A 55,327-nucleotide genomic window follows, 5' to 3' on the forward strand; every position below is an offset into this window, starting at 1 on the left:
CCGCCGCACCCACCACATGCTCACAGTTGTCCAGCAACAACAGCATCCGCCGCCCCGCACAATGCTCGACGAGACGCGACAACGGATCCCCGCCGAGGAGGTCGTCGGCTCCCCTGAGGTGCGTCTCGCGGGCGCCGAGCGCGGTGAGGACGGCGCCGGGGACCTCGGACTCCTCGCGCACGGAGGCGAGTTCGGCGAGGTGCACGGCTCCGTCGCCGGTGTACGCCTCCGCCGCCTCCAGCGCCAGCCGGGTCTTGCCGACACCGCCGGGCCCGAGCAGGGTCACCAGCCGCCCGGACGCCAACGCGGCTCCCACGTCGGCGAGTTCCCGGTCACGGCCGATGAAGGAGGTGAGCCGGGCCGGCAGCGGCGGGGCCGCGGACACCGGGGCGGGGGCGGGTGCCGCGCCGGCGAGCAGTTCCTCGTGGAGGGACCGGAGTTCGGGCCCCGGGTCGGTGCCGAGGCGGCCGGCGAGGGTCCGGCGGACCTCCTCGTACGCGGCCAGCGCCTCCGCGGCCCGGCCCGTCTCCCGCAGCGCCCGGATCCGCAGCACCTGGAGGGGCTCGTCCAGGGGGCGGGTCGCGGCGAGGGCGGTGAGCGGGGCGAGCGCGCCGGCGGCGCGGCCGAGGGCGAGGTCGGCGGCGAGGCGGTCGCGGCGGGCCTCCCCGTGCCGCTGCTCGACGCGCAGGACGAGGGGGTCGCCGGCGCGGCCGGGCAGGTCGGCCAGGGCGGGACCGCGCCACAGCCCCAGGGCCTCGTCGAGGAGCGCCGCCGCCCGCCCGGCGTCCCCGGCCGCGAGCGCCGCGGAGCCCTCGGCGGCCAGCCGCTCGAAGCGGAACAGATCGACGTCCTCGGGTGCGGCGGCGAGCCGGTAGCCACCCGGTGCCGAGGCGACCGCGGCGGGACCGAGGATCCTGCGGAGCCGGGAGACGAGGGCCTGGAGGGCGGCCGCGGCGTCCTCGGGGCCGGCGTCGTCGGCCCATACCTGGGCGGCGAGGGCGGCGGCCCCCACGGGACGGCCGCCGGCGGCGGCGAGTGCGGCGAAGAGGGCGCCCAGGCGGGCACCGCGCACCGGGCCCTCCGTGCCGTCGGCGTGGGGGGCACGGCCGGGACCGAGGACGCGGTAGAGGGGCTGCACCGCCCCATTCTGCCCCGGCCGCCGCCCGGCCCCGCCGGCGCTCCGCGCCTCCCCCGGGCGGGCGCACCCGGTGCGCCACGCCGTGTCGCAGCCATGGCGTCGGCGGGGTGCGGGTTCGACAATGGGGGGGATGACCGAAGACGATCCGCGTGCGCTCGGAGGCGGGATCGGGCCCGCCGAGTGGCTCGCCATGAACCGGACCGGCAGCTTCGACTGGGATCTCGACACGGGCACCATCGATGTCGACACGTCCGGGCTGCTGGTCTTCGGTGTGTCCCCCGACGGCTTCGACGGGCGGCCGGCGACGCTCGTGGAGCGGCTCGACCCGGCGGAACGGATGCGCCTGGACCGTGTCGTGCGGGCCGCGGTGACCAGCGGCGACGCCTCGTACAGCACGCACTTCCCGATCCCGCAGGACGACGGGACACCCCATTGGACGCATGTGCTGGCGCGGATCCTGCGGGACGGGGACGGGCGGGCGCACCGGATCGTGGGGGCGGTGCGGGACACCACCGCCGAGGTGTCGCACGCGGCTTTCGTGCAGCAGCTGGAGAAGCGCCGCGAGATGCAGACGAGCATCGTCGAGCGGACCACGCACGCGCTGTCGCGGGCGGTGACCGTGGACGACGTGACGGCCGCGCTGACGGGGCCCGGCGGGCTCGCGCGGCTGGGCGCGGACGGTCTCGCGCTCGGTCTGGTCGAGAACGGTTCGCTGAACGTGATCGCGCTCAGCGGGGACTCCCTGGACGTGCTCGACGGGCTGCGCATGCGGCGGCTCGACCGGGGGCTGCCGCTGGCGGAGGCGGTGCTGAGCGGCCGGCCGCGGTTCGTGTCCTCGTTCCCCACACTGGGACGGGACTTCCCCGAACTGGCCCCGTATCTGGACCGGCTGCCGTTCCGGGCGGCCTGCTATCTGCCGCTGGTGGCGCAGGCGCGCTCGCTGGGCGGGATGGCGCTGTTCTACCGGGGGCGGACGGCGTTCACGGCCGACGAGCGGAACCTGGCCCTCGGGCTCGCGGCGATCGTGGCCCAGTCGCTCCAGCGGGCGATCCTCTTCGACGAGGAGCGCGAGCTGGCGACCGGGCTCCAGGAGACGATGCTGCCGCGCCGGATCCCGGAGATCTCCGGCGGCGAGATCGCGGTCCGGTACCACGCGGCGTGGAGCGGCCGGCAGGTCGGCGGCGACTGGTACGACGTGATCGCGCTGCCGCGCGGCCGGGTCGGGATCGTCGTCGGCGACGTGCAGGGGCACGACACCCACGCGGCGGCCATCATGGGCCAGCTGCGGATCGCGCTGCGGGCGTACGCCGGCGAGGGCCACGCCCCTTCCACGGTCCTGGCGCGGGCCTCCCGGTTCCTCGCGGAGCTGGACACCAACCGCTTCGCGACCTGCACCTACGCCCAGGTGGACCTGGCGAGCGGGACGGTGAGGGCCGTCCGGGCCGGGCACCTGGGGCCGCTGATCCGGCACACCGACGGGCGGGTGGGGCAGCCGAAGCTGCGCGGCGGGCTGCCGCTCGGGCTGGCCACGGTCTTCGGCGAGGAGGAGTTCCCGGAGACCCGGCTGGACCTGGTGCCGGGCGAGACGCTGGTGCTGTGCACGGACGGGCTGGTGGAGCAGCCGGGGACCGACATCGAGGCGGGGCTCGCCGCCCTGTCGGAGGCGGTGAGCAGCGGGCCGCCGCAGGCGGAGGCGCTGGCCGACCACCTGTCGGAGCGGCTGTGGGAGCGGTGGGGTTCCGGCGACGACGTGGCGCTGCTGGTGCTGCGGCGGAGCCCGGACCCGGGCACGCAGCGGGCGCCGCGCATCCACCAGTACATCCACCAGGCCGATCCGCAGGGGCTCTCGGACGCGCGGGCGGCCGTGGGGCAGGCGCTGCGCGACTGGGGCATGCCGGAACTCGCCGACGACGCCGAGCTGTTGACGGGCGAGCTGCTGGTGAACGTGCTGCTGCACACCGAGGGAGGCGCGGTGCTCACCCTGGAGGTGCTGCCGGAGCCGGTGCGGCGGGTGCGGCTCTCGGTGCAGGACCGGTCGAGCGCCTGGCCGCGCCGGCGCACCCCGGGCGAGGCGGCGACCTCCGGCCGGGGGCTGCTCCTCATGGACGCGCTGGCCTCGCGCTGGGGCGTGGAGCCGCGTGGCGAGGGCAAGGCCGTGTGGTGCGAGATCGGTCCGGCGCCGGTGGGCGCGGACGTGTCGGGCGGCGGCTGAGGAACCGGTCATGGACCCTGTGGCGGCGTTGAACCGGATCGCGTTCCTGCTGGAGCGGGGCGGCGCCCCGGCGTACCGGGCGCGGGCCTTCCGGACGGCCGCGGCGGCGGTCGGGGCGCTGCCGGAGGGCGAGGCGGAGCGGCGGGCGGCGGCGGGCACGCTGGAGTCCCTGAAGGGGGTCGGGCCGAAGACGGCCGCCGTGGTGCGGGAGGCGGTGGAGGGCCGGGTGCCGGAGTATCTGGCCGGCCTGGAGACCGAGTTGGCGGACTCGCTGGAGGTGGAGCCCGCGGAACCGGACGGCGGGCGGGAGCTGCGGGCGGCGCTGCGCGGGGACTGCCACCTCCACTCGGACTGGTCGGACGGCGGGGCGTCGATCGAGGCGATGGGACGCGCCGCGATCGAACTGGGCCACGCGTGGGCGGTGCTGACGGACCATTCACCGCGGCTGACCGTGGCCCGGGGCCTGTCGCCGGAACGGCTGCGGGAGCAACTGGACGTGGTGGCGGGGCTGAACGAGCAGTGGGCGCCCTTCCGGCTGCTGACCGGCATCGAGTGCGACATCCTCGACGACGGCTCCCTCGACCAGGAGCCCGAACTCCTCGGCCGGCTCGACCTGGTGGTGGGATCGGTCCACTCGAAGCTGCGGATGGACGCGCGGGCCATGACCCGGCGGATGGAGAAGGCCGTGCGGAACCCGCTGATGGACGTCCTCGGCCACTGCACCGGCCGGCTGGTCGCGGGCGGGCGGCTGCGGCCCGAGTCGGAGTTCGACGCGGAGCGGGTCTTCGCGGCGTGCGCGGAGTCGGGGACCGCGGTGGAGATCAACAGCCGCCCGGAGCGGCTCGACCCGCCGCGCCGGCTGCTGCGGCTCGCGGTGGAGGCGGGGGCGTACCTGGCGATCGACACGGACGCGCACGCGCCGGGCCAGCTGGCCTGGCAGCTCCTCGGCTGCGCGCGGGCGGAGGAGTGCGGCGTACCGGCCGGGCGGGTGATCAACACGTGGGAGGCGGACCGGCTGCTGGCCTGGGCCGGGGCGTAGCCGGGGCGGCGGGGTGCGACCGGGGCGGGTCCGGCTCGTTGTGCCGACCGTGAAGAGACGCATTCTCCCGACCGTGAAGAGACGCACCCTCCCGACCGTGAAGCGACGCACCCTCCCGCCCGGGAAGAAGCGCGCCCTCGTCCTGTCCTCGCTCGGCGCGGTCCTGCTGGCCGGGGGCGGCGCGACCTGGTACGCCGCCGATGCCGCGGCCGACGTCGCCGTCGTGTCCTGCTTCTGCCCGCACGGCAGGGAGTCGGCGGCGCGCATCGCCGCCGACTCCCGGGTGCTGGTGGCGGGCACGGTGCGGGACGTACGGGCCTTCCGGCGGCCGGACCTCCGGGGCGAGGGGCCGCGGCGGGTGGTGCGGGCCCGGCTGGTGGTCGACGCCGCCTTCAAGCACGCGGTCCCCTCGCCCGAGGGCATCTCGGCGGGCACCGTTCTGGACGTGGAGCAGTCGGACGATCCGTACGAGGGGTTCTGGGCGTCCCTGTCCGAGGGCCGGCGCTACACCGTGTCGCTGTCGCCGTGGACGCGCGCGGACGGCTCGTCGTACGACGTGGAGGCCGTCGAGGAGACACCGGACCGGGCGGCGGGCGACGCGCGGTGGCGGGTCGCGGCGGCCGACGGGGAACGGCTGCCGGACCCGTGCGACGCGGTCGAGGCGCGGTACCGCGAGGAGTACGGGGTGGACGACGTGTTCCTGGACTGGCTGACGTGACGTGCCCCGCCGGCCGCCGGCGCGGGAGGCGCCGGCGGCCGGCGGTCAGGCGCGCTGCCAGACCGTCGTGACGTTGCAGAACTCCTTGATGCCGTGGCCGGACAGCTCGCGCCCGTAGCCGGAGCGCTTGACGCCGCCGAAGGGGAGCGCCGGGTGGGAGGCGGTCATGCCGTTGACGAAGACGCCGCCGGCCTGGAGGTCCCGGACGAAGAAGTCGACGTCCTCGTCCCGCCGTGTCCACACGTTGGAACTGAGCCCGAACGGCGAGTCGTTGGCGACCGTCACCGCCTCCTCCGCGTCCCGGACCGCGTAGACGGTGGCGACGGGGCCGAAGGTCTCCTCCTGGTGGATCCGCATGGCGGGGGTGATGCCGGTGAGGACGGTGGGGCGGTAGTACCAGCCGCGGACGAGCTCCGGTTCCGCGGGCCGGTGGCCGCCGCAGAGGGCGGTGGCGCCGAGCCGTACGGCGTCGTCGACGAGTTCCTCCAGGTCGGCGCGGCCCTTCTCGGTGGCGAGCGGGCCGACGTCGGTGGCCTCGTCGAGGGGGTCGCCGACGGTGAGGGCGTTCATCGCGGCGGTGAAGCGCTCGGTGAAGTCCTCGTAGACGTCCTCGTGGACGATGAACCGCTTGGCGGCGATGCAGGACTGGCCGTTGTTCTGCACCCGCGCGGTGACGGCGGTCTTCACGGCCCGGACGATGTCCGCGGACGGCATCACGATGAAGGGGTCGCTGCCGCCCAGCTCCAGGACGGTCTTCTTGACGACGTCGCCGGCGACGGAGGCGACGGCCCGGCCGGCCGGCTCGCTGCCGGTGAGGGTGGCGGCGGCGACGCGCGGGTCGCGGAGCACCGCCTCGACCTCTCCGGAGCCGATGAGGAGGGTCTGGAAGCAGCCGTCGGGGTAGCCGGCGCGGCGGAAGAGGTCGCCGAGGTAGAGCGCGGTCCTGGGCACGTTGGAGGCGTGTTTGAGGAGCCCGGTGTTGCCGGCCATGAGGGCGGGCGCGGCGAAGCGGATCACCTGCCAGAGCGGGAAGTTCCACGGCATGACGGCGAGGACCGGGCCGAGCGGCCGGTAGTGGACGCGGGCCCGGTCGGCGCCCGAGTCCCGGACGTCGCTCTCGGCCGGGTGCTCGTCGGCGAGGAGTTCCTCGGCGTGCTTGGCGTACCAGCGCATGGCCTTGGCGCACTTGCCCGCCTCGGCCCGGGAGGCGGTGAGGGGCTTGCCCATCTCCAGGGTCATGGTGCGGGCGATGTCCTCGGTGTCCTCGTCGAGGAGGGTGGCGGCGGCGCGCAGCAGGCGGGCCCGCTCGGCGAAGGGCGTGGTGCGCCAGTGGCGGAACGCCTCGTGGGCGGCGGCGATCCGCCGCTCCACCTCGTCCGGACCGTGCGCGTCGTAGGTGCGCAGCGTCTCGCCGGTGGCGGGGTTCACGGTGGCGATGGCCATGGCCTTCTCCTCCTGCGTCGGCCCCCACCGGAAACCTCCCGCTTCCGGGGCCGGGGCGCAAGGGGGGCGGGTGCGGTGGGGTGACGCACGCGCGCTTGGGGGGGGGATCCGCCCCGGGCGGGCCGGCGGGCCGCGCCGTCGCTCAGGGGACCAGCCAGGCCAGGGCCCCGTCGAGGTGGGCACGGAAGCCGGGGTCGCGGTACGCCTCCGCGGCGTGCCCGAGGGCGGTGAAGAGGAAGCGGCCCCGGTCGACGGTCCGGCACCAGGCGATCGGGTGGTCGTCGCCGAGCGTGCCGCCCTCGTACGCGGTCTCGTCGGCGCGCAGAAGGACGTGGACGCCGGAGGCGCGGGGGTGGGAGGTGTACTCGTACCACTCGTCCGTCCACTCCCAGCGGCGCGGCAGCGGGGCGGAGGCGGGGTGGGCGCCGTCCTCGACGAGGACGGCGCCGGGCTGGAGCGGGGGATGGCCGGCGAAGCGGGTGCCGAGGAGGTCGCCGTAGAAGGGCCAGTCGGGCTCGGCGTTGGCGGCGGCGTGGACGGCGAGCAGGGCGCCGCCGCCGCGCAGGTACGCCTCCAGGGCGGTGCGGCCCTCGGCGGTGAGGACGGTGCCGGTGGTGGAGAGCAGGACGACGAGGGCACGGCCGGCGAGCCTGTCGGCGGTGAAGGCGGCGGGGTCCTCGGTCGTCTCGGCGGTGAGCCCCCGGCCGGCCGCGAGTCCGGTGAGGGCGGCGGCGCCGTCGGGGATGGAGTCGTGCCGGTACCCGGCCGTGCGGGTGTAGACGAGGACGTCGGCGGTGGGCACGCGGGGCTCCTGGGGCGTCGGGGGCGGGGCGGTGGGGGTGGGACGTGGCTGGTGGGGCGGTGGGGGTGGGACGGGGCTGGTGGGCGATGGGGCGGTGGGGGCGGGCCGTCGGCGCGATGGATCGGGGCTGCGGCGCGGGGTGGCGGGATGGCGGGACGGGCTGCGTCGGCGAGGGAGAACCCGCGACAGAAAGCGCTTTCCCCCTCTCCTCGCCGTGACCGTAGCCAGGAAAAACCCCGTGCCGCAAGCCCGTCGTCTCAGGCACACTCCCCCGCATGACAACGCCCTTCACCTCCCGCCCGTCCGCCGGCCCGCTCCACGCGACCGCCGTACGGGCGCTGGCGCACGTGGAAGCCCGTTCGTCAGGGGCGCCGCTGGACCCGGCCCTGCGGGTCACGCTCAACTTCCACCCGCACTTCCTGGACGCGCTGGCCGAGGAGGGCGTCTACCGCTCGCAGTTCGTGACCGGGACCAGCAACGGCGGGCTCACCGCCCGGCCCGGCGGCGACCGCTGGCGGTGGGAGAGCCGGATCTTCGGCGGCGCGTACGACGCGGCCCCGGCCCACGAGCGCCCGGTCTACGGGGCGCTCGACTTCCGCCGCCGCCCCTACGGCGCCGCGCCCCGCTTCGGCTCCGCCCATCTGCGTCTGACGCCGGAGGCCACCGCACGGACGAGTTTCTGCTACCCCGACAGCTTCCTGGAGCCCGCCGACTTCGGTGTGGCGTCCCGGATGGGGCTGGTGGCGCTGGCGGAGGCGGACGGGCGCGATCCGCTCGACGACTACGTCGAGGCGCAGGTCCACGGCCCGGTCGAGCTCGCGCGGGACGTGGAGGCGCTGGTCCTGGACCCGAGCCACCGGGGCACCGCCGTGGAGGAGGCGGCCCGGCGGCTGCCGTGCCCGGTCGAGTGGCACGACGGCTTCCGGCTCACCGTCGCCGAGCTGCGCCGCCATCCGGACTTCCGCGGCCCCGAGTACGTCGCGCTCGGCGCCCGCATCGCCGTCGACGGCCTGCTCGACCCGCGGATCGTCCAGGAGGCGTCCCTGTCGGGCGCGTACGACCCCCAGGACGTCAAGCGGGTCTGGCACTACCTGGCCCGCTTCGGGGCACCGGAGGCGTGACGCCCGCGCCCGGCGCCCGGCGGGCGCGGACGGGCCGGCGCACGGCGGCGCCGAAGGGTCCGCCTCGGCCGGCGGTTCCGCTCCGGCCGGGTCGTCCGCCTCAGCCGAGCAGCCGCCCGGTGACGGCCCGCTCCAGGATTCCCCCGGCGCCGTCCGGCTCCACCCGGTGGAGCCGCGCCCGCGCACGACGGGTCACCACGTCCGCGGGCCGTCCCCCGGCGAAGAGCACGCCCACACCGTCGCCCATGGCCCACCCGGCCGGCAGCGCGCCGCCGGCCACCGCGGCGCGGTACGACGGACGGCGGCCGGGCTCCCGTCGTCGTGGGGGCAGACCGAGCCCGCAGCGGGCCCAGACGGTCGGGCAGGTGCGTCAGCGGACCGAAGGAGTCGGTGTGCGAGCCCTCGGCCCAGCAGTTCGCGCGCGCTGACGCCGCAGAGCAGCGTCCCGCGTGCCGGCGCCTCGTCCAGGATCCGGTCGACCCCGTGGGCGCGCCCGCCAGTCGTCCAGGGGCCCGTCGTCGTCGGTGGAGAACCCTCCGCCGAGGAGGGCCAGGCGGGGTTCGGGTGGGTCGGACACGGGCCGTCTCTCCTTCGTGCGGGTACGCGCGCGTGGGGCCCACCCTGCCCGCGCGCGGAAGGCGGCCGCCACCGAACAGCGCGGGCGCGCGCGGGAGTCGGCGGTCCGTCCGTCCGTCCGGTGCATTGATGGATCGGATACACCTCTGTATCTTTTCGGCTCGCCGCGCACCCTCCTCCGCATCCCCTGGAGCCGCCATGAGCACCGTGCCGCCCGCCCTCGCCGCCGTCGTCGGCCCGCTGCCCGACGGGGTGGAGCTGCCGCTGCCGCCGACGTTCGGGAGCGTCGAGGAGGAGCGCCGGTACCGCAAGGAGCAGTTGGCTGCCGGGTTCCGGATCTTCGGGCGGTTCGGGTTCTCCGAGGGGGTCGCCGGGCACATCACGGTCCGCGACCCGGGCGACCCGGACGCCTTCTGGGTCAACCCGTTCGGCATGAGCTTCAGCCAGATCAAGGCGTCCGACCTGATCCTCGTCGACCACGAGGGACGGGTCCTGGAAGGGCGCCGGCCGGTGAACCGGGCCGCGTTCGTCATCCACTCGCGCGTGCACGCGGCCCGGCCCGACGCGGTCGCGGCGGCGCACTCGCACTCGCTGCACGGGAAGGCGTTCTCCAGCCTGGGCGTCCCGCTGGATCCGATCACCCAGGACGCCTGCGCGTTCTTCGAGGACCACGGCATCTACGACGACTACCGGGGCGTGGTCAACGAGACCGAGGAGGGCGAGCGGGTCGCCAAGGCGCTCGGCGACCACAAGGCGGTGATCCTGAAGAACCACGGGCTGCTGACGGTGGGCCACTCCGTCGCCGAGGCCGTGTGGTGGTTCGTCACCATGGAGCGGTCCTGCCAGGCGCAGCTCCTGGCGATGGCGGCCGGGACCCCGCAGCTGATCGACCGGGAGACGGCTCTGCTCACCCGGGGGCAGATCGGCGGCCACCTGGCGGGCTGGTTCCAGGCCCGGCCGCTGTGGGATCAGATCGAGGCGTCCGACCCGGACCTGTTCGGCTGAGTCCGGCGCGCGGGCCGGGTCGAGACCTCCAGGAGCGGGGGCAGGAACTGCCGCTCCAGGTCGCCCGGCGGCAGCGCCTCCGGCTCCACGTAGCTCTGCGCGAGGCCGCCCTCGCGCAGGGCGATGAGCAGCCGGGCGAACCGGTCGGCGTCCACGGTCAGTTCGCGGCCCGCCCGGCGCAGCACGAGGGTGAGGCCGCGGGCGATCTCGGCCCGCAGCCGCTCGTCGTGCCGGGCCAGCACCCAGGCCGCCTGCGGGTCACGGATGGCGTGGAGGGTGAACTCGGTGGTGACCAGGTACCAGTCCCGCTCGTCCGGCTCGATGGTGGCGGCCAGCTCCGCGAGCCGGGTCAGGGTGTACTCCTCCGCGGTGAGCGCGTCGATGGCGGCGGCGAGGCGCCGCACGGTCCGCTCGCTGTGCTCGTCGAAGAGGGCGAGGAAGAGCTCTTCCTTGCTGGCGAAGTTCGAGTAGTACGCGCCGCGCGTGTACCCGGCGCGGTCGCAGATCTGCTCGATGGTGGTGGCGTGGAAACCGTGCTCGGCGAAGGTCTCCAGCGCGGCCTTCAGGAGCGCCGCCCGGGTGCGCGGCCGCCGTCTCGTGACGCCCTTCGGCACGTCCGCGTCCTCCCGTCGGTCCGGCGCCGCTCCCCGCGGCGCCCGGCGCCCACCCTACCCGCGCGCCGCACCCCGCCCCAGGCCCGGCGCCGGGCGGGCCGGGGCACCGGCGGATAGGATTCACGCATGGGAGAGCGGCCGGTCGCGCCCGCCGCACCCGGCCTGGACCTGCTCGTCGACGGCGTCACGACGCGCATGGACCCGGGCCGCGTCTACCGCGTCGGGCGTGACCCCACCAGCGACATCGTGCTCTCGGACGCCCGGGCGTCCTGGCACCACGCGGTGCTCCGCGCCGCCGGCGGCCAGTGGACGCTCGCCGACGAGGACAGCACCAACGGCACCTACGCCGACGGCGTGCGGGTGCGGATCCCCCGGGTCGTCGGACCGGGCACGGTGGTCCGTTTCGGGCATCCGCAGGACGGTCCCCGCGCCGTCCTCACCACACCCCCCGGCATGGCGCCCCCCGTCTCCGGGCCGTCGACGTCCGGGCAGGACGATGTCTCCGCGCCCCCCGTGCCCTCCGCGCCCTCCGCGCCCTCCGTGCCCTCCGTGCCCTCCGCGGCCGGGCCGTCGGCCGTCTCCGAGCCGCCGGTCTCCGCGCCCGCCTCCGCGCCACCCGCCTCCGAGCCGCCCGCCTCCGCGCCCTTCGTGGCCGAGCCTCCCGCCGGGCAGCCCGTCCGCCCGGCGGCCGCACCACCCCCCTCGCCCCCACCGACCTCCTCCCCGGCGCCCCCGGCCGCGGAGCCCGTACCCCGGGAACAGCAGCCGGGCGGCGGGGCGGCGGACGTGCCGCGGCCCGCCGGGGTGTCCCGGCCCGGGGCGACCGGGACGTTCCGGCGGCCGACGGCGGTGCGGCCGCTGCCCGAGCACACCGTGCGGATCGGACGGGCGCCGGACAACGACGTCGTCGTCGCGGACCTGGTGGTCTCCCGGCACCACGCGGAGCTCATCGCCCGGCCCGACGGCACCTACTGGATCCACGACCTCGGCAGTCACAACGGCACCTTCCTCAACGGCCGTCCCGTGGTCGATCCGGTACGGGTCACGGCGGACGACATCGTCGGCATCGGCCGCAGCGCGTTCTGCCTGGCCGGCGGGCAGCTCGTCGAGTTCACCGACACCGGCGAGATCTCGCTGGACGTGCAGGAGCTGGCCGTCACCGTCGACCGCGGCCGCAAGACCCTCCTCGACGGGGTGTCCTTCCCGGTCGGCGAGAAATCGCTGCTCGCCGTCGTCGGCCCGTCCGGGGCCGGCAAGTCCACCCTGCTCGGGGCGCTCACCGGGCAGCGGCCCGCCGACCGGGGCACGGTCCTCTACGACGGACGCGACCTCTACCGGGACTACGCCGAACTGCGCCAGCGCATCGGGCTCGTCCCGCAGGACGACATCCTGCACCTCCAGCTGACCGTCCGGCGCGCCCTCGCGTACGCGGCCGAGCTGCGCTTCCCCGGCGACACGGCGCCCGCCGAGCGGCACGCGCGCGTGGAGGAGGTGATCGGCGAGCTGGGCCTCACCGAACGCGCCGACCAGCCGATCCACAGCCTCTCCGGCGGGCAGCGCAAACGCGTCAGCGTCGCCCTGGAACTCCTCACGAAGCCGTCCCTGCTCTTCCTCGACGAGCCGACCTCCGGCCTCGACCCGGGCATGGACCGCTCGGTGATGCACATGCTGCGGGGGCTCGCCGACGACGGCCGCACGGTCGTCGTGGTCACCCACAGCGTGCTCAGCCTGGACGTCTGCGACAGGCTCCTGGTGCTCGCCCCCGGCGGCCGGGTCGCCTACTACGGGCCGCCCGACGACACCCTGTCCTTCTTCGGTTTCGCCCAGTGGCCGGAAGCCTTCGAGGCGTTCGAGACCGAGCGGGACCGGGACTGGGCGGGGCAGTACCGGGGCTCGCGCTTCCACCGGCGATACATCGACGACGCGACGGTCCGGCCGTACGCGCCCGTGGGCGGCGACCCCGGGTCCGCGGGGGCGCCCGGCGTCCAGGCCGCCCACGCCCCGCCGCCGAAGCCGCAGAGCTGGGGCTCGCAGCTGCGGACCCTGGTGCGGCGCTACACGGCCGCGCTCGCCGCCGACCGCACCTTCCTCGCCATCATGATCGCCCTGCCGTTCGTGATGGGCGCCATGGCCAGGGCGCTGTCCGAGGGCAGCCTCAACCCCGAGTCCACCCTGAACGTGCTGCTGATCCTCTGCGTCGGCGGCGTCCTCACCGGCGCGGCCAACGCGGTCCGCGAGCTGGTGAAGGAGCGGTCGATCTATCGCCGGGAGAGAGCCGTCGGCCTGTCCCGTTCCGCCTACCTCGCCTCCAAGGTCGTCGTCCTCGGCACGATCACCGTCGTGCAGGCCGTGGTGCTGACCCTCGTCGCGCTGGTCGGTGTGCCGCTGAACGTGCCCGACGGCAAGGGGGTGCTGATGCCCCCGCTGATCGAGATCACCCTCGCCGTCGCCCTGCTCGCCTTCACGGCGATGATGCTCGGCCTGCTCGTGTCGGCGCTGGTCCGCAAGGAGGAGGTGACGATGCCGCTGCTGGTCCTCCTCGCGATCGTCCAGGTGGTGTTCTGCGGGGCGCTGCTGAGCGTGCGCGGCACTCCGGTCCTGGAACAGCTGGCCTGGCTGGTGCCGTCGCGGTGGGCGTTCGCCGCGATGGGGGCGACCATCGACATCGGGGCGGTGGCGCCGAGCGAGAAGACGGACGATCCGCTCATGGCGCACACCGCCGCCGCCTGGCTCTTCGACATGGGCATGCTGGTCGTGCTCTGTGTGGTGCTCGGGTTCGCGGTGGCCCGGCTGCTGCGCCGTCACGAACCCGTCGTCATGCGCCGCTGACCGCGATCAGGAGGTGGGTACGTGAGCGTTCCCGACCCCGTCTCGGATGTCGGATCCACGGGCCAGGAGGCCGGATCCGACCGGGCGGACATCGGATCCGATTCCGTCTACGCGGCCGGCTTCCGGCCCACCCATGTCGTGCCGCGCGGCGGGCTGTCCGCCTGGCAGGCCCCTGACCCCGGCTTCCCCACGGTCCCGCTGGACGCCTTCCTGCCGGTGCGGCTCGTGGAGCGGACCGGTGACTGGGGACGGGTGCTGTGCTCCAACGGCTGGCAGGCATGGGTGGACGCGCGGCTCCTCGTGAGCGTGCCCGACGACCCTCCGGCCGCGGGTTCGGCGCTGTCCCGGACGGCCGATCCACGGCCCCTCATCGCCCGCGCGGAGGACGCCCTGGGCCGGTACCGGCGGGCGGTCGAGGAGCTGGCGGCGGGCCGGGCGGACGGCGAGACCTTCCGGCGGCGCACGCGCGGGCTGCGGGTCGGCATGGTCGTCGACGGCGAGTCGGTGTGGCTGTACGACGCGGAGCACGAGCGGTGGGTCTACTGCGACGGGGTGGGCCTGACGACGTACGCGGCGGCGTCCGGGCCGTCCCTGGCGGCGGAGGCCGCGGGGGCGGGGCCCGGCGCGTCGGAGGGCACGGCGGGGCCGGAGCCCGGGACGGAGGGCGAGCCCGAGGGCGAGGCCGCCCCCGGACCCGCGCCCACGCCCACGCCCACGCCCACGCCAGAACCCACGCCCGAGCCCGAGCCCGCGCCGAAGGCACGGCCGGCGCCCGTCGCGTACGAGCCGACGCAGGTGGTGCCGCAGGTCGATCCGGCGGCAGCCGCCGGTCCGCCCCCGACGCAGGTCGTGAGCCGGCCGCCCGACGCCGGGGGCGACGACTGATGGCGGGCGGGGCGCGGGACACCGGTCTCCCGGCGGGGCGGCCGTCGGGGCTGACCGGCAAGGAGATCGCCGGTTACCGGGTGGAGGCCGAGATCGGGCGCGGCGGGATGGCGGTCGTGTACCGGGCGCGGGACCTGCGGCTGGACCGGACGGTGGCGCTGAAGCTGCTGGCGCCGGAGCTGGCCCGCAACGACACCTTCAGGAAGCGGTTCGCGCACGAGTCGCGGGTGGCGGCGTCGATCGACCACCCGCACATCGTGCCGGTCTTCGAGGCGGGCGAGACGGAAGGGGTCCTGTACATCGCGATGCGGTACGTGGCGGGGCAGGACCTGGTGGCGCTGCTGGCCCGGGAGGGACCGCTGCCGCCGGCGACGGCCGGCCGGATCGCGGCGCAGGTGGCGTCGGCGCTGGACGCGGCGCACGCGCACGACCTGGTCCACCGGGACGTGAAGCCCGGGAACATCCTGGTCGCGGAGGGCACCGACCGGGAGCATCCGGAGCACGTGTACCTCACGGACTTCGGGCTGACGAAGAAGTCGCTGTCGCTGACCGGGTTCACGACGGTGGGCGAGTTCGTGGGCACGCTGGACTACGTGGCGCCGGAGCAGATCTCGGGGAAGCCGGTCGACGGGCGCTGCGACGTGTACAGCCTGGCGTGCGTGGTCTTCGAGACGCTGTGCGGGGTGCCGCCGTTCCGCAGGGACACCGACTGGGCGGTGCTGTGGGCGCAGCAGTACGACCCTCCGCCGCCGCTGGCCGAGCACCGGCCGGGGCTGCCGGAGGCGGCGGACGCGGTGTTCGCGCGGGCGCTGGCGAAGACGCCGGAGGAGCGGTACGGGACGTGCCTGGAGTTCGTCGCGGAGCTGCGGGCGGCCCTCGGGCGCGTGCCGGGCGGTCCGGCGGCGGCGACCGGGTCGGGCCACCGCGCCCCGGGCCCGCCGCCGGAGCCCCCGGCATGGGCCGGGCCGGTGTTCCGGCGGCTCGGCGTGGACCTCTAGGCCGTCTCTATCGGATCCGGGGCGTCCCTGGGCGCGGTGTCCCCTGGCCGCCGGGCCCGCGGATCCCGCCGGCCGCGGGCTCCCGGAGGCCCCCGGACGTCGTCAGTCCTTGGGGGGCACCGGGTCGGGCGGGAGCTGGCCCGGGTGGCGGACGCGGGTGGCGAGGAGGCCGCCCAGGAAGCCCGCGACGAGGCCCCAGAGGAGGGCGCATCCGACCGTGCGCCAGACGTCGGGCCGGAGCACCACCTCGCCGCCGAGGGCCGCGAGGTCGCCGATGCCGAGGATCGAGAGGCCGAAGCGGGCCTCGACGAGGGTGAGGGGCACGACGGCGAGCATGGTGAGGGCGAAGGCGACGCCGAGGTGCAGGGCGTGCTGCCAGGGCCGGACCCGGGCCGGGGAGCGTACGGCGGCGACGAAGGCCGCGGCGAGGACGAGGACGGCGGCGATGGGCAGCAGCCACCAGGCGCGTCCGTCCTGGGCGGCGAGCGAGGACAGGTCGACCGTGGACAGGTCGGTGCTCGTTCCGCCGCCGCGCAGGACGGCGTCGAGGATCTGGGGCATGGGGAGGCCGAAGGGGCCGTCGACCCGGCCCTCCCAGGCGCCGCCGATGCCGACGCCGAGGGCGAGCCAGCTGACGTTGGGCAGGCCGAGGAGGACGACGGCGAGGGTCTCGGCGGCGTGCCCCTTGGTGGCGGCGACGACGAGGCCGATGACGAGGCCGACGGCCACGTACGCGAGGAGCAGCAGGAGCATGGCCGAGGCGGCGGGCCGGACGGCCTCCTGATACCGCAGCACGCGCGCGGGGAGGGCGCTGCGGCGGGAGACGAGGAGGGCGACCAGGAGGACGCCGAGGATCCACAGGAGGCCGTAGCCGAGGGTGGCGCCGAGGACGGTGCGGAAGCCGACGGTGGGATCGGTCGCGTCGAGGAGTTCGCCGAAGAGGTCGCCGAGGGGTTCCTGCGGGTCGCCGACGCCGATGGTGAGGGGGAAGTCGTGGCGGGCGAGGGCGGAGAGCCCGGCGAGGGCGGCCAGCCAGAGCACGACGACGGCCGCGGCCCGGGCCGCGAGGTCGCCGGCCCCGGCGACGGCGTGGTGGCGGAGCGGGCGGAGGAAGACCGCGCCGGTGACGAGGGCGCCGACGAGGGTGACGCTGAGGGGCATCGCGGTGAGTTCGCCCTGGGTGCCGGCGAAGGAGCCCGCCGAACCGGCGATCTCGACCTGTCCGCCGGCGGCCATCACCACGACGGCGGCGAGGACGGCGGCGAAGCCTCCGGGGAGGTCGGCCGCTCCGGCGGCCCAGAGGCCGAGGCCGGCGGTGACGCCCATGGCGACGTACCCGGCGACGACGGCGGCGAGGGCCTGGACGGCGACGCGGAGCCCCGCCCGGGCGGGGGCGCCCGGGGCGTCCTGGCCGGGGGCGGGGGGCGGGGTGCTGGGCAGCCGGCTGCTCACCCTGCCCACGCTAGTCCGGCGCGGGCGGCTCCGCCTGTGGATGCGGTCCGTCCGGGCGTCGGCCGGGGCACCGCCCGCCGCCTGGTGACGCTCCGTGAAAGCAGGCCCATACGAGGCATCCCTAACCGGTTCCGGCCGTGCCAAACGGGCTTCCGGCGGACGATGCGGTAACGCTCCGGTGACGTTCCGAGACGACGATCAGGTGTTACACCGTCGTTATAAAGGAGAGATTCGACCCGTTTCCTCACCCTTCACACCCACCGAATTCGTCAGGCGATCGTCCAACCGGAGCGACATGCGCGGCTGGGCATACCACGAACCATCCCTTGATGTAACCCCCCAGGGCCAGGAAGTTCACGGCTGCGCTGGGTAACTTCGGCGCCCATGACCACAGCTCACACAGCACCGGAACCCGTCCGGGACGAAGCGCCGGTCTCTGCCCGGGGATGGACCATCGGACGGCCACGGGTCGACGACGGCGCCCAACTCTGGCGGCTGGCAAAGGAGTCCGAGACGCTCGACGTCAACTCCTCCTACAGCTACCTCCTGTGGTGCCGCGACTTCGCCGACACCTCCGCCGTCGCCCGTGACGCGGCCGGCCGGCCGATGGGCTTCGTGACCGGCTACCTCCGGCCCGACGCACCGGGGACGCTGCTGGTCTGGCAGGTGGCCGTCGACCCCGGGTACCGGGGGCACGGGGTCGCCGGGGCGCTTCTCGACCACCTCTCGGAGCGGGTCGCCGACACCCACGCGCTGGACGCCGTGGAGACGACCATCACACCGGACAACCTCGCCTCCGAGCGCCTGTTCAGCGCGTACGCCCGCCGACACGGGGCACGCGTGAGCCGGACGGTCCTCTTCCCGGCCGGCGCGTTCCCGTCCCCCGGGCACGAGTCCGAGGTGCTGCACCGCATCGCGCCGCTGGCCTTCTGAAGCGACCGCCCGCCCGTCTCGCCCCCTCCCGTACTGGAGTCCCGCATGACGCTCATCGCCGATACCGCCCCCACCGTCTTCGAGACCGTCGAGTCGGAGGTGCGCAGCTACTGCCGCACCTGGCCGACGGTCTTCGAACGCGCCACGGGAAGCCGTCTGTTCGACGAACACGGCCGCCCCTTCCTCGACTTCTTCGCCGGCGCCGGCTCGCTCAACTACGGCCACAACAACCCGGCCCTCAAGCGCCCGCTCCTCGACTACCTGGGCGGCGACGGCATCACCCACGGCCTCGACATGTCGACGACGGCCAAACGACGGTTCCTGGAGACCTTCCGCTCGACCGTCCTGGCCCCCCGCGGCCTCCCCTACAAGGTGATGTTCCCGGGCCCGACCGGCACCAACGCCGTCGAGGCGGCCCTCAAGCTCGCCCGCAAGGTCACCGGACGGACCACCGTCGTCTCCTTCACCAACGCCTTCCACGGCATGTCCCTGGGCTCGCTCGCGCTCACCGGCAACGCCGGCAAGCGCGCCGGGGCCGGCGTGCCGCTGAGCCACACCGCGCAGATGCCGTACGACCACTACCTCGGCGGCAGGGTCCCGGACTTCCTCTGGTTCGAGCGGCTCCTGGAGGACTCCGGGTCCGGCCTCGACCATCCGGCCGCCGTGATCGTCGAGACGGTCCAGGGCGAGGGCGGCGTCAACGCGGCCCGCGCCGAGTGGCTGCGCGGCCTCGCCGACCTCTGCCGCCGCCGCGACATGCTGCTCATCGTCGACGACATCCAGATGGGCTGCGGCCGCACCGGAGACTTCTTCTCCTTCGAGGAGGCCGGCATCACCCCCGACGTCGTCACCCTCTCCAAGTCCATCAGCGGCTACGGACTGCCGATGTCCCTCTGCCTGTTCCGCGACGAGCTCGACGTGTGGGAGCCCGGCGAGCACAACGGCACCTTCCGCGGCAACAACCCCGCCTTCGTCACCGCCACCGCCGCCCTCGACACCTACTGGCGCGACACCACGCTCCGGGACCGCACCCTCCGGCGCGCCGCCACCGTCGAGGCCGCCCTGAGCGAGCTCGGCTCCGGCACGGCCCCCCGGGGCCGCGGACTGGTGTGGGGGCTGGAGTTCCCGGACGGCGAGCGGGCCCGGGCGGTCTGCCGGCGCGCCTTCGAACTCGGCCTCCTGGTCGAGACGTCCGGCCCGGGCGACGAGGTCGTCAAGCTGCTGCCCCCGCTGACCGTGACCGACGACGAGCTGGACGAGGGGCTCGGCATCCTCGCCCGCGCCGTCCGCCACACCGCCTGAGGCCCCGCCCCGGCAGCCCGCGGCACCACCCCGACAGAAAGGCCACCCCGTGATCGTCCGCACCTTCGACGAGCTGGAGAACACCGAGCGGCACGTCAGGTCCGCCTCCGGCACCTGGGAGAGCAAGCGCATCGTCCTCGCCCGCGAGCGCGTCGGCTTCTCCCTCCACGAGACCGTCCTGTACGCCGGGACCGAGACCGCCATGTGGTACGCGAACCACGTCGAGGCCGTCGTCTGCACCGCCGGCGAGGCCGAGCTCACCGACCACGAGACCGGGGCGACGTACACGATCGTCCCCGGGACCATGTACCTCCTCGACGGCCACGAGCGGCACACCCTCAGGGTCAAGGAGGACTTCCGCTGCCTGTGCGTCTTCAACCCGCCGGTCACCGGCCGCGAGGACCACGACGAGAACGGCGTCTACCCCCTGCTCACCGAGCCCGGCGGCGCCTGACCGCCCGACGACCATCCCGCACCCACGCGAAAGGACGGCACCACGATGACCACCGCTCCCGCCCGCCCCGTCGACCCGTACCCCACCCGCGGCGCCGAAGAGGCCCTCGTCTACCGCAAGGAGCCCGTCGTCTGGTCGGAACCCGGCACGCCCGGCCCCTTCTGGCCGCGCGAGCTGGAGGAGTACGAGCGCAACGGCTTCTTCGCCGTCGACGCCCTGGTCACCCCCGGCGAGGTGGCCGAACTCCGCGCCGAGCTCGACCGCCTCGTCAGCGACCCCCGGATCCGCGAGGACGAGCGGTCGATCGTCGAACCGCGCTCGCAGGAGATCCGCTCCGTCTTCGAAGTACACCGGATCAGCGAGGTGTTCGCCCGCCTCGCCGCCGACCCGCGGCTCGTGGACCGCGCCCGGCAGATCCTCGGCTCCGACGTCTACGTCCACCAGTCCCGGATCAACGTCAAGCCCGGCTTCGGCGCCAGCGGCTTCTACTGGCACTCCGACTTCGAGACCTGGCACGCCGAGGACGGACTGCCCCTGATGCGGGCCGTGTCGGTGTCGATCGCGCTGACCCCGAACTTCACCACCAACGGCAGCCTCATGATCATGCCGGGCTCGCACCGCACCTTCCTCGGCTGCTCCGGCGAGACCCCGAAGGACAACTACAAGCAGTCCCTGCGGATGCAGGACGCCGGCACCCCCTCGCCCAAGGCGCTCACCACCTTCGCCGAGGCGTGCGGGATCGAGCACTTCACCGGCGAGGCCGGCTCCGCCGTCTGGTTCGACTGCAACGCCCTGCACGGATCCGGCGACAACATCACCCCCTTCCCCCGCAGCAACGTCTTCCTCGTCTTCAACAGCGTGGAGAACGCTCCCGAGCTGCCGTTCGCCGCGCCCGTCCGCCGCCCCTCCTTCATCGCCGCCCGGGACACCACCCCGCTCGGCTGACCCCCGCCCCGCTCCCCCTGCGAAAGGACGCACATGACCACGCACCTCTCCCGCAGACACCTCCTCACCCGGGGCGCCCTCCTCGGCGGCGCCCTCGCCGTGCCCGGGCTCCTCTCCGCGTGCAGCCGGACGGAGGCGGGCACCGGCGCTCCCGCGGGTGACGCGGACCTGCTGGAGAAGCTGCGGAAGCAGGGCCACGTCCGGGTGGGCTTCGCCGGCGAGGCCCCCTACGGCTTCCAGGACGGGGACGCGCTCGCCGGGGAGGCACCCACCCTGCACCGCGAGATCTTCACCGCCCTCGGCATACCCGAACTCAAGCCCACGCTCACCGAGTTCGGCGCCCTCATCCCCGGGCTGCTCGCCGGGCGCTTCGACGTGGTGAGCGCCGGCATGGCGATCACACCCGAACGCTGCGGCAAAGTCGCCTTCTCCGAGCCCGAGTTCGTCTCCCCCACCGCGCTCATGGTCCGCAAGGGGAACCCGGAGGGCCTGAGCGACCTCGCCTCGTGCGCGGGGAAGCAGGTCCGCGTCGGCGTCCTGACGGCCGCCGTGGAAGCCTCGTACGCCAAGGCCGCGGGCGTCCCGGAGGATGCCGTCCTGCAGGTGGGCAAACAGCAGGACGGCCTCGACGCCCTGCTCGCCGGCCGGATCGACGCCTTCGCCCTCACCGGCATCTCGTTGCGCTGGCTCGCCCGCACCAACGCGGACGCGGCGGTGCAGGTGCTGGAGCCGTTCGTGCCCGTGATCGACGGGGTGAGCCAGTACAGCCCCGGCGGCGCCGTCTTCCGCAAGGGCGCCGACTCCCTGCGGAAGGCGTTCGACGACGAGCTCGCGCGGATCACCGGCGACCCGGCCCGGTTCGTCCGCCTGATCGGGAAGTACGGCTTCACCGAGCGCGAGGTGCCGCCGCGCACCCTGCGCACCGCGAGTCTGTGCGCGGCATGACGGACGGCGGTACGGCCATGTTCCTCTCCGAGCTGGGCCGGGCCCTTCCGTCGATCGGCGAAGGGCTCCTGGTGACCCTGGAGGCCACCGTGCTCGGCGCGGCCCTCGCGCTGCTCGTCGCCTTCGCCCTGGGCCTGGCCTCCCGCTCGCGCGCCCCGGTGGTGCGCGGCGGGGCCCGCGTCGTCGTCGAGTTCCTGCGCGGCACGTCGCTGTACGTGCAGCTGTTCTGGCTCTTCTTCGCGCTGCCGATGCTCGGCTTCCGGCTGGAGCCGATGGCGTGCGGGGTGCTCGCCTTCGGTCTCAACTACGGGGCGTACGGGGCGGAGGTGGTGCGGGGCTCCGTCGCCGCCGTGCCGGCCGCCCAGACGGAGGCCGCGATCGCGCTGGGCATGGGACCGGGGCTCCGCCTGCGGCGGATCCTGCTGCCGCAGGCGTACGCCCTGATGATCCCGCCGTTCAAGAACCTGCTGATCCAGCTGCTCAAGGCGACGCCGCTGCTGTCGCTGGTCACGGTCGCCGATCTCACCTTCCGGATCGACCAGCTGCGCGCGGCGACCGGCGGCACGGCCGCCGCCTATCTGCTGCTGCTCCTGCTGTACTTCTGCGTCGCCGCGCTCCTCGGCGCGGGGATGAACGCGCTGGAGCGCCGGGCGAAGGCGCGGCTCGGCGTCGTGGGCGGTGGGGCGTGATGTGGGACATGGACGCGGCGCGGGCCGCGCTGCCGGTGGTGCTGTCCGGCTTCGGGGTCACCCTGCTCGCCACCGTGCTCGGGTTCGCGGTCGCGGCCGTCGCCGGCCTCGGCGTCGCCCTGCTCCAGCGCTCCGGCGTGCGGTGGATCGCCGTGCCGGCGGGCGCGCTGGCCTCGTTCGTGCGGTCGACGCCGGTGATGGTGCAGCTGTTCGCCGCCTGGGTGCTGGTGCCGGGGCTGGACGCGCTCACGCTCGGCGTCCTGGTCCTGGGCCTGCACTACGCCACGTACCTGTCCGAGGTGTACCGCGCCGGCATCGACGCCGTGCCGAAGGGGCAGTGGGAGGCGTGCACGGCGCTGTCCCTGCCGCGCCGGCGGGTGTGGCGGGCGGTGATCCTGCCGCAGGCCGTGCGGAAGGTGCTGCCGTCCCTCGGCAACTACGCGATCTCGATGTTCAAGGAGACGCCCTTCCTCTCGGTCATCACGGTGGACGAGATGGTCCGCGAGGCGAGCACCTTCGGCAGCACCCACTTCGCCTATCTGGAGAGCTTCACCCTGGCCGCCGCCGTCTTCCTGCTGGCGAGCTGGCCGACGTCCCTGCTCGTCCGACGCCTGGAGGCCCGCCTTGCCCACTGAGACCAGCGCCGGGGCCGTGTCCGCACGGGCCCCCGAGAAGGTCCGGTTCGCCGGGGTGACGAAACGGTTCGGTGACCTCACGGTCCTCGACGGCCTCGACCTCGCGGTCGCGCCGGGCGAACGCGTGACGCTGATCGGTCCCAGCGGGTCCGGGAAGACCACCATCCTGCGGCTCCTGATGACCCTGGAGCGGGTCACGGACGGCGTCGTCCACCTCGACGGGGAGCCGTTCTCGCACATGCCGTCCGGCCGCGGGGGGTCGCTGGTGCCGGCGGACGAGCGCTATCTGGCCCCGCGCCGCCGGCGCATCGGGATGGTGTTCCAGCAGTTCAACCTGTTCCCGCACATGAGCGTCCTCGCGAACGTCACGGAGGCGCCCCGGCACGTCCTGGGCCTCGACGGGGACGAGGCCGCCGCCCGCGCCCGGGACCTGCTCGGCCTCGTCGGCCTCGACGGGATGGAGGACGCCCACCCGACCCGGCTCTCCGGCGGCCAGCAGCAGCGCGTCGCCATCGCGCGGGCCCTCGCCATGCGGCCCGACCTCCTCCTCCTGGACGAGGTCACCTCCGCGCTCGACCCCGAGCTGGTCGCGGAGGTCCTGGACGTGCTCCGCGACGTCGCCGCCGGGACCGACATCACGATGCTCTGCGTCACCCACGAGATGGGCTTCGCGAGGGACGTCTCCGACCGGATCCTGATGTTCGACGGGGGCCGCGTCCTGGAGTCCGGCCCGCCGGAAGAACTCCTCGACGCACCGGGACACGAGCGGACACGGACCTTCCTGAGGTCGATCAGGTGACGGGTCCCGCGGGCCGGGCCGGCGGCCCGTCGATCAGGTGACGGATCCCGCGGGCGGGGCCGGCGGCCCGTCGATCAGGTGACGGGTCCCGCGGGCGGGGCCGGCGGCCGGTCGGCGTGGAGGGCGAAGACCGTGGCCTGCACGGCGACCAGCGTGGAGACGCCCGCCGTGACCAGGACGGTCGTCCAGCCCTCCCAGATCCTGCCGACGACGACGCCGATGAGGAACGGCACGGCCAGGACGCCCGCGGTCCTCGCCGGTCCGAAACCCACGCGGGGCCGGTGGAACCTGCCCCGCGCCATGCGGCGGGCCCGCCGTTCGCCGCCGTACGCGCCGGTGAACGCCACCGCCGCCAGCCAGGCGCAGGCCGCGACGAGCCCCGCGACCGGCCCCACCTCGCCGTCCGGCAGCGCGTCGGCGTCGTCGCCGAGACCGCCGTGGTGGACGGAGACCCGGACATCGCGCCAGACGGTGACCTCCAGCTCGTCCCCGGGATCCAGCGCCCGCGCCAGGTCGCTCGTCGTGCTCAGGTCCAGCGGCGTGTCCAGCGGCGCGGGCGCCGGCGCGCGCAGCCGGACGCGGACGACGCGGGTCTTCCCCCTGCGCACCTCCTCGGCGGACTCCACGGTGCCCCGCAGCGTGCGCAGGCAGTCCGCCCCGGCGTCCGGCTCCCCCGCGGTGCCGCAGGGAACGGCGCCGAGGTAGGCGCGCTCGGTGTCGATCCGGTCGGGCAGGGTCGCGCCGAGTCCGACGGCGCCGCCCAGCGACAGCAGGCCGAGCAGCGCGCAGAGGACTGCCCACGCCCGCTGTCCCCGGGCGGCCCTCCGGTCGGGCTCCCCCGCCGTCGTGCCTCCGGTGCCGTCCGTGTCCGTGATCGCGCTGTTCCGCATCGGCGTCGCCTCCCCCTGCCCTGCCCGGGACCTCTCTCCGCTCCCCCGGGGCACAGCGATTGAGCCATGGGGCGGGTGGCGCGCCACAGGTGCCTCACCAGCAGGCTGACGCCCTCACGTCTTCCGGTCCCCGGCAAGACGGGCGGGTTCCGGGGGACGTGCGCGGGCCGCTTCCTGCCGGGGGACGGCCGTGTCTACCGGACCGGAGTGCTGTCGCGCACGACCGGCTCCGCCGGCAGCAGGAGGCCGGAGGCCGGTGCGGGCGCGGTGCCCTCGACCACGGTGATCAGCCGGTCCACGAGCGCGTGGGCGATGCGGGCGAGCGGGAGGCGCACGCTGGTGAGGGACGGCTGGAGCAGGGTGCACAGCGGCACGTCGTTGAAGCCGGTGACGGCGACGTCGGTGCCGACGGTGAGGCCCGCCGCCCGGACGGCCTGGTAGGCGGTCAGGGCGAGCCAGTCGCTCGCGCAGACGAGGGCGGTCGGACGGTCGGGTCCGGTCAGCAGGCGCTGGAGCGCCTGGGAGAGCGCGGCCGGGTCGTCGTCGGGGACGCCGACCTCGAAGGCTCCGCCGGGGGCGTCCGCCGCGGCCTGGAGGAGGCCGGCCCTGCGGTCGGCGAGCCAGGGCAGGGACGCGGCCGAGTTGACGTAACAGATCCGGCGGTGGCCCTGGGCGAGCAGGAGGCGGACCAGTTCGGCGGTGGCCTCCGCGGAGTCGATGTCCACCCAGGTCTGCGGGCGGCCGGAGGCCGTGCGGCCGAAGGCGACGAAGGGGAAGCCGGCCTCGGCGAGCACGTCGACGCGGGAGTCGTCGTGGACGACGTCGGAGAGGACGAAGCCGTCGACCTGGCGGGCGGCGATGAGCCCGTGGAAGGACCTGGCGACCGCCGAGGCCCCCTGGTCGGGGTCGCAGCGGAAGAGCAGGACGCGGTGGCCGACGGCGTCGGCGGCGCTGACGAGCGCCTGGAGGAAGCCGCCCATCAGGGGGTTGGGGTCGACGGGGTTGTCGGCGGGGGCGGGATAGCCGATGACCTTGCGGGTGCCGGTGCGCAGGCTGCGGGCGGACTGGTCGGGCCGGTAGCCGAGCTCCTCGATGGCGGCGGTGACCCGGGCGAGCGTGCTCGCCCGCAGCCGCTGGGGCGCGTTGAGGGCGTTCGAGACGGTCTGGCGGGACACCCCGGCCGTGCGGGCGACGTCCTCGATGGTCACCTGTCGAGCGGTCATCGTTCCTCTGTGGGCGGTGGTCGGCGGGGGCGGACGGCCGCCCCCGCCGACCGCCGCCGTTCAGTCCTCGCGGGTCAGGGTGAGCAGTCCGCCGGTCGGCACGGTCACCGGGTTCACCCCGGCGACGAGGTCGAGCACGGTCTCGGACAGGATCTCACCACGGCAGTCCTGGACGAGCGCGAGGGCCCGTTCCGGCCGGCCGGCGACGAGGAGGACCACGGGGTCGCCGTCCGCGTTGGCGACGAGCACCGTCCCGGGGCCGTCCCGCTCGGGGAGGGCGACGGGCAGCGGCGCGTACCGGGCGACGACGGTGGTGCTCCCGTCGGCGGCGGTGACCAGGGGGTAGCCGAGGTCGGGGCGGGCGGGTTCCAGGGAGCCGAGCTGGAGGACGCCGGCGTGGCGGCGGAAGATCCCGAGCCAGAAGCGCAGGGTGGCGAGCTGGTCCGGGGTCTGGGCGCCGAGGTCGACGGAGATCTGCGGGACCGAGAACAAGGCGTTGACGAGGTGGACGGCGACCGCCTCGGGCGTCTCGGCGGGGTGCCACATGATCATGTCGGCGTGGACGGCGAGCGGACCCGCGGTGAGCCGGCAGTCGACGGTGCGCTGGCGGTTCTCGGCGGGGCTGAGCGGGCAGTCGGTGGCGCGGACCATGGTGGCGTACGGCCAGAGGCCCGGGCCGACGTACGGCTGGCGGTGCTCGACGATGACGTCGGGCCGGGTGCGGCGCAGACGGGCGTCCAGGTCGGCGACCAGCCGGCGCAGGCCCTCGTGGACCGTGGCGTGGTCGGCGCCGGCCGGGGCGGGCGGCGGGTCCGCGACGGCGAAGCGGTCGAGGAAGTCGAGCTTCACCCCGTCCATGCCCCACTCCTCGACGGCGCGGGCGATCCTGTCGGTCAGGTACGCCCGGACCTCCGGGTGCCGGGGGTCGAGCACGGCCGCGTCGAGCCGGGGTTCCTCGCGGAGGATCAGGCCCTTGAAACGGTCCCAGGCGTCGTTGTGACGGCCGATGAACGGCAGCGCGTACCAGAGGAGGTAGGCGAGACCGAGGCGGTGGACCTCGGCGACGTGGGCGGCGGGGTCGGGGAAGGCCGCCGGGTTCGGCTCCCAGTCGCCGCAGTGCCCGTAGCCGCGCGTACGGTCGGAGGTCTGCCAGCCGTCGTCGACGATGACGCTCTCGCAGCCGACGGCCGCGGCCAGGGCCGCCTGGCGTTCGACGGCGGCGGCGTCGACGTTCTGGTGGAGGCTGTACCAGGTGGAGTAGGCGGGCATCCGGGCGGCGGCGGCGACGCCGGGGTGGCCGGTGCCCTCGGCCCACCAGTCGGTGACGGACCGCAGGGTGGCCGCGAAGTGCCGGCCGCTCAGGTCGATCCGGACGCGGAGCGGCGGCCCGTCCGGGGTCAGTTCCTGCTCGACGGTGAACGCGAACTCGCCGCTCTCCTCGACCACTCCGGCGCCGACGCGCACCGGAGCGGCCGTCTCGCCGGCCGCGGCGGTGCACAGGGCCCGGTCGCCGGTGCCGACGAGGCTGGCGACCGGCGCGCCGAGGGCCAGCGACACGGTCCGGGGAGCGGTCCAGGACGGCGGCAGCCAGCGGGAGGCGTCGGTGTCCGGGGTCCAGTAGGCGGTGGCCCCGGCGCAGGGGATCCGCCATTCGGCACGGACGGTGACCCGCTCCGCCGCCGTGACCTCGACCAGGGCCACGCCGTCGGCGACCAGGGCGGCGGACGGCTCCCACCGCTCGCCGCCCAGGCCGGTGAGATGGACGGTGAGCGGGGCCCCGCCGGCGTGGAGGAGGCCGGTGGGGAGCCTGCGGTGGACGGCGGGACCCGCCTCCGCGTCGGCCGAGCCGTTCGGGCGCCAGACGGGGACGGGCTGCTGTTCGGGGGTGGCGGTGTTCGCCTCCTCCGGGGTGTTCGTCGCGTCGGTGGTGTCGGCGGCCGGGGTGGCGGTGCTCGGTCCGGTGGTGTCCGGTGCGGGGGTCACGGGGGTCACTCCTTGGTCGCCCCGGCCAGGAGGCCGGAGATGAACTGGCGTTGCAGGACGAGGAAGAGGGCCATCACGGGGAGGGCGGCGATGGCGCTGGCCAGCAGCACCTGCGCGTAGTTGGTGGTCGACAGGCCCTGGAGGGTGGCCGTGGCCACGGGGAGCGTGTACATCTCCGGACTGCGCAGCGCGATCAGCGGCCAGACGAACTGGTTCCAGCCGCCGAGGAAGACGAAGAGCGCGAGGGCGGCGATGATCGGCCGGTTGACGGGGAGGACGATCCGCCACAGCACCCGCAGTTCGCCGGCGCCGTCGACGCGGGCCGCGTCCAGGAGTTCGTCGGGCATGGACCGCAGGGCCTGCCGCATCAGGAAGATGCCGAACGGGGTGACGAGACCGGGCAGGACGATGGACTGGTACGTGTCGATCAGCCCCAGCTCCATCATCATCTGGAAGATCGGGATGAGCATCACGGTGTCGGGAATGACCAGGGTGCTGAGCAGCAGGACGAAGAACAGGTTCCGTCCCCGGAAGTCGAACTTGGCGAAGGCGTAGCCGGCCAGGACCGAGACGACGACCGCCCCCACGGTCTGGACGCCCGCCACCACGACGGTGTTGACGAGGACCCGGGTGAGACCGATCGACTCCTGGAGCCCCTGGAGGTTCTCCATCAGGTGTCCGCCGGGCAGCAGCTTCGGCGGCCAGGAGAACACGTCCTTGTCCTCCTGCGTGGCGGCCATCGCGAGCCAGTAGAAGGGGCCGACGCAGAGCCCGAAGGCCCCCGCCAGCGCCAGGGTGAGCAGCGGGCCGCGGGCCCGTGCCGGGGCCGGGGTCCTCCTCCGCGCCCGGGACTTCCCCGGCCCACGGGACTTCCCCGGTGCTCCGGTGGTCGCCGGTGCTCCGGACTTCGCCGGCGCTCCGGTCTCGCTGGGCGCTCCCGTCTCGATGGGTGCTCCGGTCGTCATCGGCGTTCTCCCATCAGGCGGACCTGGAGGATGCCGAGCACGGAGACGATCAGCGCCAGCGCGTAGGCGAGGGCGGAGGCGTACCCGAAGTCGAAGTACTTGAAGCCGTTGTTGTAGAGGTACATGGTGACCGTGAGGGTGGAGTTGTCGGGGCCGCCGCCGGTGAGGACGTACGGCTCGTCGAAGAGCTGGAGGGTGCCGATGGTGGAGAGCACCACGGTGAGGAGGAGGATCGGCCGCAGCTGGGGCAGCGTGATGGCGAAGAAGCGGCGGACCGGCCCCGCGCCGTCGACCATGGCGGCCTCGTACAGCTCCTTCGGGATGCCCTGGAGCCCGGCGAGGTACATCACCGCGTTGTAGCCGGTGTAGTGCCAGGTGATGACGAGGACCACGCCGACCCGGGCCCAGAACGGGCTGCCGAGCCAGTTCACCGGGTCGACGCCGACGAGGGAGAGGACCCAGTTCAGGAGTCCCGCGTCGCGGTTGAGGATGACGGAGAACATCACGCCGGCGGCGACCAGTCCGGTCAGGGACGGCACGAAGACGCCGAGCCGCCAGAGCGGACGCAGCCACACCTGGGTGGAGTTGAGGCCGAGGGCGACGAGCAGCGCGAGACCGAGCATCAGCGGCACCTGGACGACCAGGATGAGCGCGGTGTTCTCCAGCGCGGTCCAGAAGAGCGGATCGCCCAGCAGCCGGCGGTAGTTGGCGAGTCCGGCGAACTGTCCGGCGTCGCCGCTGCCGGTGGTGAGGCTGATCCAGAACGAGGCGGCGATGGGGTACGCCTTGAAGACGGCGAAGCCCAGGACCGCGGGCATGATCAGCAGGTACGGGAACGAGGAACGGTTCAGCAGCCCGCGCCGGCCGGGCCGGGCGGACCGGGCGGACCGGGCGGACCGGGCGGACCGGGCGGACCGGGCGGACCGGGCGCGGCGCGCTCGGGCGCCGGCGCCGGCGCCGGCGGCGGAGACCGCCGGTCCGGGCTCGGCTCCGACGCGGGAGCCGGGTCCGGGGGTCGTTTCGGCGGCGGGTTCGGGGGTCTTGTCGGCGGCGGGTTCGGGGGTGTGTCCGGGGGTGTGTCCGGGCGGGGCGAGGGCCATGGTCAGACCGCCTGCTGCCGGCCGGTCTGCTGGGCGAGCTGCTTCGCCGCGGTCTTCAGCGCCTCGGCCGGGTCGGCGCCCTTCACCAGGACCTGGCTCTGGGCGTCGCTCGCGAGCTTCAAGGCGCGGCTGTAGTCGCCGGTGAAGTTGGTCGCGTCCGCGCCGGCCCCGAGGGAGTCCACGAAGGAGCGCAGCACCCGCTGACCGCCGTAGTAGGGGTGGGGAGCGCTGAACTTCGGTTCGGAGTAGGCCGACTTGAGGGCGGGGAAGACGCCGCCGGAGGCGAACATCCGGTTGATCTCGGCGGGCTTGGTGAGCGCGTACTCGACGAAGCGCCAGGCGGCCTTGCGGCGCTTGCTGGTGGCGGAGACGGTGAGGTACGTGGAGTTGACGATGGCGCTGCGTCCTCCGCCCGGGACGGCGGCGGGCGGCCGCATGACGCGCCACTTGCCGCTCTGGGCGGGGAACTTGGTGGCCAGGTACTCGATCGCCCAGGCCGGGTACGGGGCGGTCGCGAGCTTCCCCTGGCCGACGAGGCGCTTCCAGGTGCCCTGGCCCGCGGTGTCGGCGAGGAGCCCGGCGTCGTCGAGCCGCTTGATGACGGTGAGGGCCTGGATCGCCTCCTCGGAGGCGAGGGTGACCCTCCCCTCGCGGTCGAAGTAGAAGGCGCCCTGGAGCTGCATCAGGTTCTGGAAGAAGTCCATGTCCTGGGTGGTGCCGGGCTTGTCGATCCCGAGCAGCTGCGCGCCGGTGGCGGCGCGCACCTTCGGTCCGGCCGCGATCAGGTCGTCCCAGCTGGTGAGGGAGGCGGGGTCGACGTCCGCCTTCTCGAAGTAGTCGTGGCGGTAGAACAGACCGAGGGGGTTGACCTCCCAGGGAAGGGCGCGGACGGTGCCGTCCTCGCCCTGGACGGTCGGCCACAGGCCCTCGGCGAAGGCGCCCTCGTGCCTGTCCGCGCCCAGCCGGGACAGGTCGGCGAGGCCCTGGGGGAACTTCTCCATGTAGCCGGGCAGGTAGTCGACGCCTATGTGGAGGACGTCGGCGAGGCCCTTGCCGCCCGAGGCGAGGCCGACGGTGATCTTGTCCCAGATGGCGGGGTTGCCGAGGTCCTGGACGTCGACCTCGATCCCGGGGTTGTCTCTCTCGAAGGAGGGGACGACCCCGCGCAGCGCCTCCGCCGCGGTGGTCCAGCTCCAGACGGTGATCGGCCCGCTGTCGCCGTCGGCGCCCTCGGCACCGCCGCCCGATCCGCCGCCGCAGGCGGACAGCCCGAACGCGGCGGCGGAGGCGGTGGCGAGGTGGAGCATCTGGCGGCGGCTCAGGTGGTGGGACATGTCGGCTCCTGGGTACGAGGGGTGGCGGTGCTTGACGTGCCTGCTGAGGTGCTGTGGGAGCTGGTGCCGTGCGGGGTGCCGGCGGGGGCGTGCGGGCCGGTGCCGGGGGCCGGGGGTGTGCCGGCGCCGGGGTGGGCGGCCGCGGTACCGCTCGGGCCGGCGTCGGCGGGGGCGTGCGGGCCGGTGCCGGTGGTCGCGGGTGTGCCGGTGCCGGCGTGGGCGGCCGCGGTACCGCTCGGGCCGGCGTCGGCGCGCGCGGTGGTGCCGGCGCCGGTCCTCCCGTGCGGGCGCGGCGGGCGGACGAGCGGGCGCAGCGCCTCGGTGAACAGGTCCGTCGCGGCGGCCGGGGTGGAGGCGTGGGGCGAGAGGCGGATCCACTCGCCGCGGCGCGTGGTGGTCACGCCGGCCGCCGCGAGGGCCCGGTGGACGGCGGCGGGGTCCTGGCCGGGGAGCCGGAAGGTGCCGATGCCGGCCCGCTCCCGCTCCCCGAGGCCGTCCAGAAGCACCTCGGCGCCCGCCCGCTTCGCCCGGTCGAGCAGCTCGGCGAGGGTGGCCCGGACCCGGGCGCCCACGGCGGCCGGACCGCCCTGGTCGAGGAGGCCGTCGAGGGCCGCGCCGAGGGCGGCGGCGGCCGGGAGGTCCGGGTTGGTGGCGAGGTGCGCGGCGGCGCCGGGCAGCGGCGGCGCCGGGTGGCTCGGGGCGAAGGGCTCGGTGACTCCGGCCCAGCCGCCGATCCCGGGGCCGAGGTGTCCGGCGCACCGGTCGCGGATCAGCAGGAGCGCGGCTCCCCAGCCGGCGCGGAGCCATTTCTGGCCGCCGCTGACGAGGATGTCGGCGGCGTCCGTCTCCAGGGGGACGGCGCCGAGCCCCTGGATCGCGTCGACGATCAGCAGCCGGTCCGGCCCGAGGAGTTCCTTGAGGGCGGCGAGCGGGGCCACGTGTCCGGTGAGGGAGTCGACGGCGCTGACGGTGAGCGCGGTGACGTCGGGGGTGAGGTGGCGGCGGAGGAGGCCGGGGGTGATGTGCCGCCGTCCGTCCGGGTCGACGAGGCGGACGTCGGGGCCGCCGCGCCCGGCGAAGCGGAGCCAGGGGTAGACGTTGGCGGGGAACTCGTCCCGTGGCACGAGCACGGTGCCGGGGCCGCGCAGGGCCGCGGCCGCGGTGAAGAGTCCGTTGCTGGTCGAGGGGGCCAGCGCGATCTCGTGGGGCCGCGCGCCGAGGAGCCGGGCCGCGGAGGCGCGGGCGGCGTCGCTGAGGGCGAAGAGGCGGTCGAGGTCGGGGCGGCCCGCGAGGGCGGCCGCGCCGGCGAGCGCGGCGGCCGCCCCGGGAGAGAGCGGGCCGACCCTCGCGTGGTCGAGGTAGCCCACCGCCGGACCGGGGGCGGGCGCCTCACCGGGAGCCGCACGGGTGGGACCCGCATCCGACTCTCGAATTTGATCGTTCAAAATATGAGCCTCGCGAAGCTAGGAGCATGGAGTTCCCGGAATTTGAAGGTTCACATTAGAGAGACGGAGGCTCTCCGACAAGAGGTCGGACAGAGCCGGTACGGGGGAGCTTCCGCGACCGGGCCCGCCGCGGGGCCCGCCACCGGGGCCCGCCGTGCGGGTGCGGGGCTTCCGCGCGGCGCTCAGAATGGCGCCGAACGGAAGAAAGGGAAAAACGTGACGTCCCACCCGCCGCCGTCCGGCCCTCCGTCGGTTCCTCCCTCCGGTCCCCCGACGGGCCCGCCCTCGGGTCCGCTCTCCGGCGCGGCCACGCGCCCCGGGGTCTCCGGACCGCCCACCACCCCGCCGCACGACGGCTCCGGCGGAGGCGGCGGAGGCGGCGGAGGCGGCAGCGGAGGCGGCGGAGGCGACGCGGGCGGTGGTGCGGGGGGCGGTCCCGGCGGCGGCAGGCCCGGCGGGACGCCGTGGTGGCGTTCCGTGCCGAAGGTCGCCTCCCTCACCGCCGTCGTCGTCGCGGCCGCCGCGCTCACCGTGGTGCTGATCGGCCGCTCGGACGACCAGGGCGACACCGCCGGATCCGGCGGCAGCGGAGAGGTCTTCCTCCAGAACACCTCCGCCTCCGGCCCCGACCCGTTCACCGCCTCCACCGCCCGCACGGACAGCTCCTCCGGGGCGGCCTCGCTGCCGCCCCGGACCGGTACGGCGGAGACCGCCACGCCACAGGTCTCGGGTTCCACGCCGGGTCTGTACGGCGGCACGCGCGCGACGGCGAGCTGCGACGTCGAGCAGCAGGTCCGTTTCCTGGCCGCCGAACCCGCCAAGAACGCCGCCTTCGCCGAGGTCCTCGGCCTGGACGCGGACGCCGTCCCGGGCTACCTCCGCTCCCTGACGCCGCTCCAGCTCCGGGTGGACACCCGGGTGACCAACCACGGGTACAAGGACGGCGCCGCCACCTCGTACCAGGCGGTCCTCCAGACGGGCACCGCCGTCCTCGTCGACGGCCGGGGCGTGCCCCGCGTGCGGTGCGCCTGCGGCAATCCGCTGACCGAGCCGGTGGCCCAGGAGAAGCCGAGGACCACCGGCACCCCCTGGCCGGGCTACAACGCCTCCCAGGTCGTGGTGGTGGCCCCGTCCGTGACGGTGGTGAACGTGTTCGTCGTCTACGACCCCGAGGACGACGCCTGGTTCGCCCGCCGGCACGGCGACACCGGGCGGCACGACAAGCCGGCCCCGCCGCCGCCCCGGCCCACGCCGACCACCACGTCCCCCTCGCCGTCGACCTCGTCCCCGTCGGTGTCGCCGACCTCGCCGGTGCCGTGCGTGACGGTGACCGGCGACGAGACGCCGGCACCGCGCGACGGCGTGACGCCCTCCCCGTGCCCGTCCACGCTCTCGCCGACCGCGACGACGCCCACGCCGAGCCCGTCGACGGACACGCCGACGCCGTCCACCGAGACCCCGCCGGACTCGCCGTCGGACTCCCCCTCCGACTCGCCGCCGGACGCGCCGCCGGACAGCCCCGGCACCACGACCGGCGGGGCGGACACCACCACCGACGGCGCCACGGACACGACGACGGGCGGCGCGGCGGACGCGACCACCGACGGGACGGACGGACGTTCCGCGTCGGCCGGTTCGTCGTCCGGCCTGTCGCCGCTCAGCCCCTCCGGATCCGGCTCCGGCTCGTTCTCTCCCCCGGCACCCGGCCCCGCGCGTCAGCCGGTCGCCTGAGGCCCCCGCTCCCCGCGGACGCCCGTACCCGCCCCGTCCGGTACGGGCGTCCGCGCCGTCCGGCGCAGCAGCCGGGCCTCGCCGCGCCGCAGCGCCGGCCCCGGCACCAGGACGACCGGACGGTCCGCCCGCTCCAGGACCGCCCGGCGCACCGGTGCGCGGCGCGGCCGGGCCCACCGGCCGGTCCGGGGAGCGCCGCCGAGGACCAGCAGGTCGCCGGGGCGGTCCGCGGCCCCGAGGAGCGCCCGCACGGGGGTGTCGCGGACCGTCCGGCGCTCGACGGCGAGCCCGTCCGGGACGCCGCCGAGGCCCTCGTCGAACGCGGCGGTGAGCCGTCGCCGGGCGTCCTCCGCCCAGAGCCGGATCCACTCCGGGTCCGGGTTGCGCCGGTGCAGCGTCTCGCCCTCGGGCGGCTCCCAGGCCAGGACGGCGAGCAGGGACGCCCCGGTGCGGCCGGCGACGGCGGCCGCGTACCGGAGGGCGGCGAGGGAGGCGAGGGAGCCGCCGACCCCCACGACGAGACGCCCCGGCGGGCCGTCGCCGGTCACGTGGCGCCCTCCGTCGTCCGGGAGGCGGGCCGGTGGGTGCGGAGCGTGGCACGCAGGGTGCGCAGCCAGGTGCCCCATGGCAGGGGCCGGGCGGCCGGCTCCTCGGCGTTCCGCTGCCACAGACGCTCGTCACGGTCGGTGAAGTGCGTGGTCATCGTCGTGCTCCTCTCGGTCCGGTTCGTCGGCGAGGTGGTCGCGGTGTGTCTCCGCCCGGGTTGCCACCAGGCCACTGACGCAGAGTCTGTAGCCTTATTGGCCTGGACAGCAGAGCCAATAAGGAGTGATTGGCATGGCAGAGGGCCGTGTGGTCCACACCGCGGACCGGACCTTGACGGGCCGCCAGCTCGCCTCGCTGCTCACGCCGCCCCCGGAGGGCCGGTTCGGCTACCGCGAGCTGGCCCGGGCGGTGCGCGAGGCGCTCCTGGACGGCCGGGTGGCGCTGCGGCTGCGGCTGCCCGCCGAGCGGGAGCTGGCGCAGGTCCTGGAGGTGAGCCGGACGACCGTGACGGGGGCGTACGACCTGCTCCGGGAGAGCGGGTACGCGCACAGCCGGCGGGGCGCGGGGACGTGGACGGCGCTTCCGGACGGGCAGACGCCGACCGCGCTGGGCCCGTACCCGGACGCGGCGGACGAGGTGATCGACCTGGCGCTGGCCTCGCCGCGGGCGCCGCGCGCGGAGCTGGCGGAGGCGCTGGCGGAGGCCGCCGCGGAGCTCCCGAGGTTCGCCGCCGCGCCGGGCTACCACCCGTACGGACTACCGGAGCTGCGGGCCGCCGTGGCGGAGCGGTACACCTCGCGGGGGCTGCCGACCCGGCCCGAGCAGATCCTCGTCACGACGGGGGCGCAGCAGGCGCTGTCGCTGGTCCTGGCCCAGTTCGGCCGGCCGGGCGACCGGGTGCTGGCGGAGAACCCCTCGTACACCAACGCCCTCGACGCGATGCGGGTCCGGGGGATGCGGGTGACGCCGGTGCCGGTCACCGAGAACGGCTGGGACACGGGGCTCGTGGACGCGGCGCTGCGGCAGACGGCGCCCCGGCTGGCGTACCTCATCCCGGACTTCCACAACCCGACGGGGCGGCTGATGCCGCGCGAGCAGGGCCGGGAGCTGGCGCGGGCGGCGCGGGCGACGGGGACGTGGCTGGTGGTGGACGAGACGCTCACCGACACGGCGCTGGACGTGCCGGCACCGGCGCCGTTCGCCGCGGCGGCCGGGGCCGGTGCCGGGGAGCAGATCGTGTCGGTGGGGTCGCTGAGCAAGAGCTGCTGGGGCGGGCTGCGGGTCGGCTGGGTGCGGGCGTCGGCGCGGGTGGTGACGGAGCTGACGCGGACCCGGGTCACGGCCGACCTGTCGGGTTCGGTCCTGGACCAGCTGGTGGCGGTGGCGCTGATGCGGCGGCTGGAGCCGATCGTGCACGCGCGCGTGGCGGAGCTGCGGCGGAACCGGGAGGCGCTGGGCGTGGCACTGGCCCGGCACCTGCCGGAGTGGCGGTGGGCGGTGCCGCCGGGCGGGATGTGCCTGTGGATCGATCTGGGCCGGCCGGTGGCGACGCAGCTGGCGGCACGGGCGCTGCGGCACGGCGTGCGGGTGGAGGGCGGCGCGCGGTTCGGGGTGGATCCCGGGACGCACGAGCACCGGCTGCGGATCCCGTACACGCTGCCGGAGGACGTCTACGAGGCGGCGGCCGAACGGCTGGCGGCGGCCCTGGAGGGAGCCCCGGGCCGGTTCACGGATCCGGCGCTGCCGGAGTGGGTGGCCTGACGGGCTCCCGCGGTCGCGCGCGATATCCGGATGCTCCCGGGGCGGACATGCCTGTACGGTCCAACGAGTGGAACCGTTGACCGAGAAAGAGATCCGTTCGTCGTTCGTGAACGCGACGAAGGGTGACGCCGCGCGGCTCAAGCTGCCGCTGGACTTCGCCGAGACACCCTGGGACGACCTGGACTTCCTGGGGTGGGTGGATCCCGGGGCACCGCTGCGGGCCCATCTGGTGGTGCGCCGTGCGGACGGCCCGCTGGGCGTGTCCCTGCGGGTGCCGGCCGCGGGCCGGACCAGCGCGGTGAAGACCAGCATGTGCCAGATCTGCCTGACCGGGCACGCCTCGTCGGGCGTGACGCTGCTCGCGGCCCCGCTGGCGGGGGCGCGGGGCCGGGAGGGGAACACGGTCGGCATCTACGTCTGCGCCGACCTCGCCTGCTCCCTCTACCTGCGCGGCAGGCGCGTCCCCAGGCTGCGGGGGGTGCGCCACGACGAGACCCTCTCCGTCCCGGAGCGGGTGACACGCGCCGTCACCAACCTGGACGCCTTCCTCGCGCGCGTGACCGCGGGCTGAGCCCGGGGGGGGCGGCCCGGACGGGCCGCCCCCCGCGGGTCCCGCGGACCGGTCAGCGGAACGCCTGCTCGCCGGTGAGCGCCTTGCCGATGACGAGGGAGTGGACCTCGCTGGTGCCCTCGTAGGTGAGGACGGACTCCAGGTTGTTGGCGTGCCGCAGCACCGGGTACTCCAGGGTGATGCCGTTGGCGCCGAGGATGGTCCGGCACTCGCGGGCGATGGCGATGGCCTCGCGCACGTTGTTGAGCTTGCCGACGCTGATCTGCTCGGGCGTGATCTCGCCCGCGTCCTTCAGCCGGCCGAGGTAGACGGCGAGCAGCATGCCCTTGCCGAGCTCCACGGCCATGTCCGCGAGCTTCTGCTGGGTGAGCTGGTACGAGGCGAGGGAGCGGGCGAAGACCGTCCGGTCCTTCGCGTAGGAGATCGCGGTCTCCAGGCAGTCGCGGGCGGCGCCGAGGGCACCGAAGACGATGCCGAAGCGGGCCTCGTTGAGACAGCCGAGCGGCCCGGAGAGGCCGCGGGCGTCGGGCAGCATCGCGTCGGCGGGCAGCCGGACGTCCTCCAGGACCAGTTCGGCGGTGACGCTGGCCCGCAGCGACAGCTTCATCTTGATCTCGGGGGCGCTGAAGCCGGGGGTGCCGGCCGGGACGAGGAAGCCGCGGACGCCCTCCTCGGTGCGGGCCCAGACCACGGCGACGTCGGCGACGGAACCGTTGGTGATCCACATCTTGGTGCCGTTCAGGATCCAGTCGGAACCGTCCCGCTTGGCGTTCGTCCGCATCGCCCCCGGGTCGGAGCCGGCGTCGGGCTCCGTCAGGCCGAAGCAGCCGATGTACTCGCCCGCCGCCATCTTCGGCAGCCACCGCTGCTTCTGCTCCTCGGAGCCGTGCTTCCAGATCGCGTACATCGCCAGCGAGCCCTGCACGGAGACGAGGGAGCGCAGACCCGAGTCGACCGCCTCCAGCTCCATGCAGGCCAGGCCGTACGCCACCGCGCTGGTCCCCGCGCAGCCGTACCCGTCCAGGTGCATGCCGAGCACGCCCAGCTCGCCGAGCGTACGGGCGAGTTCGCGCGCCGGGATCTCGCCCTTCTCGAACCATCCGGCCACGTGCGGGCGCAGCTCGCGGTCCGCGACCGCGCGGACGGTGGCGCGGATCTCCCGCTCCTCGTCGCTGAGCAGGCCGTCGACGGCGAGGAGGGCGAGCGGGTGGACGGGGGTGGACGGCGAGGACTTCACGGGCGGCCTCCTGGCGGCTGTGACGAGGGTCGTGCTCGGCGTGGCGTGCCGAGCGTAGCCCCAGATTGGATTTTGGATCCAGTATTGAAAATCCGCCCCGCGCCCCCTACGGTCCGATTGGATCCAATCTCCAATCCGCTGGATCCAGGATCCGAGATCCACGATCCGATGTCAGGGGTCCACGATCCGCGATCCGCTGTCAGGGATCCACGATCCTGAGCATCGGTTCCACGATCCGGCGTACGGGATCCACCCTCCCGTACGCGCGATCCCCCATCCGACGGCCCGCCCACCCAGGGAGCGCGGAATGCACACGGACCACCCCCACGAGGCCGGCCCCGGCGCCCTCTCCGGCATCGTCGTCGCCGACTTCGGCCGGGTCCTCGCCGGCCCGTACATGACGATGCTCCTGGCCGACCTCGGCGCCGACGTGATCAAGATCGAACGGCCGGACGGCGGTGACGACACACGCGCCTGGGGCCCGCCGTTCGCGGACGGGCAGGCCACGTACTTCCTCGGGGTCAACCGGAACAAGCGGTCCGTCGCCCTCGACCTCACGGATCCGGACGGCCTGGCCGCGGCGCGGGCGATCGTCGACGGGGCCGACGTCCTGGTCGAGAACTTCCGCCCGGGCACCATGGAGAAGCTGGGCCTCGGCTTCGAGGAGGTCCGCCGCACCAACCCCGGTCTCGTCTACTGCTCGGTGACCGGCTTCGGCACCGACGGGGGCGCCGCACTGCCCGGCTACGACCTCCTCGTGCAGGCCATGGGCGGCCTCATGAGCGTGACGGGCGAGCCGGGCGGCCAGGGGACGAAGGCGGGGGTCGCGCTCGTCGACGTCATCACCGGGCTCCACGCCGGTCTCGGGGTCCTCGCCGCGCTGCGCCACCGGGAACGGACCGGCGAGGGCCAGCGCGTCGAGGTCTCGCTCCTGGGCTCGCTGCTCTCGGCCCTCACCAACCAGGCCGCCGCGCACCTCGGCGCCGGGGTCGTTCCGCGGGCGATGGGCAACCGGCACCCGAGCATCACCCCGTACGAGGTCTTCGAGGCGCGCGACCGGCCGCTGGTCCTGGCGGTCGGCAACGACCGGCAGTTCCGGGCGCTGTGCGAACGGATCGGCCGGCCCGGCCTGGCCGAGGACCCGCGGTTCGCCACCAACACGGCCCGCGTCGCCCACCGCGAGGAGCTGACGGCGGCGCTCGCCGGGCCGCTCGCCTCGCGCACGGCCGACGCCTGGTTCGAGGAGCTGACCGCCGCCGGCGTGCCCTGCGGCCCCATCAACGACCTGGCGGGCGCCTTCGCGCTCGCCGACCGGCTGGGGCTCGGCGCCCGCCTCCCGGAGGAGGCCGCCGGTCCCGGCCAGGTCGCGCACCCGGTCCGGCTCGGGGCCACCCCGCCCTCGTACCGCTCCGCTCCCCCGCGGCTGGGCGAGCACACCTCCGAGGTCCTGGCCGGGATCCCGCCGGCGGACGGCTCGGCCGCGGGCCGCTGATCCATAGGAAGATGACGGTCACCGACGGCGACGAAGGCCGCCGGTGCGCAGGCAACGCGGAGGGAAGGTCGGATCGATGAGCGGCGCGGTGGAGAGGCGACGGCCCCAGACGGCCCAGCAGTTCGTCCTGGGAGAGCTGCGGAGCGCCATCACCGGCGGCGAACTCCGCCCCGGCGCGCCCATCCGGCAGGACGCGCTCGCCGCCCGCCTGGAGGTGAGCCGGGTCCCCCTCCGGGAGGCCCTGAAGGCGCTGGAGGCCGAGGGCCTGGTCGTCCACCACGTCCACCGCGGCTATTTCGTCGCCGAGTTGTCCCTCGCCGACCTGGAGGAGATCTACCGCATCCGCGCCCTGCTGGAGACGGAGGCGGTCCTGCGGGCCATGGACCTCGGCCCCGAGGGCCTGACGGACACCCTGGAGGACATCCAGCGCGAGGTCGAGCGCGCCGCCGGGGCCGGTGACGTGACGGCCATGGCCGAGGCCAACCGCCGCTTCCACTTCACCCTGATCGACGCCTGCGGGATGCCCCGTCTCGTCCGCATGATCACCACCCTCTGGGACTCCACGGACGCGTACCGCTCCCTCTACTACACCGACCCCGGCCACCGCGACCAGGCCGTCCACGAGCACCGCGCGGTCCTCTCCTCGCTGCGCGAGGGCGACAAGGACGCCGCCGTGCGCCGGCTGGACGACCACCGCGCCCACGCGGTGGCGGCCCTGCGCGCGGTGCTGGCCCCGGAGGAGGACTGAGGCCCCGCCGGGAAATCCAGGTGCTCCCGCCCCGTCCCGGCTCCTAGGCTCCGCGCATGGAATCCCGCGACCCGCGCCCTCTGCTCAACGTCGTCGACGTCGAGGCCACCTGCTGGGACACCGCCCCGCCGCCCGGCCAGACGAACGAGATCATCGAGATCGGTCTGACCGTCGTGGACCTGGCCGCGGGCGAGCGGATCGGCCGCCACCGCATCCTGGTGCGCCCGGCCCGCTCGCGCGTCGGCGCGTTCTGCACCGAACTGACCGGCCTCACCCAGGCGGAGGTGGACACCGGCCTCGACTTCGCGGCCGCCTGCCGCCTCCTCGCCCGGGACCACGCCGCCGGGGTCCGGCCCTGGGCGAGCTGGGGCGACTACGACCGCAAGCAGTTCACCCGCCAGTGCGAGGCGACCGGCACCCGGTATCCCTTCGGCCGCGATCACACCAACGCGAAGGCGGTGTTCACCGAGGCCCACGGCCTGCGGCGCCGCCCGGGCATGGCCCAGGCCCTCGCCCACGCCGGCCTCCCCCTGGAGGGCCGCCACCACCGGGGCGAGGACGACGCCTGGAACATCGCGGCCCTGATCCTGGACCTCTCGCGCCGGAGCGCCTGGCCGTCCGCGGGCTGAGCTACACCCGCGGCCCGACACCGAGAACCGCCCAGACGGTCTTGCCTCCGGGGTGGTACGGGACGACTCCCCAGCCGTCGGCGAGCGCGGCGACCAGCGACAACCCCCTGCCCCCGTCCCCCTGACGCTCCCCCGCGCCCACCACGGCGGGCGCGGCGGGCCACCGGTCGCCGCGCGCGTCGGTGACCTCGACGCGGAGGACGCCGGCCGTCGTGTCCAGCGCCAGCCCGAGCCGGAAGTCACGGCCTCGCAGCCCTCCGTGGAGCACGGCGTTCGCGGCGAGTTCGGCCACGACCTGCTCGGCACGCTCCGTGAGCCCCTGCGGCACGCCCCAGAAGTGGAGTTCCGTCAGCGTGAGGAGCCTGGCCAGACGGGCACCGCTCCGGGTCGACGAGATCAGCTGACTGAACACGCGTACGGTAGAGGTCGGTTGGGGTGAGGTCTGGTTCATGGGGCCACAGTGACGGCCGCACGCCACGACCCGCGAGAGCCGCACCCCGTACGCGCCGTCAGCGTACGGGCACCCATGGTGGACAGTACGAGCCCCGTCCCGTCACTCTGAGTAGGCCGACCGCGGGAGCTGCCGCGGGTGCACGTGGAGGTGGCGGCGTATGAGCATCGTCGAGGCCGAGGGCGACGACGAGTGGGGGGCCGAGGACGGGGAGCGGGAGCCCGACCCTTCGGACAGTCTGCGGACGTTCGGCGCCGTCGTCCAGGCCCTGCGCGAACACGCCGGACTCAGCCGGGCCGAGTTCGCGGAGCTGGTCCGCTTCTCCAGACACACGGTGGAGTCGGTGGAGTTGGGCCGGAGGATGCCGGACGAGGCGTTCGTCGACCGGGGCGACGCGGCGCTGGGGAACACCGGGGCGCTGCGGAGGTCCGCCCCCTTCCTCTCCCGGGCCGAGGCGGGCCTGGCGGTGTGGTTCCGGCGCTGGGCCCGCCTGGAGAAGGTGGCGGTGAGCCTGTGCACGTACGAGTGCCGGCTGGTGCCGGGGCTGTTGCAGTCGGAGGCGTACGCGAGGGCAGTGTTCGACAACAGCATCCCGCTCCTGACGGAACGGCAGTTGGGTACCCAGCTCGCCGCGCGACTGCAGCGGCAGAAGGTGTTGTGGGAGCGACCGACGGTGCCGTTCAGCTTCATCGTGGAGGAGCACGTCTTCCGCCGGAGGCTGGGTGGGGCCGAGGTGCAGCGGAGCATGCTGGACCTGGTGCTGGAACTGAGCACGTCGCGCAATGTGACGCTGCAGGTGGTCCCGCTGGAGGCGGAGTTCCACGGCTGCCTGGACGGGTCGGTGCAGCTGCTCGAAACCCCGGACGGACGACGGCTCGGGTACTCGGAGGGACAGCAGAACGGACGCCTGATCACCGACCCGAAAGAGGTGCGACTGCTCCACCAGCGCTATGACACACTGCGCTCGCAGGCCCTCCACCCGAAGGAATCTCGGGGCCTGCTGGAGCGACTGCGAGGAGAACTATGACTACCCCGAAGGAACTCGCCTGGTTCAAGTCCAGCCACAGCGGCACCCAGGGCGACAGCTGCGTAGAGGTCGCCGTCGCCGGACAGGCCGTGCACGTCCGGGACTCCAAGGACGTCGGCCGCCCCGCCTTCACGGTCGGCCGCGAGGGCTGGGGACGGTTCGTGTCCTTCGCTTCGGAGAAGTAGCGTCCGTCCCCGCCGCGCGGCTCGGCCGGCAACCCGGCCTTCACTCGCCCGCGCGGCGGGCCCGCGGTGGTTCGTCCTCACCCTTCCTCGGTCGTGGTGGTCCTGCGGCGGCCGTACGCCTCGAAGACGCGCGCTTGCTCCTGCTTGCGCACCCGGCCCAGTTCGATGGGAAGAAGCCCGTGGGGGCGGCCGAGAGCACGGAGGATGTCGTCGAAGTACGGCACGGGCGTGTGGCCGGGGCCGATCACGAGCGACGACAGGAGGAGGCCCTCCGCGGGGGCACGCCTGTCCACCGCGACGAGGAGCGCCGTGCGTTCGGCGTCGGTGAGCAGCCCCGGGTCCATGCCGGCGGCGACGGCCAGCGCGTTCCAGCCCAGGCATGCCTCACGGGTGGCGGCCTGGATCAGCGCTCGCCTGACGTCGTCGACCTTGCCCTTCAACCGCTTCGTCAGGCCGTACCGGCCCGCCGCGGGCCCGGCGGTCCCCGGGACGGAAACGTTCCAGTTCTTCGCCGCCGCGTAGACCCGGTCACGTTCGAGGGGCCAGGCCGCGTCCGTGGACGGGACGGCCGCGCTGGGCGTCCATCCCAGCGCCTTGAGCACCGCGCCGAACATCGCGTCCGGGCCGTCCTTCCCTTTCTCCTTCACCAGCGCGGACAGCACCGGCTTGCCCGGCTTCCACGGGGAGTCGATCGCGACGAGCAGGTGGAACCGCGTCGTCACGGAGATCGTCGTGTGCAGGATCCCCTGGCCGGCCAGGAGGCCCTTCCACGTGATCAGCCCTCGCCCCTTGGCCATGAGCTTCAGGTGCTTCCGTAGCTCCGCGACGAGCTTCGGGTCCGGCTCGCCGTCCGGGCCGGCCTCGTCCGTCCGAGCCTCGTCCGTCCGAGCCTCGTCCGCCCGGGCCTCGTCCGCCCCGGCCTCGTCCGCCCCGGCCTTGTCCGCCCGGGCCTCGCGGACGGGCCGCTCCGTCGCCGTGGCGCGTTGTCGCGCCGAGTACCGCCAGAGGTGGTCGACCTGGGCCTCCGTCAGGTCTTCGCCCATCCCGTGCGCCGCGAGGACGTCCGCGAAGAAGGAGGCGGGACCCGGAGCCGCGTGGGCCGACTTCACCACCGCGGCGAGGAACGGTTCGCCGGGGGTGTGGGGGGTGTCGACCGCCACCAGGATCCGGACACGGTCGGCCGGGGTGAAGTCGCCCGGCACGGCGCCCGCTTGAGCGACCAGCGTCTCCCAGTCGATCAGCCCGCGCGCCCGCCGGACCTGTTCCAGCTTCGTACGGAAGGCGGCGACCATCGCTTCCTCGGTCGTCGCCGGAGGCCGTGCCGGTTCGGGAGGGGCAGCCGGACGCAGGTCGGGCCAGCGTGGATCCGCGCGGTGCGGGAGCGGGGTCGCCGCGTCGGCTCTTATCAGCCATCCGCCCTCTTCGCGCGGGCACAGGTGGGCGACACCGGTGAGGACGTGGATCGCGTGCGGCGGCGGAACCGGTGCCTGGCTCGGCAGGCCGATCCGTCCGCGGGTCGCGGCCGACCCTTCGGGCTGCACGTCGGCCTCGTAGAAGCGCGTGCGGTCCGTCCGTGCCGATGGGTCCTCCACCGCTCCGGTGAACGCGACGCTTCCGGGCCGGAGCGGGAAGGCCGGCCCCGCCGGGGATGCGGGCACGGGATCCGCCGTCGCGGCGAGGGCGGGCGTGATGACGCCGGCGTCCGTCAGCCGGCACTCGGCGAGGGTCGCCCACGCGACGGGGTGGCCGGGGCGCTGCGTCCCGACGTACACCTTCCGGGTGCCCTGCTCCGTACGGCAGGACAGGCGGACGGCGTGGCCGCTCACCTCGACCTCGTTGTGCGCGAGGCCGCTGTCGGGGCCGTACGCCCAGTGGACGCCCCGCGGGTGCCGGAGATCGAGCCGCTCCCGGTCGCTCCGCCAGGTCTTCAGCTCCGCGCGCCCCATCTGGACCCGGATGAGCCGTCCCCCGCCGAACCGGACCTCGACGGCGCCACCGGGGCCGGACCCCAGGTCCGGGTAGGTGACGCTCGCCCCCGGGTGACCGCAGGAGCGGGACAGCCACTCCTGGAGGGCCTTGCCGATGTACAGGTGGTCGGCGCTGGACTCGCCGTTCGCGGTGCGCCGGCAATGGACGGGAGGCCGGTGCGCGAAGTGGCACTTCTTCTCCAGGTAGCGCTTGGCGGTGAGCTTCTTGCCACAGCCTCCGAGGAGGATCCCGCAGTAGAAGTCCTCGCGGGAGCGCCCCCGCATGAAGATGTCGAAGTCGTCGTGGTCGAAGGGGAGGAAGGCGGGGACATCGGATCCGGACCGCCCGAGGACGGCGGTCTGGACCTTGCGGGTGTCTTCCTCGTCGGCGGACGGGGACATGACGCGGCTCCGGGTGGGTGCGGGGTGTTCGGGGAGCGGGGGGGAGCGGGGGGGGAACGGACGGGGGTGGGGCCGGGGCCGGGAGACCGACGCCCCGGTGGAGGGTACGCGGGCGCGTCCCGGCCCCGTGCCGTCAGCTCGACGTGGTGGCGCCGGTGAGGCGCACGACGGCCAGATCGCCTTCGGTCATGCCCCTGGAGCCGGAGAACACCCATGCCGCGGGGCTGGCTGCGGCGGGGATCCTGTAGACGAAGACGGCGTCGCGTTCGAACCCGGGCTGGACCTCCTCGCCGCAGGCGTCGGCCTCGTGGTTGGCCTTGACCAGGAACGCCTCGTCGATGAGGTCGAACTTCCGCCCCTCGGCGTCGACGAGGCCCTGGGAGATCCCGCCGCCGCACACGGGGTCGAAGGAGTCGGTGCCGTCGTTCTGGACGGTCGTCTCCACGATCGCGAACTTGGCTCCCGCGCCGGCCTTGAGGATCTTGTCCGAGCCGAAGTCCTCCAGGGTCACCGTCGCGGCCTCGCCGACCTTCCTGACGACGACGGTCGCCCCGCCGCTCTTCGCCTTCTCGCCGGTGACGAAGGTCCGGGCGGTGGGCGTCGGGCTCGGGGTCGTCTCCGGCTCCCGCGGGGGATCGGCGGGGTACGTACGGGTGTCCTGCCATATCGACGGGGTGGCCGTCGGTGCGGCGGCGTCCCGGACACCGGCGCCGTCGCCGTCGGTGCCTCCGACGAGAGCGGCGGTGACTCCGGAGGACACGCCGGCGACGAGCACGGTCCAGACGGCCACCAGGACCATGGCGCGGCGGGAGGGACGCGGTCCGACGGGTGCGGGAACCGGAGCGGCCGGGAGGGTGGGGTCTTCCGTGGGCTTGGGCGGGATCATGGCAGGAGACTCCTGGGGTGCGGGTCCGTCGGCAAGAGGGGCGGGGCTGTTTCGGGGCGCTCGTCGCGCGCGTGGGGGGTGACGGCCTGATCCCGCTGGTCCGCTCCCCCTGCTGGCGCGAGAGACGCCCAGGGGGCCGGCGGGCGGCGCTCGTTCAGGCTTCCGTATCTCCCCCGCGCCGGCGGAACGCCCGCTCGGCGAGGCCGCTGGAGAGCCTCCCCGTCGCCGATCTGGCCCGGCCGAAGGTCTCGGTGCCGAGGCGACGGGCGGCGTCGATGTTCTCCGCGCCCTTCTCCAGCGCCTTGTCCCTCGCTTCCACGGCCGCCTCCTTCCAGCGCCGCGCCTCCAGCTCCTCCCGGTCCCGCTCGATCCCGAGCCGCCCGTGGAAGTCGACGACGGCGACCTCCACGTGGTTGCGCGCGTGCACCACCTCGCGGGACGTGGTCGGGTGCAGCAGCACCTTCGCGTTGGCCGTGCCGGCGGCCGTGTGCATCCTGCCCACCAGCCGCTCGGTGCTCTCCGAGAGGAGTTCCATGCGGTTCTTCCGTGCGGCCCGGAGCCCGAGGCGGTGCGCGTCCAGCCGCTCCGGCTCCGTCGCCCGCACCCGGTCGAGTTCGAGCACGGCGAAGGCGTCCTGGAGCCGGGAGCAGTGCGCCAGCACGGCGAGCCACTCCCGTGCCTGGGCCTCGATCCCCTTCGACGCCCTGGCGAGGTCACCGACCTTGCTCTTGCTCGCCGTCCTCTCGGCGAGCGCGTCGAGCCGGCGCAGCGCGTACGCCTGGGCCTCGGCGATCGTCGTCGAGGTGTTCTGCACCTTCGACCACGTGACCCCGGAGACCCCGCCCACCCGCTCCCGGACGGTGAGGGCCTCCTTCAGCACGAAGTCCACCCCGATCACGCGCGCCAGCGCCTGGTCCTCCTGGGCGCGGAGCACGTCGTCGACCTTCTCGTCGATCGTGGCGAGGTAGTCGGCGATCTCGTCCATGGCCTGCTGCATCGCCAGTTGGGCCAGGACCGTCGCCACGCCGGCGAGCCGCGCCGGGCCGCCGCGGAGCGGTCCGCCCTTCGCGAACTCGACGAATCCCTTGGCCTGGCCCCTGGGGCCCTTCAGCACGCCCGTCTCGAGTCCGGTCGTCGCGCTCTTCCTCAGCCCGATCCTGTCGATCCGCCGCGCCGACTCCTTGGACAGTTTCACCCAGCGACCCGAGCCGGCGGCGATGTCGGCGCCCGCTCGGGCGGCTCCCGCCGCGTCGCCGAGGACGGCGCCGAGACGGCGTGTTCCGGGGCCGTTCGCCGGCAGTCCCTCCGAGACGAGGAAGCGTTCGACCGCCGCCGGATCGCCCAGGACCGCCAGGCCGTCGCCGTCTCTGAACAGCTGGATCTCGTCGTCCACGGTCCGTCCCCTCCCCGAGTTCAGCCCAGCCTGCCACAAGGGATTTCGCGCCGCGGGCGATCGGCGTGAGGGGGTGACGCGCCGACCGGCGCGCGGACGGCTGCGGTTACCCTGACGCCCCGGACACGAGGAGGAAGCATGGCGCGGATGCCGTCGGCGGAACGACGCCGGCAGCTGGTCGAGGCGGCGATCAGGGCGATGACCAGGGACGGGGTGGCCAGGACCACCACCCGGTCCATCGCCGCCGAGGCCGGGGTCTCGCTGAGCGTCTTCCACTACTGCTTCGATTCCAAGCAGGCTCTCCTCGAGGCCGCCATCGAGACGATCATCGGCGACTACGTGGCCCGGGTGCTGAAGGCGGTCGAGCCGCGGGCGACCCTGCGCGAGACGGTGCGGGCGGCGCTGCGGACGTACTGGGAGGACGTGACCGCGCATCCGGGCGAGCACATGCTGACGTACGACCTCACCCAGTACGCGCTGCGGGAGCCCGGCTTCGAGCACCTGGCGCGGGCGCAGTACGACCAGTACGTGCGGTCGGCGACGGTGCTGGTGGAGCAGGTGGGCGCGGTACGGGGCGCGGAGCCGAAGGTTCCGGTGCCCACGCTGGCCCGTCACCTGGCGGCCGCGGTGGACGGGATGACGCTCCAGTACCTGGTGCTCCGCGACGAGGAAGCCGCCCTGGAACAACTGGAACTGACGGCTGATCAGCTGGTTCGGCTGATCGAGGGCTGACGGTCGGCCGGTGCGGGACGGGGGGCTCCTCAATCGTTAGTAGGTCATTTGACCCGGACTCTTGACTCAGACCTCTGTCACCGCGATTCTCGGGGCGCCCGGTACACCCCCACCGACCGGAGGCTTCCCGACCATGAGCCCACGCACCACCCGTAGTCGCTCCCCCTTCCGCGGGACACGCCGCCTCGGTCTCGTGTCCCTCTTCCTCGCCCTGGCGGCCGTGCTCTTCGGCGCCGCCCCGGTCCCTGCGGCCGGTTCCCCCTGGTGGGAGCCGACCGCCCGGCCCGCGACCGATTCGCAGGTCAACGCCACGGGCGCGCCCTTCACCGGCACCGACGCCCAGGGGCGGGTGCGCGGCTTCGTCGACGCGCACAACCACGTGATGTCCAACGAGGGGTTCGGCGGCCGGCTGATCTGCGGCAAGCCCTTCTCCACGGCCGGCGCGGCCGACGCCCTCAAGGACTGTCCGGAGCACTATCCGGACGGTTCCGGCGCCCTGTTCGAGAACCTGACCGGCGGCGCGAACGGCAAGCACGACCCGGACGGCTGGCCGACGTTCGCCGACTGGCCGGCGCACAACTCGCTGACGCACCAGCAGAACTACTACGCCTGGCTGGAGCGGGCCTGGCGGGGCGGTCAGCGCGTGCTCGTCAACGACCTCGTCTCCAACGGCCTGTTGTGCTCGATCATGCCCCGGGACCGCGGGTGCGACGAGATGGAGGCCATCCGCCTGGAGGCCCGCAAGACGTATGAGATGCAGGACTACGTCGACTCGATGTTCGGCGGCCCCGGCAAGGGCTGGTTCCGCATCGTCACCAGCGCCGACCAGGCGCGGTCGGTGATCGAGCAGGGCAAGCTCGCCGTGGTCCTCGGCGTGGAGACCTCGGAGCCGTTCGGCTGCAAGCAGATCCTCGACGTGGCCCAGTGCGACAAGGCGGACATCGACCGCGGCCTGGACGAGCTGTACCAGATCGGCGTGCGCAGCATGTTCCTGTGCCACAAGTTCGACAACGCGCTGTGCGGGGTCCGCTTCGACAGCGGCACGACGGGCGTCGCCGTGAACATCGGCCAGTTCCTGTCCACCGGCACCTTCTGGTCCACCGAGCAGTGCGCGGGTCCCCAGAAGGACAACCCGATCGGGCTCGTCGCGCCCGCCGCCATGGCGGAGAAGCTGCCCGCCGGGGTGAGCGTGCCGAACTACGCCTCCGACGCCCGCTGCAACACCCGCGGCCTCACCAGGCTGGGCGAGCACGCGCTGCGCGGGATGATGGACCGGGGCATGATGCTCGAACTCGACCACATGAGCGTGAAGGCGGCCGGCCGGGCGCTGGACATGCTGGAGGCCGAGGAGTACCCGGGCGTGCTCTCCACCCACAGCTGGATGGACCTCGACTGGACCGAACGCCTCTACAAGCTGGGCGGGTTCACGGCGCCGTACATGCACAGCGCCGGCGGCTTCATCGGCGAGGCGAACGGGAAGGCCGAGCTGCGCGAGAAGTACGGCGTCGGCCTCGGATACGGCACGGACATGAACGGTGTCGGCGGCTGGCCCGGCCCGGTCGGCCCGGAGGCGCCGAACGCCGTCACGTACCCGTACCGCAGCTTCGACGGCGGCACCGTCCTCGACAAGCAGGTGACCGGCGAGCGGACCTGGGACCTCAACACGGACGGCGCCGCGCACGCCGGTCTCGTGCCGGACTGGATCGAGCAGATCCGGCTGACCCCGGGCGGCCCCGAGGTCATCGGGGACCTGGCGCTCGGCGCCGAGTCCTACCTGCGGACCTGGCGGGCGACCGAGCGGCACGAGCCGGGCGAGAACCTGGCGTCGGGCGTGCCCACCTCGGCCAGCTCCACCGAGTGGCACCCGTTCACCAGCTACGCCTCCGGGCGCGCCTTCGACGGTGACACCGGGACCCGCTGGGCGAGCGACTGGTCGGACGACCAGTGGCTCCGGGTGGACCTGGGCGAGGTCCGGCGCGTCGGCCGGGTGACCCTGGACTGGGAGCGGGCCTACGCCCGCCAGTACCGGATCGAGGTCTCCGAGGACGGCGCGAACTGGCGCACGGTCTGGTCGACGGAGGCCGGGGACGGCGGCTACGACACGGCAGAGTTCGCCTCCACGCCGGCCCGGTACGTCCGCGTCCACGGGGAGCGGCGGGCCACGCAGTGGGGCTACTCGCTCTACGAGGTGACGGTCACCCGCTCCTGAGCGGACGCGGGTGACGAGGAGGGGCCGGCCGGATCGACGAGGATCCGGCCGGCCCCTCCGGCGCGCGCGGGGGTGTCAGCCCGCCGCGGGGGGCGTCCAGTCGGCGGGGATCCTGGCGAGCCGGACCCGCTGGGGGTGGTCGCCGACGTCCACGGTCGCGACGCGCTCGCCGGTGGCGAAGTCGATGGCGCTCACCCGGTCGGCCCCGCTCTCCGAGACGACGCAGGCGCGGCCGTCGCCGCTCACGGTGGCCCAGTAGGGCTTGCTGGTGGGCACGAGCGGGCCCTGCTTCAGCGTCTCGCGGTCGACGACGGTGGCGTAGTCGTCCATGGTGCCGGCGACGCACAGCTTGCGTCCGTCCGGGCTGATGGAGAGCCCGTGGTGGCGCGAGTCGTTGACCCAGGTGGTGCGGTCGGGGTCGGTGGCGGGGCTGCCCGGCAGGGACTTCAGCCGGGTGACGCGGTCGCTCTCGATGTCGTACTCCAGGAACCCGTTCAGGAAGGAGACCTGGAAGTAGAGCTTCTTCTCGTCGGGGGTGAAGACGAGGGGGCGGACGGCGTCGGAGAGGTCGTCGCGGCCGAAGGCGTCGAGGCGGGAGCGCATGTCGATCACGCGGACCGTCTCGAAGGTGGTGGCGTCCACGACGGTGATCTTCCGGTCGCCCTTGGTCCAGTCGAGCCAGGGCGCGTCGAGGGCGGTGGTGACCTCGCCGATGGACATGTTCCAGAGGCGGCCGTCGGAGGTGAAGACGTTCTCGTGGGGCTTGTCGCCGGTCTTGAAGCTGCCGAGCTGGCGGCCGGTGGCGATGTCGAGGACGTGGACGGTGTTGGCGGTGGAGGCCGAGACGGCGACACGGGTGCCGTCGGGCGAGACGGCCATGTGGTCGGAGCGGTAACCGGCGACGGGGAAGCGCCAGTTGACGCGCCCGGTGCGCAGGTCGAGGGAGACGACGTCGGCGAAGCTGGGCCGGGAGACGACCATGGCGGTGCCGTCCGGGGTGGCGTACATGTCGTCCACGAACTGGTCGTGGCCCTCGCCCGGTCCGCTGCGGACGCCGAGGAAGAACGCGAGCTTGACGGGGTTGAGGTAGATCTCGCGGAGGCGCTCCTCCTTGTCCGGGATCACGTTCATCCGGCCGATGCGGTGGAAGTCGCCGCGGGCGGCGATGACATCGGCGGTGCCGTCCCAGTTGTTGCCGACGAACATCACCTCGCCGAGGGGCGCGCCGGCGGCCCCGGACGCGACGGGCGGGGGCGCGGCGACGGCGGGGGCGAGCAGCGAGAGGGACGCCGTCAGGCAGGTGGCGAGGGCGACCGCGAGACGGCGGGTCCGGGTCGTACGAGCCGAGGGCATGGGGGAGCCTTCTTCCTTGCGGGGACGATGACTTACCGGAGGTAACTCGGAGGTAACCACGGACCCGCCGCACCCACAAGACGTCTTCCGCACCCCGTTCACCGGGGGCGCGCGGGGCTCCTCGCGCGACCCTTCGCCGGGCCCTCGCCCCGGCCCCGCCCGCGCTCCGGCCGCCCCTCGTACCGGCCCCGCCCGCGCTCCCGCGCCTCGGCTCCCCGACCCCGCCCGTCCCCCCGCCGCCGCGGATGGGAGATCATGGAACCGTCACCCTCAGAAGGGACGGAACGGACGATGAGGCACCGCAGTGTCGCGGACCTGATGACCCCTACGGCGGTCGCGGTCCAGCGCGGGACCCCGTTCAAGGAGATCGCGCGGCTCCTCGACGAGTACGGCATCACGGCGGTGCCGGTCGTCGACGAGGAGAACCGGCCGGTGGGCGTGGTCTCCGAGGCGGACCTGCTGCGCCGGCACACCGCCAAGGACGGCCCCAGCACCGCCGAGGCGATGATGTCCAGCCCGGTGCACACCGCCCGCCCCTCCTGGACCGCCGTCGAGGCGGCCCGGCTGATGGAGCGGCACCGGGTGAAGCGGCTGCCGGTCGTGGACGCCGGCGGGCGGCTCATCGGGGTCCTCAGCCGCAGCGACCTGCTCCAGCTCTTCCTGCGCCGCGACCGCTCGATCCAGGAGGAGATCCGCGAGGACGTGGTCGTCCGCATCCTCGGACTCTCCCCCGCCGCCGTCCACATCGACGTCGACGAGGGCCGGGTCACCCTCAGCGGCACCGTCGGGCGCGGGGAGCTCGTCCCGCTGCTGCGGCGCCTGTGCGAGTCCGTGGACGGCGTGGTCGAGGTCGTCGACCACCTGACCGTGGAGCCTCCCGAGGAGTGAGCGACGGCGGCCGGACCCGGGCGGGGTGCCGGGAGGGGGCCGCGGCGCGGGGCGGCCCCGCGGGGGCGTGGCGCTCCCGCGGGGCCGTGGTCCGCTGGACGGCGGGCTCCTCAGGAGACCGCCTCCGGCCAGCCGTATCCGGGACCCGTGCGCCGCGGTACGGTCCCGGCGCCCACCGCCTCCATCTCGCGGTTCGCCTCCCGCATCAGCTTGCCCGCCAGGTCCTTCATGGCCCGGCTCGCGGCCAGCTCGTCGCCGATCACCGGCACGTCCGTGTCCGCCGGGTTGCAGCGGGCCGATCCGTGTCCCGTGAAGGTCGCCGTCCCCGTGTCGAGCCGGGCCTCGGCCTGGGTCCGGCCCGCCTCCTCGTTCAGTTCCAGGCCGACCCTCCACTCCAGGTTCCGCGTCATGGTCTGCCTCCTCGCACGCCGGTCGGCGCCGCCGGTGCCGTACGTGCCCGGGGCGCTGCTCCCCCGTCCCTTCCAGGATCCGCCCATGGGGGCTCCGGCGCACGCGGCGGCCCGGGCGGACGACGGGTGGAGGCGGGTGTTCCGCCGCGGAGGGGCGGGAACCACCCCCGGCACGGGGACTTCACGGCGAAGGGGAACCGCTATGGCCGCCCGGTTCGGCGCGCGCAGACGGCTGGAGGTGCTCCAGGTGGCCGTCGCCGGCCTCGGGGTCCCCGCGAGCCTCGGGATCGGTGCGGTCCTGGGCGCGAGCGGCCTGCACGTCGGCGTCGGACTCGCGGCGACCGCTCTCGTCCTCATGGCCACGGCCACCGCTCTCGCGAAGCTGGACGCCCTGCTGTCCCGCTACCCCGCGCCGCCGTCGCAGAAGCGCCGCCGCGCCCGCCGCCCGGACGACGGCGCCCCGGGCGGCACCGGACCCGGCGGCGGGGACGACTGGCTCTGAACGCGCGGGGCGGGCCGGGAGCCGCCCGTCGACGCGCCCCAACGCCCTTGGACCAGACCTTTGTTGCCCGCCCCGCCCCGTCTGGATACGATCACCCCGGGTCGTGACTGGCGCACGTGGAGCACCACAGGGAAGCGGCCCTCCCCCTCGGACACGACGCCGACCGCCTGGGCGTCCTCCCCCATCGGCGCGATCGATCCGAGCTGGTGCGGGAGGCGGAGCGGGCCTCGGGCCGGCCGGCCGCCGCGTCGTTCGAGCACGTCTCCCCGGCCGGTGCCGCCCTCGCGGGCCCGGTGGACGAGGCGACCGCCCGGCCGTACGGCGTGGACCCCGCCCGGGTGGGCGCCCTGGCCGGTGCCTACCTCCGGGCCCGGGACGCCGACCCGAAGTCCTCGTACGGGGACTTCGCCGCCGTCTCGCGCGAGGTGGACCTCGAACTGGCGGACCTGCTGGCCGGGGTCGTCTCGGACGGGATCGTCGCCCCCGGGTACGCGCCCGGCGTCCTGGAGGTCCTCGCGAGGAAGAAGAACGGCGGCTTCCTGGTGATGGAGGCCGATCCGGGCTTCGCGCCGCCGGACGAGGAGGCCCGCGAGGTCTTCGGGATGCGGCTCGTCCAGGACCGCGACCGGAGCCCGCTCACCCCGGAACTCCTGACGGACGTCCCCGTCGGCGCGCTCTCCGACGCGGCCCGCGCCGACCTCCTCCTCGGGCTCGCCGTGCTGCGCCACACCCAGTCCAACTCGGTCTGCTACGTCCGCGACGGCCGGACCCTCGGCATCGGCGCCGGCCAGCAGTCCCGGGTCGACTGCACCCGCCTCGCGGGCGCCAAGGCGGACACGTGGTGGCTGCGCCGGCACCCGCTCGTCCAGGGCCTCGCCTTCCGGCCCGGCGTCCGCCGGCAGGACCGGATCAACTGGCAGGTCCGGCTCGCCGAGGGCGACCTCACCGCGGACGAGCGCGCCCGCCTCCGCTCCGCCGTCACGACGGACCCCGGCGACCTGGGCCCGGACGCGCGGGCCGCGTGGCTGGCCGGGCTGACCGGGGTGTCCTTCGCGTCGGACGGCGCGCTGCCCTTCCGCGACAACGTCGACCACGCCCACCGCCACGGCGTCACGGCCATCGCCGAGCCCGGCGGTTCGATCCGCTCGGCCGAGGTCGAGGACGCCTGCCGGGAACTCGGCGTCACGCTCGCGCGGACGGGCCTGCGCCTCTTCCACCACTGAGCCGCCGCCCGGTCGCCCTCCGCCCCGCGCCCCCGCGGCTCACCCCGCCGGACGGTCCGGGAGGCGGAAGCCGTCGAACAGGTCGTCCATGCCGCGCAGGGCCAGGCGGGTCGGGGTGGCGAGGACCGCCAGGTCGCGGGCCGTCGCCGCGAGGGGGTGGCGGAGGGCCCCCAGGCGGCCGACCCGGCGGGCGCGGACGCGCACGGCGTCGGCCCGGTCGCGGCGGGCGGCCGTGTAGGCGGCGAGAGCGGCCGGAACGCCGTCCGCGTCGCCCCCGGCCCCACCGGAGGCCCCCGGACCTCCGGTGTCCCCGGCCGGGAGGAGGTGGGCGAGGACCACCGCGTCCTCGATGGCCTGGCAGCCGCCCTGGCCCAGGTTGGGGGCCATGGCGTGGGCGGCGTCGCCGAGCCAGGCGATCCGGCCGTGGTGGAGGCGCGGGAGCGGGGCGGCCAGTTCGTGGAGGTCGTGGCGGAGGACGTCGGCGGCGGGGAGGCGGGCCACGCGCTCCAG

51 protein-coding genes, 1 pseudogene and 1 riboswitch (1 of these 53 cut by a window edge) are annotated in these 55,327 nt (G+C 74.7%); of the genes and pseudogenes, 29 read left to right on the forward strand and 23 right to left on the reverse strand.

Annotated features, from left to right (window positions below; translation table 11 throughout):
* A partial coding sequence (locus ACFVU3_RS29750; protein ID WP_390070999.1) for a BTAD domain-containing putative transcriptional regulator occupies nucleotides 1–1,138 on the reverse strand: 1,138 nt, incomplete at its 3' end.
* 130 nt (nucleotides 1,139–1,268) lie between these two features.
* On the opposite strand from ACFVU3_RS29750, the gene ACFVU3_RS29755 reads away from it, so the two are divergent.
* The 3 genes from ACFVU3_RS29755 to ACFVU3_RS29765 all read left to right on the forward strand — a co-directional run bounded on the left by ACFVU3_RS29755 (nucleotide 1,269) and on the right by ACFVU3_RS29765 (nucleotide 5,107).
* Complete coding sequence (locus ACFVU3_RS29755) at nucleotides 1,269–3,350, forward strand: SpoIIE family protein phosphatase (RefSeq protein ID WP_390071001.1); 2,082 nt, start codon at nucleotides 1,269–1,271, stop codon at nucleotides 3,348–3,350.
* 10 nt (nucleotides 3,351–3,360) lie between these two features.
* Complete coding sequence (locus ACFVU3_RS29760; RefSeq protein WP_390071003.1) at nucleotides 3,361–4,389, forward strand: PHP domain-containing protein; 1,029 nt, start codon at nucleotides 3,361–3,363, stop codon at nucleotides 4,387–4,389.
* A 97-nt stretch (nucleotides 4,390–4,486) separates the two neighbouring features.
* Entirely contained in the window at nucleotides 4,487–5,107 is a 621-nt protein-coding gene (locus ACFVU3_RS29765) for a hypothetical protein (protein ID WP_390071005.1), read from the forward strand.
* A gap of 45 nt (nucleotides 5,108–5,152) precedes the next feature.
* Here the strand turns inward: ACFVU3_RS29765 and ACFVU3_RS29770 are convergent, their stop codons facing one another.
* Nucleotides 5,153–6,550, reverse strand: coding sequence for an NADP-dependent succinic semialdehyde dehydrogenase (locus ACFVU3_RS29770; RefSeq protein ID WP_390071007.1), 1,398 nt, complete (start codon nucleotides 6,548–6,550; stop codon nucleotides 5,153–5,155).
* A gap of 142 nt (nucleotides 6,551–6,692) precedes the next feature.
* Nucleotides 6,693–7,352, reverse strand: a complete 660-nt coding sequence (locus ACFVU3_RS29775) for a ThuA domain-containing protein (protein WP_390071009.1) — start codon at nucleotides 7,350–7,352, stop codon at nucleotides 6,693–6,695.
* A 275-nt stretch (nucleotides 7,353–7,627) separates the two neighbouring features.
* Here ACFVU3_RS29775 and ACFVU3_RS29780 point away from each other — a divergent pair, with 275 nt between their 5' ends.
* A complete protein-coding gene (locus ACFVU3_RS29780; RefSeq protein ID WP_390071011.1) occupies nucleotides 7,628–8,473 on the forward strand; it encodes a DUF3626 domain-containing protein in 846 nt (281 codons plus the stop codon).
* Between the two features lie 100 nt (nucleotides 8,474–8,573).
* Here ACFVU3_RS29780 and ACFVU3_RS29785 read toward each other — a convergent pair.
* Nucleotides 8,574–8,965, reverse strand: a pseudogene (locus ACFVU3_RS29785) (Type 1 glutamine amidotransferase-like domain-containing protein); the annotation flags it as partial.
* A 282-nt stretch (nucleotides 8,966–9,247) separates the two neighbouring features.
* Here ACFVU3_RS29785 and ACFVU3_RS29790 point away from each other — a divergent pair.
* A complete protein-coding gene (locus ACFVU3_RS29790) occupies nucleotides 9,248–10,054 on the forward strand; it encodes a class II aldolase/adducin family protein (RefSeq protein WP_390071013.1) in 807 nt (268 codons plus the stop codon).
* Here ACFVU3_RS29790 and ACFVU3_RS29795 read toward each other — a convergent pair.
* Nucleotides 10,018–10,668 (reverse strand): TetR/AcrR family transcriptional regulator, encoded by a 651-nt coding sequence (locus tag ACFVU3_RS29795; RefSeq protein ID WP_390071015.1) that lies wholly within the window; start codon nucleotides 10,666–10,668, stop codon nucleotides 10,018–10,020. The genes ACFVU3_RS29790 and ACFVU3_RS29795 overlap by 37 nt on opposite strands.
* Nucleotides 10,669–10,794: 126 nt before the next feature.
* Between ACFVU3_RS29795 and ACFVU3_RS29800 the strand changes: the two genes are divergently transcribed.
* The 3 genes from ACFVU3_RS29800 to ACFVU3_RS29810 all read left to right on the forward strand — a co-directional run bounded on the left by ACFVU3_RS29800 (nucleotide 10,795) and on the right by ACFVU3_RS29810 (nucleotide 15,380).
* On the forward strand, nucleotides 10,795–13,497 hold the full coding sequence (locus ACFVU3_RS29800) for an FHA domain-containing protein (protein WP_390071017.1): 2,703 nt from the start codon (nucleotides 10,795–10,797) through the stop codon (nucleotides 13,495–13,497).
* A gap of 90 nt (nucleotides 13,498–13,587) precedes the next feature.
* Nucleotides 13,588–14,382 (forward strand): hypothetical protein, encoded by a 795-nt coding sequence (locus ACFVU3_RS29805; RefSeq protein ID WP_390071162.1) that lies wholly within the window; start codon nucleotides 13,588–13,590, stop codon nucleotides 14,380–14,382.
* Nucleotides 14,382–15,380, forward strand: coding sequence for a serine/threonine-protein kinase (locus ACFVU3_RS29810; RefSeq protein ID WP_390071019.1), 999 nt, complete (start codon nucleotides 14,382–14,384; stop codon nucleotides 15,378–15,380). Before ACFVU3_RS29805 ends, ACFVU3_RS29810 begins: the two co-directional genes overlap by 1 nt.
* A 102-nt stretch (nucleotides 15,381–15,482) precedes the next feature.
* Here the strand turns inward: ACFVU3_RS29810 and ACFVU3_RS29815 are convergent, their stop codons facing one another.
* Nucleotides 15,483–16,841, reverse strand: a complete 1,359-nt coding sequence (locus ACFVU3_RS29815; protein ID WP_390071021.1) for a streptophobe family protein — start codon at nucleotides 16,839–16,841, stop codon at nucleotides 15,483–15,485.
* A gap of 375 nt (nucleotides 16,842–17,216) precedes the next feature.
* Between ACFVU3_RS29815 and ectA the strand changes: the two genes are divergently transcribed.
* The 8 genes from ectA to ehuA are packed head-to-tail and all read left to right on the forward strand — an operon-like array spanning nucleotide 17,217 to nucleotide 23,534.
* The gene (gene ectA / locus ACFVU3_RS29820; protein WP_390071023.1) at nucleotides 17,217–17,765 is read left to right on the forward strand and encodes a diaminobutyrate acetyltransferase; all 549 of its coding nucleotides are present in this window, start codon (nucleotides 17,217–17,219) and stop codon (nucleotides 17,763–17,765) included.
* 45 nt (nucleotides 17,766–17,810) lie between these two features.
* Complete coding sequence (ectB, locus tag ACFVU3_RS29825; protein WP_390071024.1) at nucleotides 17,811–19,067, forward strand: diaminobutyrate--2-oxoglutarate transaminase; 1,257 nt, start codon at nucleotides 17,811–17,813, stop codon at nucleotides 19,065–19,067.
* 49 nt (nucleotides 19,068–19,116) lie between these two features.
* Entirely contained in the window at nucleotides 19,117–19,521 is a 405-nt protein-coding gene (locus ACFVU3_RS29830; protein WP_390071026.1) for an ectoine synthase, read from the forward strand.
* 45 nt (nucleotides 19,522–19,566) lie between these two features.
* Nucleotides 19,567–20,466 (forward strand): ectoine hydroxylase, encoded by a 900-nt coding sequence (gene thpD, locus ACFVU3_RS29835; protein WP_390071028.1) that lies wholly within the window; start codon nucleotides 19,567–19,569, stop codon nucleotides 20,464–20,466.
* 33 nt (nucleotides 20,467–20,499) lie between these two features.
* Entirely contained in the window at nucleotides 20,500–21,411 is a 912-nt protein-coding gene (gene ehuB / locus ACFVU3_RS29840) for an ectoine/hydroxyectoine ABC transporter substrate-binding protein EhuB (RefSeq protein WP_390071030.1), read from the forward strand.
* Nucleotides 21,408–22,100, forward strand: a complete 693-nt coding sequence (gene ehuC, locus ACFVU3_RS29845; protein ID WP_390071032.1) for an ectoine/hydroxyectoine ABC transporter permease subunit EhuC — start codon at nucleotides 21,408–21,410, stop codon at nucleotides 22,098–22,100. Before ehuB ends, ehuC begins: the two co-directional genes overlap by 4 nt.
* Nucleotides 22,100–22,735 carry an ectoine/hydroxyectoine ABC transporter permease subunit EhuD gene (gene ehuD, locus ACFVU3_RS29850; protein WP_390071034.1) on the forward strand — a complete coding sequence of 212 codons (636 nt, stop codon included), beginning with the start codon at nucleotides 22,100–22,102 and terminating at the stop codon, nucleotides 22,733–22,735. The genes ehuC and ehuD overlap by 1 nt, the downstream gene beginning before the upstream one ends.
* Complete coding sequence (gene ehuA / locus ACFVU3_RS29855) at nucleotides 22,725–23,534, forward strand: ectoine/hydroxyectoine ABC transporter ATP-binding protein EhuA (RefSeq protein ID WP_390071036.1); 810 nt, start codon at nucleotides 22,725–22,727, stop codon at nucleotides 23,532–23,534. The genes ehuD and ehuA overlap by 11 nt, the downstream gene beginning before the upstream one ends.
* A gap of 74 nt (nucleotides 23,535–23,608) precedes the next feature.
* On the opposite strand, the gene ACFVU3_RS29860 is transcribed toward ehuA, so the two are convergent.
* The 7 genes from ACFVU3_RS29860 to ACFVU3_RS29890 all read right to left on the reverse strand — a co-directional run bounded on the left by ACFVU3_RS29860 (nucleotide 23,609) and on the right by ACFVU3_RS29890 (nucleotide 32,396).
* Nucleotides 23,609–24,424: a hypothetical protein gene (locus ACFVU3_RS29860; protein WP_390071038.1), complete on the reverse strand. Its 816-nt coding sequence runs from the start codon at nucleotides 24,422–24,424 to the stop codon at nucleotides 23,609–23,611.
* 194 nt (nucleotides 24,425–24,618) lie between these two features.
* Nucleotides 24,619–25,647, reverse strand: a complete 1,029-nt coding sequence (locus tag ACFVU3_RS29865; protein WP_390071040.1) for a LacI family DNA-binding transcriptional regulator — start codon at nucleotides 25,645–25,647, stop codon at nucleotides 24,619–24,621.
* 60 nt (nucleotides 25,648–25,707) lie between these two features.
* A complete protein-coding gene (locus tag ACFVU3_RS29870) occupies nucleotides 25,708–27,630 on the reverse strand; it encodes a glycoside hydrolase family 36 protein (protein WP_390071041.1) in 1,923 nt (640 codons plus the stop codon).
* Nucleotides 27,631–27,635: 5 nt separating this feature from the next.
* A complete protein-coding gene (locus ACFVU3_RS29875) occupies nucleotides 27,636–28,595 on the reverse strand; it encodes a carbohydrate ABC transporter permease (RefSeq protein WP_390071042.1) in 960 nt (319 codons plus the stop codon).
* Nucleotides 28,592–29,695, reverse strand: a complete 1,104-nt coding sequence (locus tag ACFVU3_RS29880; protein ID WP_390071043.1) for a carbohydrate ABC transporter permease — start codon at nucleotides 29,693–29,695, stop codon at nucleotides 28,592–28,594. The genes ACFVU3_RS29875 and ACFVU3_RS29880 overlap by 4 nt, the downstream gene beginning before the upstream one ends.
* Nucleotides 29,696–29,697: 2 nt before the next feature.
* Nucleotides 29,698–31,029: an extracellular solute-binding protein gene (locus ACFVU3_RS29885; protein ID WP_390071045.1), complete on the reverse strand. Its 1,332-nt coding sequence runs from the start codon at nucleotides 31,027–31,029 to the stop codon at nucleotides 29,698–29,700.
* Entirely contained in the window at nucleotides 31,014–32,396 is a 1,383-nt protein-coding gene (locus tag ACFVU3_RS29890) for an aminotransferase class V-fold PLP-dependent enzyme (protein WP_390071047.1), read from the reverse strand. Before ACFVU3_RS29890 ends, ACFVU3_RS29885 begins: the two co-directional genes overlap by 16 nt.
* Before the next feature lie 555 nt (nucleotides 32,397–32,951).
* Here ACFVU3_RS29890 and ACFVU3_RS29895 point away from each other — a divergent pair.
* The gene (locus tag ACFVU3_RS29895) at nucleotides 32,952–34,205 is read left to right on the forward strand and encodes a DUF6777 domain-containing protein (RefSeq protein WP_390071049.1); all 1,254 of its coding nucleotides are present in this window, start codon (nucleotides 32,952–32,954) and stop codon (nucleotides 34,203–34,205) included.
* Here ACFVU3_RS29895 and ACFVU3_RS29900 read toward each other — a convergent pair.
* Together ACFVU3_RS29900 and ACFVU3_RS29905 are read right to left on the reverse strand one after the other, a co-directional pair.
* On the reverse strand, nucleotides 34,190–34,753 hold the full coding sequence (locus ACFVU3_RS29900; RefSeq protein ID WP_390071051.1) for a universal stress protein: 564 nt from the start codon (nucleotides 34,751–34,753) through the stop codon (nucleotides 34,190–34,192). The two genes, ACFVU3_RS29895 and ACFVU3_RS29900, sit on opposite strands and share 16 nt — an antisense overlap.
* A complete protein-coding gene (locus ACFVU3_RS29905; protein WP_390071053.1) occupies nucleotides 34,750–34,908 on the reverse strand; it encodes a hypothetical protein in 159 nt (52 codons plus the stop codon). Before ACFVU3_RS29905 ends, ACFVU3_RS29900 begins: the two co-directional genes overlap by 4 nt.
* Before the next feature lie 134 nt (nucleotides 34,909–35,042).
* Here ACFVU3_RS29905 and ACFVU3_RS29910 point away from each other — a divergent pair, with 134 nt between their 5' ends.
* Nucleotides 35,043–36,512 carry a PLP-dependent aminotransferase family protein gene (locus ACFVU3_RS29910; RefSeq protein ID WP_390071055.1) on the forward strand — a complete coding sequence of 490 codons (1,470 nt, stop codon included), beginning with the start codon at nucleotides 35,043–35,045 and terminating at the stop codon, nucleotides 36,510–36,512.
* Nucleotides 36,513–36,579: 67 nt separating this feature from the next.
* Entirely contained in the window at nucleotides 36,580–37,083 is a 504-nt protein-coding gene (locus tag ACFVU3_RS29915) for an FBP domain-containing protein (RefSeq protein ID WP_390071056.1), read from the forward strand.
* A 52-nt stretch (nucleotides 37,084–37,135) separates the two neighbouring features.
* Here ACFVU3_RS29915 and ACFVU3_RS29920 read toward each other — a convergent pair whose 3' ends face one another.
* Complete coding sequence (locus ACFVU3_RS29920; protein ID WP_390071058.1) at nucleotides 37,136–38,320, reverse strand: acyl-CoA dehydrogenase family protein; 1,185 nt, start codon at nucleotides 38,318–38,320, stop codon at nucleotides 37,136–37,138.
* 307 nt (nucleotides 38,321–38,627) lie between these two features.
* Between ACFVU3_RS29920 and ACFVU3_RS29925 the strand changes: the two genes are divergently transcribed.
* From ACFVU3_RS29925 to ACFVU3_RS29935, 3 genes are all read left to right on the forward strand, one after another.
* On the forward strand, nucleotides 38,628–39,812 hold the full coding sequence (locus ACFVU3_RS29925; RefSeq protein WP_390071061.1) for a CaiB/BaiF CoA transferase family protein: 1,185 nt from the start codon (nucleotides 38,628–38,630) through the stop codon (nucleotides 39,810–39,812).
* A 76-nt stretch (nucleotides 39,813–39,888) separates the two neighbouring features.
* On the forward strand, nucleotides 39,889–40,560 hold the full coding sequence (locus tag ACFVU3_RS29930) for a GntR family transcriptional regulator (RefSeq protein WP_390071063.1): 672 nt from the start codon (nucleotides 39,889–39,891) through the stop codon (nucleotides 40,558–40,560).
* Nucleotides 40,561–40,616: 56 nt separating this feature from the next.
* Nucleotides 40,617–41,189, forward strand: coding sequence for an exonuclease domain-containing protein (locus ACFVU3_RS29935; protein ID WP_390071065.1), 573 nt, complete (start codon nucleotides 40,617–40,619; stop codon nucleotides 41,187–41,189).
* A gap of 1 nt (nucleotide 41,190) precedes the next feature.
* Here the strand turns inward: ACFVU3_RS29935 and ACFVU3_RS29940 are convergent, their stop codons facing one another.
* Complete coding sequence (locus tag ACFVU3_RS29940; RefSeq protein WP_390071066.1) at nucleotides 41,191–41,640, reverse strand: ATP-binding protein; 450 nt, start codon at nucleotides 41,638–41,640, stop codon at nucleotides 41,191–41,193.
* A 160-nt stretch (nucleotides 41,641–41,800) separates the two neighbouring features.
* Here ACFVU3_RS29940 and ACFVU3_RS29945 point away from each other — a divergent pair, with 160 nt between their 5' ends.
* The gene (locus ACFVU3_RS29945) at nucleotides 41,801–42,667 is read left to right on the forward strand and encodes a helix-turn-helix domain-containing protein (RefSeq protein ID WP_390071068.1); all 867 of its coding nucleotides are present in this window, start codon (nucleotides 41,801–41,803) and stop codon (nucleotides 42,665–42,667) included.
* Complete coding sequence (locus ACFVU3_RS29950) at nucleotides 42,664–42,852, forward strand: DUF397 domain-containing protein (protein WP_390071069.1); 189 nt, start codon at nucleotides 42,664–42,666, stop codon at nucleotides 42,850–42,852. Before ACFVU3_RS29945 ends, ACFVU3_RS29950 begins: the two co-directional genes overlap by 4 nt.
* Nucleotides 42,853–42,929: 77 nt before the next feature.
* On the opposite strand, the gene ACFVU3_RS29955 is transcribed toward ACFVU3_RS29950, so the two are convergent.
* The 3 genes from ACFVU3_RS29955 to ACFVU3_RS29965 form a co-directional block, all read right to left on the reverse strand.
* Nucleotides 42,930–45,221, reverse strand: a complete 2,292-nt coding sequence (locus ACFVU3_RS29955; protein ID WP_390071071.1) for a competence protein CoiA family protein — start codon at nucleotides 45,219–45,221, stop codon at nucleotides 42,930–42,932.
* A gap of 133 nt (nucleotides 45,222–45,354) precedes the next feature.
* Complete coding sequence (locus ACFVU3_RS29960; RefSeq protein ID WP_390071072.1) at nucleotides 45,355–46,107, reverse strand: DUF4352 domain-containing protein; 753 nt, start codon at nucleotides 46,105–46,107, stop codon at nucleotides 45,355–45,357.
* Between the two features lie 154 nt (nucleotides 46,108–46,261).
* Nucleotides 46,262–47,500: a hypothetical protein gene (locus ACFVU3_RS29965; RefSeq protein ID WP_390071074.1), complete on the reverse strand. Its 1,239-nt coding sequence runs from the start codon at nucleotides 47,498–47,500 to the stop codon at nucleotides 46,262–46,264.
* A 138-nt stretch (nucleotides 47,501–47,638) separates the two neighbouring features.
* Here ACFVU3_RS29965 and ACFVU3_RS29970 point away from each other — a divergent pair, with 138 nt between their 5' ends.
* A complete protein-coding gene (locus tag ACFVU3_RS29970) occupies nucleotides 47,639–48,232 on the forward strand; it encodes a TetR/AcrR family transcriptional regulator (RefSeq protein WP_390071076.1) in 594 nt (197 codons plus the stop codon).
* A 133-nt stretch (nucleotides 48,233–48,365) separates the two neighbouring features.
* Nucleotides 48,366–50,441: a discoidin domain-containing protein gene (locus tag ACFVU3_RS29975; protein WP_390071078.1), complete on the forward strand. Its 2,076-nt coding sequence runs from the start codon at nucleotides 48,366–48,368 to the stop codon at nucleotides 50,439–50,441.
* A 75-nt stretch (nucleotides 50,442–50,516) separates the two neighbouring features.
* Here ACFVU3_RS29975 and ACFVU3_RS29980 read toward each other — a convergent pair whose 3' ends face one another.
* On the reverse strand, nucleotides 50,517–51,794 hold the full coding sequence (locus ACFVU3_RS29980) for a YncE family protein (protein ID WP_390071080.1): 1,278 nt from the start codon (nucleotides 51,792–51,794) through the stop codon (nucleotides 50,517–50,519).
* Between the two features lie 291 nt (nucleotides 51,795–52,085).
* Between ACFVU3_RS29980 and ACFVU3_RS29985 the strand changes: the two genes are divergently transcribed.
* Nucleotides 52,086–52,682: a CBS domain-containing protein gene (locus ACFVU3_RS29985; protein WP_390071082.1), complete on the forward strand. Its 597-nt coding sequence runs from the start codon at nucleotides 52,086–52,088 to the stop codon at nucleotides 52,680–52,682.
* Nucleotides 52,683–52,792: 110 nt separating this feature from the next.
* Here the strand turns inward: ACFVU3_RS29985 and ACFVU3_RS29990 are convergent, their stop codons facing one another.
* Nucleotides 52,793–53,092: a DUF1876 domain-containing protein gene (locus ACFVU3_RS29990; protein WP_390071083.1), complete on the reverse strand. Its 300-nt coding sequence runs from the start codon at nucleotides 53,090–53,092 to the stop codon at nucleotides 52,793–52,795.
* A 202-nt stretch (nucleotides 53,093–53,294) separates the two neighbouring features.
* Here ACFVU3_RS29990 and ACFVU3_RS29995 point away from each other — a divergent pair, with 202 nt between their 5' ends.
* Nucleotides 53,295–53,594 carry a hypothetical protein gene (locus ACFVU3_RS29995; RefSeq protein ID WP_390071085.1) on the forward strand — a complete coding sequence of 100 codons (300 nt, stop codon included), beginning with the start codon at nucleotides 53,295–53,297 and terminating at the stop codon, nucleotides 53,592–53,594.
* Nucleotides 53,595–53,687: 93 nt separating this feature from the next.
* A riboswitch (ZMP/ZTP riboswitch) is annotated at nucleotides 53,688–53,774 on the forward strand.
* Between the two features lie 26 nt (nucleotides 53,775–53,800).
* Complete coding sequence (locus ACFVU3_RS30000; RefSeq protein ID WP_390071086.1) at nucleotides 53,801–54,817, forward strand: phosphoribosylaminoimidazolecarboxamide formyltransferase; 1,017 nt, start codon at nucleotides 53,801–53,803, stop codon at nucleotides 54,815–54,817.
* A gap of 39 nt (nucleotides 54,818–54,856) precedes the next feature.
* Here the strand turns inward: ACFVU3_RS30000 and ACFVU3_RS30005 are convergent, their stop codons facing one another.
* Nucleotides 54,857–55,327 carry the 3' portion of an FAD-dependent monooxygenase gene (locus ACFVU3_RS30005; protein ID WP_390071088.1) on the reverse strand. 750 nt of this gene lie beyond the right edge of the window, so the window shows 471 of its 1,221 coding nt (coding positions 751–1,221); the start codon falls outside the window, past its right edge; its stop codon occupies nucleotides 54,857–54,859.

The sequence above is a fragment of the Streptomyces sp. NPDC058052 genome (assembly GCF_042885515.1).
Taxonomy (GTDB): domain Bacteria; phylum Actinomycetota; class Actinomycetes; order Streptomycetales; family Streptomycetaceae; genus Streptomyces.

Excerpts from the sequence above, each read along its gene's own strand:
- ACFVU3_RS29935 (WP_390071065.1), top strand. The coding sequence starts at position 40,617 with ATGGAATCCCGCGACCCGCGCCCTCTGCTCAACGTCGTCGACGTCGAG.
- ACFVU3_RS29790 (WP_390071013.1), top strand. The coding sequence starts at position 9,248 with ATGAGCACCGTGCCGCCCGCCCTCGCCGCCGTCGTCGGCCCGCTGCCC.
- ACFVU3_RS29770 (WP_390071007.1), bottom strand. The coding sequence starts at position 6,550 with ATGGCCATCGCCACCGTGAACCCCGCCACCGGCGAGACGCTGCGCACC.
- ACFVU3_RS29880 (WP_390071043.1), bottom strand. The coding sequence starts at position 29,695 with ATGGCCCTCGCCCCGCCCGGACACACCCCCGGACACACCCCCGAACCC.
- ACFVU3_RS29960 (WP_390071072.1), bottom strand. The coding sequence starts at position 46,107 with ATGATCCCGCCCAAGCCCACGGAAGACCCCACCCTCCCGGCCGCTCCG.
- ACFVU3_RS29875 (WP_390071042.1), bottom strand. The coding sequence starts at position 28,595 with ATGACGACCGGAGCACCCATCGAGACGGGAGCGCCCAGCGAGACCGGA.
- ACFVU3_RS29755 (WP_390071001.1), top strand. The coding sequence starts at position 1,269 with ATGACCGAAGACGATCCGCGTGCGCTCGGAGGCGGGATCGGGCCCGCC.
- ACFVU3_RS29800 (WP_390071017.1), top strand. The coding sequence starts at position 10,795 with ATGGGAGAGCGGCCGGTCGCGCCCGCCGCACCCGGCCTGGACCTGCTC.
- ACFVU3_RS29985 (WP_390071082.1), top strand. The coding sequence starts at position 52,086 with ATGAGGCACCGCAGTGTCGCGGACCTGATGACCCCTACGGCGGTCGCG.
- ACFVU3_RS29810 (WP_390071019.1), top strand. The coding sequence starts at position 14,382 with ATGGCGGGCGGGGCGCGGGACACCGGTCTCCCGGCGGGGCGGCCGTCG.
- ACFVU3_RS29980 (WP_390071080.1), bottom strand. The coding sequence starts at position 51,794 with ATGCCCTCGGCTCGTACGACCCGGACCCGCCGTCTCGCGGTCGCCCTC.
- ehuC (WP_390071032.1), top strand. The coding sequence starts at position 21,408 with ATGACGGACGGCGGTACGGCCATGTTCCTCTCCGAGCTGGGCCGGGCC.
- ACFVU3_RS29885 (WP_390071045.1), bottom strand. The coding sequence starts at position 31,029 with ATGTCCCACCACCTGAGCCGCCGCCAGATGCTCCACCTCGCCACCGCC.
- ectA (WP_390071023.1), top strand. The coding sequence starts at position 17,217 with ATGACCACAGCTCACACAGCACCGGAACCCGTCCGGGACGAAGCGCCG.
- ACFVU3_RS29990 (WP_390071083.1), bottom strand. The coding sequence starts at position 53,092 with ATGACGCGGAACCTGGAGTGGAGGGTCGGCCTGGAACTGAACGAGGAG.
- ACFVU3_RS29930 (WP_390071063.1), top strand. The coding sequence starts at position 39,889 with ATGAGCGGCGCGGTGGAGAGGCGACGGCCCCAGACGGCCCAGCAGTTC.
- ACFVU3_RS29925 (WP_390071061.1), top strand. The coding sequence starts at position 38,628 with ATGCACACGGACCACCCCCACGAGGCCGGCCCCGGCGCCCTCTCCGGC.
- ACFVU3_RS29940 (WP_390071066.1), bottom strand. The coding sequence starts at position 41,640 with ATGAACCAGACCTCACCCCAACCGACCTCTACCGTACGCGTGTTCAGT.
- ACFVU3_RS29910 (WP_390071055.1), top strand. The coding sequence starts at position 35,043 with ATGGCAGAGGGCCGTGTGGTCCACACCGCGGACCGGACCTTGACGGGC.
- ACFVU3_RS29865 (WP_390071040.1), bottom strand. The coding sequence starts at position 25,647 with ATGACCGCTCGACAGGTGACCATCGAGGACGTCGCCCGCACGGCCGGG.
- ACFVU3_RS29780 (WP_390071011.1), top strand. The coding sequence starts at position 7,628 with ATGACAACGCCCTTCACCTCCCGCCCGTCCGCCGGCCCGCTCCACGCG.
- ACFVU3_RS29970 (WP_390071076.1), top strand. The coding sequence starts at position 47,639 with ATGGCGCGGATGCCGTCGGCGGAACGACGCCGGCAGCTGGTCGAGGCG.
- ACFVU3_RS29905 (WP_390071053.1), bottom strand. The coding sequence starts at position 34,908 with ATGACCACGCACTTCACCGACCGTGACGAGCGTCTGTGGCAGCGGAAC.
- ACFVU3_RS29995 (WP_390071085.1), top strand. The coding sequence starts at position 53,295 with ATGGCCGCCCGGTTCGGCGCGCGCAGACGGCTGGAGGTGCTCCAGGTG.
- thpD (WP_390071028.1), top strand. The coding sequence starts at position 19,567 with ATGACCACCGCTCCCGCCCGCCCCGTCGACCCGTACCCCACCCGCGGC.
- ACFVU3_RS29860 (WP_390071038.1), bottom strand. The coding sequence starts at position 24,424 with ATGCGGAACAGCGCGATCACGGACACGGACGGCACCGGAGGCACGACG.
- ACFVU3_RS29975 (WP_390071078.1), top strand. The coding sequence starts at position 48,366 with ATGAGCCCACGCACCACCCGTAGTCGCTCCCCCTTCCGCGGGACACGC.
- ACFVU3_RS29760 (WP_390071003.1), top strand. The coding sequence starts at position 3,361 with ATGGACCCTGTGGCGGCGTTGAACCGGATCGCGTTCCTGCTGGAGCGG.
- ehuB (WP_390071030.1), top strand. The coding sequence starts at position 20,500 with ATGACCACGCACCTCTCCCGCAGACACCTCCTCACCCGGGGCGCCCTC.
- ACFVU3_RS29945 (WP_390071068.1), top strand. The coding sequence starts at position 41,801 with ATGAGCATCGTCGAGGCCGAGGGCGACGACGAGTGGGGGGCCGAGGAC.
- ACFVU3_RS29950 (WP_390071069.1), top strand. The coding sequence starts at position 42,664 with ATGACTACCCCGAAGGAACTCGCCTGGTTCAAGTCCAGCCACAGCGGC.
- ehuD (WP_390071034.1), top strand. The coding sequence starts at position 22,100 with ATGTGGGACATGGACGCGGCGCGGGCCGCGCTGCCGGTGGTGCTGTCC.
- ACFVU3_RS29955 (WP_390071071.1), bottom strand. The coding sequence starts at position 45,221 with ATGTCCCCGTCCGCCGACGAGGAAGACACCCGCAAGGTCCAGACCGCC.
- ectB (WP_390071024.1), top strand. The coding sequence starts at position 17,811 with ATGACGCTCATCGCCGATACCGCCCCCACCGTCTTCGAGACCGTCGAG.